The organism is Empedobacter brevis (assembly GCF_965118635.1).
GTDB lineage: Bacteria > Bacteroidota > Bacteroidia > Flavobacteriales > Weeksellaceae > Empedobacter > Empedobacter brevis_A.
This window is the reverse complement of the sequence record NZ_CBCPHV010000011.1, coordinates 1-57671: the sequence shown is the minus strand read 5'-3', so window position 1 is coordinate 57671 and position 57671 is coordinate 1. Positions and strand designations below refer to the sequence as shown.

Below are 57671 nucleotides of genomic sequence, written 5' to 3'. Positions count from 1 at the left end.
ATTGCACAAGCTTCAGAAAATGCCAAACAAAGAGCAGAAAACATTGCGACAAAATCTGGCTCGAGTTTAGGAAAATTAAAACAAGCCGATTTGGGTATTTTTCAAATCACAGGTAAGAATGATAATGAAGAATATTCTGCTGGAGGTTCATTTAATACTACTTCACGACAAAAGACGGCGCAAATTACAGTGCGAGCAAGTTATAAGTCTAATTAAAATATAAAAGCTTCTTAATTAGAATTAAGAAGCTTTTTTTTATTTTTTAAATGAATACTACAATTAGCAATATTAATAAAGTAAGAACTATCAGTATATCGACTAATTTTAAATTAAAAATACCAATACCTCTTTTTGTAGCATAGTTTTTTTTTGATGACATTATAAATCAAATTTAAAAAGGAGTTGCTAAAAGCATGCCACAAATTCTTAAATTTGTTAAATTATTCGTTTATAAATTTTCTTTTAAAAAACTAACTGATTTTTCAATTAGAATATTCAAATCTTCTGGCAATTGTTCGTCTATCCAAGGCTCTTTTCCACCAAAAGTATGGTTTGCTCCATTTATCAAAAACAACTCAGAATTTTTACACCATTCGTGTAATAAATTTGCTGTATTCGGTTTTACAGCTTCGTCGTTTGTTCCTTGAATGATAAGATATGGTTTCTTTAGATGTTGAGCTGCAAACTGAATATTTAATTCATTTTCATGTTGAATAAAATCTTCATAAAATTGATAATAATGAGGCATTTGTTGTTTTGTACGAACATTCTCAACATAAAAAACTCCATTTTTCTTGAACTCTTCTAATCTTTCTTTTTTAGGAAAACGATTCGCAAAACTATCAACTCCAGCTAACGTAATCAACGCTTTAACACGTTCATCTCGGTAAGCTTGTAGAATTGTATTTCCTCCTCCTCTGCTATGTCCCATAATTGCAATTTTAGTCGAATCTACTTTTGGATGTTTGTAAAAGAAATCTAGAACAGCATTATAGTCAGACATTTCCTTTGTATAATTATTATTTCCGAAAGCTAATAAATCATCAAAATTTGTTGGATTGTCTAAGGTTGTTCCATTATGAGAAAAGTTAAATTTCACGAAAACAAATCCTTGTTTTGCAAATTCTTCTGCCATTAAATTGAATGTTCCCCAATCTTTGTATCCTTTATATCCGTGTGCAAAAATTATAAGTGGAAGCTTATTTTCGGAATCAGGATAAAAACAATCTGCTAAGAAAGGTCGCGTAAAAGGGTTACTAATAATACTATTTGTTTCTTTATTTATCGTTGGATTCATCTTATTTTATTTACCCTAAAGCTACTTATTTTTGATGAAAAGTTTAAGCAGTTATTACTTTAATTATGCATCTGCTCTACTATCAATAAAAAAGGAGTAATAATATTATTACTCCTTTTTTATTCAATTACTTTATTTTATAAAATTAATTCCAGTAATTCCATTGTACACCATCAAAAATAGCGACAGTTTTGGAAGCTATATCATAACAAATCATTCCTGGATAAGGATTTACAACATCTGTTGTGATGTTTTTTACTCGAGGTAATACAAGTGCTTTGTCTGGAGATTCTAGAATTAAAACTCCTTCAGCTGTAGAAGATTCCGCACCGATGATTACACCTTCTCCTTTGTCATTATCGTTTTGTATTGTTTGATTACTTCCTCTATCGGTCATGCTTATCCATTGGCCGTTTTCGTACATTTTTACCTTAACTTCATTTTTATCAAATATAAAAGTTCCATTTGTAGGGTTTTCTGGAAGAGCCTCAATTTCAGGAAGGATGATACCTTTTGTTTGATTTTCTTCAAATTGTACTAAAGTCGATTCCGTAATTAATGCAGATGGATAATTATTTTCATTTGCAATTATCAGTTGTGCATTTGCATTTGTATAAAGTAAGGTAGAGAATAACGAAGTAACTATTATTTTTTTCATTTTATTAATCGCATGCATTATTTAAACATTTCCAATTGTCACCATTATATAATTTCACACATTTATCTGTTTCGTCGTATGCAATCATTCCTTCAATAGGAGCTTTGATGTCTTCTAAAACATTATTGATACGTGAAATCACCATTCCTTTTGATTTAGAATCTAATACTAATGCTGCATTTGGAATATTTGTTGGCCAATTGGAGTTGATAGTCGTGTTCGTTGTAATTCCAACATTTGTTGTACCAGTTGGTGTTCCAAGTTTTGGTATTCTGTAACAAGGACATTCGACAATTTTCAATCCACTTCCATATCCTTTCATACTTGTTGCACCAACAACTTTCTGAGAAGCGATTACAGTATTTGGTTGATCTGTATGCCAATTAATTACGTTAAAAGCTGCGTCTACATTAGGATTACTAGCTGTTTTACCAAATAATCTCATTTCATATAATGTTTTGTCCGCGTTCGTTTTACGTGCTAGTAGGGTAACATTTCCTTTGGGATCAATTTTAACTCGAACAATTGGTGAATCCTTATCACCTTTTAATACAAATATTCTTTCAGTTCCTGCCATACCGTGTCTTAAACCGTCTAAAAATTCAGCGTTTAATTTTGATCCACCAGAATTTGCTTGAAAATCGATTTCTTCATTTGCTAAATCCACTCCATTTATGTTTAATTGAAATGAATTATCTAATTCATAAATGTCAAACTGGAAACCATAATCTGTAGCTGGCATTGTAAACGTTTTTTCCTCTCCACCTTCTACAGCGAAATCTGAACCTTGAATCGTTATCGTACAAGGAGGTATATTGATTCTCAATGATTTTGGAAGTGACGTTCCTGGAGATGGAACACCATTTAATGAATAATTATCTTGAATCGTATATTTTATGGATGCTTGTCCTTCGAAACCATTTGCAGGTGTAAAAGTGACAAATCCCGATGAATTTGCTTCCCATTTTCCAGTAGCATCAACATAAACATTTTGAATACCTGGCGTATCTAGATCTAAGTCAATTGTATTCAACTGTATTGATTGTCCACTATCGTATTCTATTGCTTTACTCCCTACATCTAGCGTTTTTAGTTGATTTTTCACCCCTTCTTCCATGAAGTTTTGACCAACAGGTAATGTATTAATCGCATTAAGTGTAACAGAAATATTTACGGACTCAAAAGAATCTGTGCTTGCATTATAACCAGGATAAAACTTTAATGGCATAGAAGACGATTGTGCTGTAAATACTAATCGATTTGTTCCCCATGCACCATCAATATCTTTATTGATTTGAGTCACATTGACGCGAGGATAAGTCCCTACTTGAAAATCAAATTTGTCTATATAAGTAGGGCTATATTTTGTTGATCCATTATTTGCTATTGCCGTCATAGAATAGATTACAACTTCATAGTCTCTTCCAACAACCAAATTCGTCATGTTGGTTTGTATTGCTTCTTCTCCACTTTTACTCCCCACATCACGTATGGTAATCCAATTGGTATGACCATTTGGAGGAAGTGCTAAAGGTTGATTCGTCCATTGTTCCCCACCACCAGATGTATCATTTCCTGCAACAATTTTACTTGTCGAAATATCTGGCGTTCCTGTAATTAATGACCAACCTTGGGGAACACAAATCCCACAAGGAATACCTTTTCTATTTGTAGGATTTCCATTAGAAGCAGGTATTTTCACCTGCGCATTTGACATTTGTATAAATGATAAACCAACCGCTGTATTTAATAACCAATTCAACTTCATATTCTATTTATATATTTTTCATTCGTATTTAGGTTTTTATAACAAAAAAATAGAACTAATCCCTACTTGTTCAATTTTTATTTTTATAAAATAAAAGTTATGTGTAATCTTCAATTCTTATGCTTCTAACCATTCAATTCTATACATCAACTTATATTAGTTAGGCCAAAAGAATTTGCAAAATTAAGTTTAATGTTTACTTAAAAAGAATACTCGAGCATGACAAAATTCAATAAACAAAAATAGATAAATATTAAGTATTCATTATCATTTCATTACAACGTATTTTATAATGCATATAAATTACTTTTAACTTTATCTTAACTGTCAAAAGAATAATTTCTTGACTTCTAATAAAGTTGTAAATTTGCAATATGCTAAACAATGATACAATTTGCGCATTGGCTACTGCCAATGGAATGGGCGCTATAGCGGTTATTCGTATTTCTGGACCAGAAGCAATTTCTAAAGTTGCTCAGATTTATCAATCAAAATTTAATTCTGCTAAATCTTTGAATGATGCCGCATCGCATACCATTCATTTGGGTTATGTGATGGATGGAGATACCATTGTAGATGAAGCTTTGTTCTCTGTATTTAAAAATCCACATTCGTATACAGGTGAAGATGTTGTTGAGATCTCTACGCATGGATCTATTTATATCCAACAAAAAGTATTGGAATTGTTGAACAAAATAGGTATTCGTAATGCTAATCCAGGAGAATATACTTTCCGTGCTTTCTGGAATGGTAAAATGGATTTAACCCAAGCAGAAGCTGTAGCCGATTTGATTGCATCGGATTCTAAAGCTTCTCATGAAATTGCGATCAAGCAAATGCGTGGTGGTTTCTCGAATCTTATCAAAGATTTGCGTGATCAGATGATTAACTTTGCAGCTTTAATGGAATTGGAATTGGATTTTTCTGAAGAAGATGTAGAATTTGCTGATCGCACCCAATTTTATGAATTGTTGAACAAATTACAATCTATCTTAAAACGTTTAGCTGATTCTTTTGCCTTTGGTAATGTAATCAAAAATGGTGTTCCTGTAGCGATTGTAGGAGCTCCGAATGCAGGAAAATCTACTTTATTAAATTCTTTATTAAATGAAGAGCGTGCTATTGTTTCTGATATCGAGGGCACAACACGTGATACGATTGAAGAAACTATCTATATAAATGGTATAGGTTTTCGATTTATCGATACAGCTGGAATACGTGAAGCTGGGGATTCTATAGAGCGTATCGGAATTGAAAAAACATTTGAAAAAATAGATAATGCTTCGATTATTATTTATTTGTATGATGCCAATATCACTTCTGATAATCAAATCGCTAATCAATTGGATGATTTGCAACGCAGGGGAAAAATCTTGTTTAATGTTGCCAATAAGATTGATATAACGAATAACGAATCAGTTATATCAGCTGCAATCAAAGAAGAATTTAAGGATGTTGTTCATTTGGAAATCTCTGCAAAAGATCAGTTTAATCTAGATGCCTTGAAAGAGAATTTGATTCATCAAATTAAACTAAAAGGAACTAACCAAGATGATACAATTGTTACCAATTCTCGCCATTTAGAGGCTTTACAAAACACACTTTCTCAAATTGGAAAAATCAAACAAGGAATGGACATGGGACTTCCTGGTGATTTATTGGCAATGGATATCCGCGAAGCTTTAACTTATTTAGGGCATATTACTGGAGAAATCGATGTGGATCAAGATATCTTAGGAACCATATTTGGAAAATTTTGTATCGGGAAGTAATTACCTTTCTTTTATTTGTTAACTACCTATAAATGTTATATTTAAGAGCAACATAGTTGCTCTTTTTTGTTGCCTAATTGCTTTATTTTGATTAAATTTGATGTACAGTTGTTGCCCAAGCATCAAGTTTGTTGCCCAAAGCACATCAAAATTATTGTATGGAGAAATGATGCACCAACTAGCTACATCAAGCTACTTTGTGCTACAATTAGCAACATTATGAGTACGAATATCAAAATACCAAAATTCTGTCAATTTTGTGGGCAAGCTTTTGTTGCCCAAACCACCACTACTCGCTATTGTAGCCACAAGTGCAATTCTAGACACTATAAACAAATCAAGAAAGAAGAAAAAATAAGAGCCACACTAAGTGAGCAAATTCAAAATGTAAGTTCTGCAAATTTCGAAACCTTGCAAAGTTTGCAAAGCCTACAAAAACTCCCAATCCAAACCACCAACTTTATCAATCTTAGAGATAAAGAATTCCTAAGCGTACAAGAAGCCGCTATTCTTTTAGGTGCTAGTCGTTGGACAATTCAAAGAATGATTAATCGTAACGAATTAAAAGCTTCTAAAATTGGGAGAAGAACAATAATAAAACGTACCGAAATCGATAATCTTTTTAAATGATGAATTATGAAAGTATCTTTAAGACAACGCAAGAAAGGCAACAAAATAACCTTGTATCTTGACTATTACGACAAAGGCAAACGTGAATACGAATATTTAGGTTTGTACCTAACACCTGAACCAGAAAAAGGAAGTTTGACTAAAGCTCAAAAAGATGAAAACAAAAAAATCTTAGAGTTAGCAGAAAGTATCAGAAGCAAAAGACACTTAGAAGCACAAAATCAAATTTATGGTTTTAGAGATAAAGAGAAACAAAAAGGAAATTTCTTAACATTCTTTGAAGCACTAACAGAAAAGAAGAAAGCCAGCGTAGGTAATTACGGCAATTGGGATAGTACCAAAAAACATTTACAAGCGTACGATCCAAAAGGTGTTTCATTTGAACGATTAGACAAAGACTGGTTAGAAGGCTTCAAAGATTATTTAGATAATGTAGCCATTACTAAAACAGGTGAACCCATATCTTTAAATACAAAATACTCTTATTTCAATAAAGTTAGAGCCGCATTAAAGCAAGCATTAAAAGAAGGATTGCTAACATACAATCCAGCCGAACAAGTACAGCCATTTCCACAAGATGAAGTTCAAAGAGAATTTTTATCTTTAGAAGAAGTTCAAACCTTAGTGCATACACCTTGTAAGAATGAAACATTGAAAAGTATGTTTTTATTTTCGTGTCTTACAGGATTGCGTTGGTCAGATATTGAAAAGCTAAAATGGTCAGAAGTACAATATTCAGAACAGTTAGGTAATTTCTTACGTTTCAAACAACAGAAAACCAACGGAGTAGAAATGCAACCTATATCCGAAGATGCTCGTACCTTTTTAGGCGAAGAAGGTAATCCAAAAGATAACGTGTTTACAGGGTTTAAATATGGCAATTGGAACAAAACCTTATTAAAAGATTGGATGACCGATGCAGGTATCAAAAAGCATATTACATTCCATTGTGCAAGACATACTTACGCTACATTACAATTAACGCTGGGTACTGATATTTACACCGTATCGAAGTTGTTAGGACATAAAAATCTATCCACAACCGAAATATACACTAAGGTTATTAATGAGAAAAAAATTGCGGCCGCTAACAAAATAAAACTGAACCTTTAATTATGGATTTGATTGTATATAGAAATATCCTTTATGGAGTTTTGAAACCTTGGCAACAAGACGATGCGAACGAAAAGTTTTTTAGACAAAATCTAAATCCAGACTTCGTCAATCCAGCTGATCCTTCAACATTTTACGAAGCGTTGAAAGAGCTTTTACCGGCTTATCGTGAATTGTACAATGAAGATGGATTAGAGGTGTACGAAACTCAACCAGATACAGAGGTAGATTATACAATCAAAAAACCAATGATTAATATTCAGATGCTAGAACCATTTTCTGCTACAAGTAAATTCTATTATTACGTATTACAGAATGAAACGACACGAATCAGTAACAGAATTTACTATTGCTTCAATAAAGACATTAACGAAACCAACAAAAAGGAATTAATCCAAAATGTTATAAAATCTTGTAAAGATTTACTTTTAAGAATTGGCACAGACAAGAGTTTATATCCTACAGATAAATTAACAGATTATATAATTGACCTATTGGTTAAATGTATCATTCGTTTACTAAAGGAAGTCGAATTACTTTATCCAGCCTATACCAATCAAATAAAAACAGAGCAATACGAGATATTCTCTGAATTGCTTCACGATCATTTCGAATCTTTCGAAACGGATACTACCACACCAACATTCCAAGAGGCTAAAAATGCAATACTTCAAATAGATGATTTCAAACTAGAAAAATCAGACAAACTATCTTTTGGCTTCAATGGAAATAAAGAAAGTCTTAAATCAGTAATAATAGCATTAAACAGACACTTATATCTTTTAAATGAAGATAAAACCTCACCAGATGATTTGTTAAGTGTGCTTACATCTAAAGATTTAAAAATTGGTGCGCCACAAATTCATTTAGATTGCGAAACCACTCAATTCGCTTATATCGTAGATAAATTAAAATCACATTTTCATAACCTTACACCTACAAGTATAGAACAAACCAATCTGTTTTATTCTAAAAAAGGTACACTATTAAAAAGGAATAATTTATATAAAAACAACAGCAATTATCCTAAAGAACAAGATACCATTGATAGAATTATCAAACAATTATAAATAAAAACAGTAAGATGAGTAAGATGTCTTAGTAAGACGTTACCATCTTACTTTTTACCCCTCTCAATCTCTAGAATTTTGACTTAGAAATTTAAAAATATAAGTCATGAGTTCAGAGAATTTAATCTTAGAAAAGCTTGCTCAATTAGAAGGTAAAATTGAGGAGCAAAATTTATTGCAAAAAGAAGTATTAACATTTAACGATGTGTGTAAGTATTTAGACATAAGTGCTTCGCACCTTTACAAACTAACTTCTCAAAAGCAAATCCCACATTTTTGTCCACAAGGAAAAAAACTCTATTTCAATCGCACAGAAATAGACCAATGGTTAATGCGTAACAGGCAAGAAACTACGGAAGACATCGAAACGGCTGCAGCTAATTATTTAATCAAAAACAAACGTAAATAATTATGAGCTTTTATAGATTTTCCGAAGAAGAGGTTCAACAGATTATAGATCGTTTAGATCAATTATCTATCGAGGTTAAAAAGAAACAACGTACCGAACCCGACCAAGTCTTTTACGATAATCAGGAGTTTCTCCAGATTATGAATATTAGCAAACGTACTGCCGCTTATTGGCGTACCGAAAACATTATTACCTATTCACAAGTAGGCAATAAAATCTACTACACTTTAGCCGACATCTTAGAGCTATTACAACGTAGTAAAATTCCAGCTAACAATTCCATTAACCTTAAATCTATTAACAATGACTAGCGTATCAATTTTCCAAAACTTCAATAATCCTGTACAAACCATTACTTTACAGGATTTAATCTCAAATATCAAAACAGGTACATACAAAGAAGATGTAAACACGATTCGTATGGCTATTGGAATGGGGAAACCCGAAAGAGCCGATGAATTAAAAAAGAACCTTTTAGCTTTCACGCCATCAGCAACATATTCTGGTGGCAGAAAGAAAGATTTTATTCAAGAATACAATCAAATCATTCATTTAGATTTTGATAAAATTGATGAAGAAGATTTAATTCAAATCACTACACAAACCGCATCTATTTCGTATACCTTAGCTTGTTTCAGAAGTCCAAGTGGTAATGGTTTAAAAGTATTTATTCAAGTAGATAGCTTACTACAACACCACGACTTAGCATACAAACAAGTACAAGAATATTACGAAAAGCAATTAGGTATTAATGCCGATCCAAAGTGTAAAGATGTAACAAGGTTGTGTTTTGTATCGTTTGATGAAAACGCATATTATAATCCATTAGCTACAATATTTGCTGTCAATACGGAAGCTAAAGAAAAAGTAGTCAATCAATCGCTACAAATGACGAGTAATAATACTGATGATGTATTTCAAAATTGCGTAGAATTTACAAATAAGATTATCCAATTCGAAAAAGGAAATCGCAACAACTATGTATATCAGTTAGCGTGTAATTTAAACCGTAAAGGCATAAATCAGTTAGATGCAGAACAATTTATTTTACAAAACTTTCATCACGAAAATCAAAAAGAATTCATCAAATCTATTGAAAGTGCATACAGAAATCAAGCACACGAGTTTGGTACATTTGCAAAGACTGCAAACTTTGTAAACTTGCAAAAAGACAGTCCACCTGATAAAGAACCAGTGTATGATGAGGTAGATTATCTTAAAACCACACCTACAATTCCTGCACATATCGTCAATTATTTACCCGAATTATTAATTGAGGGTTGCGAAGCGTTTAAGGACAACGAACGCAAACGTGATGTATTTCTTACAGCTGGACTAACAATTTTAAGTGGTTGTTTGCCTAATGTTACAGGTATCTACCATCAAGAAAGAGTGTACCCGCATTTGTTCTCATTCATTATTGCTCCAGCAGCAAGTGGCAAAGGTGTGCTTAAAAATGCCAAACGTTTAGGCGATAAAATACACGAACGTTTTGTGAACAAATCGAATGAAGCTAAAAAAGCATTCGAAATAGAAAATGCAGAATACAAAACACTACTCGCCAAACGCAAAAAAGACGATGCTATTCCCGAAAAACCTGTTGAGCCAAAATTCAATTTATTGTTTCTACCTGCCGATACCAGCCAAGCAATGATGATGAAAATGCTTCAAGACAACGAGGGTAAAGGTATCATTTGCGAAACAGAAGCCGATGCAATGAGTGGTGCAAACAAGCAAGACTGGGGAAATTACTCGCATATTATGAGAGCCGCATTTCATCACGAAAAAATTTCAGCAGCTCGTAAAACCAATAATGAATTATTAGAAATTCCGAATCCTCAATTAGCCGTTTCATTATCAGGTACTCCAGCACAAGTACCCAAATTAATTCAATCAGCAGAAGATGGTTTGTTTAGTAGGTTTATGTTCTATGCCTTCAAAAATGAAATTGTATGGCAAGACCCATCACCAAAAAAAGGTGGAATTATTTTCAACGATCATTTCGAAAAGTTATCTAACGAAGTGTTACAGGTATATGATTTTCTAGAACAATACCCTACCGAAGTACAATTAACGCCCGATCAATGGCAACAATTAAATGTAGTTTTCAGTAAACTATTAACCAATACCGTATTGTTTAATAGTGATGATACCTCAAGTATTGTTTTCCGTTTAGGATTAGTATTGTATCGTTTCTGTATGATTTTTACTGCCTTACGCAAAGTGGAAAATGGCGATTGTTCAGAAGTGGTAGTATGTACAGATGAAGATTTTTTAGCTGCACTAGAATTGATAAATGTATATCTAAATCATAGCATCTTAATGTTCAATAATCTAGCAAGTCAGTCAGAACCTATTACCTACAAAATGGGCAATAACAAAAAAGCTTTTTACGATGCATTACCACAATCATTCCAGCGTAAGGAAGCAATAGAATTAGGTACAAAACACAGTCTATCAGAACGTTCTGTAGATGATTTTCTTAAAAATTCTGTACCCGCATTGTTGTTTAAACCTAAAACAGGATGGTATGAAAAAGTGTAGGTTAATCATCCTTTAATTAATATATTTGAGCAATCAAAGATTTGTCGTATAATCTAAAATAAATAGATAAAATAGAATGCAAGAATTCAATTTCAACCAACATATAACTCAATTACTTAAAGCAGATAATCGCTTAGTAGATGAAGAAAACGATATACAAATTAATGTACTAAGAGATTTAGTAAACAACCTAGACAGTCAATTAATAGAACTTTTAATCGCTGATGAAAAGGTTAGAGAAAAGTTTTTTATCCAAGTAAAAGATGTTTATGTATTCAAACAAAACGACTTTATATTTTACTTAGACAGCAAAGTTTTAGATGGTTCTTATACCCAATATGCCAATCGTATAGGATTGGCTTCTGGAGGTAAATTCTTGACAGATAGCACCGATTATGTATTAGACTTTCCGTATAAAGATTGCGTATTAGAAGGAGGGCAAAGTACTGAAGAAGGAAATGATGTCTATTTTGAATTCGATGATGATGCTAACGACTATGTAGAAAAATCAGCAAAGCGTAAAGAGATTTTTTATAATAACATTATTGCAAAAGACGAAATAGACCGTTTGTTAGAGCCTAAAGCATTTCAGAAAGTAGTACGCTACGATGCCAATGGAGAAACGATTCCTACTTCATTCACTAGAGATGCAGAGTTGAATAGACAACGAGGTTTACCTGAAGATACTATTACCGATAATCTCATCATCAAAGGCAACAATCTATTGGCTTTACATTCCTTAGAAAAAGAATTTAAAGGGAAAGTAAAACTAATCTATATCGATCCGCCTTATAATACAGGAAGTGACAGTTTTAAATATAATGATAATTTTAATCATTCAACTTGGTTGACTTTTATGTATAATAGGTTATTTGTTGCAAATAAATTACTTAGAAATGACGGAGTATTATTTATAAGTTGTGATGATAATGAATTTGGTTATTTAAACATTTTGCTTGATAATTTTAAAGACTTATATTTTGAATCTGCATTTTACATAAAAGTAAGACACGAAAATAGAATACTTCGTAAGGATAATAGATATCAAAAAGTAATGGAACAACTAATTTGTTATGGAAAAGAACAATATAATCCAAGTAGAATTGAAGTTACTAAAGATAAAGATTTAGATTACATATTCGAGATTGAATTATTAGACACTCCTAAAGAAATTATTAATATTCAAGGTTACAACGTAGAAGTTTTTTCGAAAGATCAATATAAAATTATTAAGAGTGAATCTGGAAATTTAAAAGAATATAATATCAGAGGTTCATTAATAACTCAAAAAGGATCAGCATCCGAATTTTATGAATTAAATCTTAGAGATAGAAAACATAAGGATGGTTTAGGTGCATTATACAAAGTTATTGATATGGGAACAAGAGGGGATGGTATAGGCTATAGATATATTCGACAACCTTTTGATGAAACTGGTCAAAATGGTTTTTATTATCAAGGAAAACCATTAAAATCAGGCGAAGATATTGGTAACCCATATCCGAATTTTTATGATTTTGAAAAGAATTTTAATAATTCCTCAAATGAAGGGGGTGTTAATTTTAAAAATGGTAAGAAACCTGAACTTTTTTTAGAGAAAATTTTTGAAATTTCATCAATCGGAAAAAATGATATTGTTTTAGATTACCATTTAGGTAGTGGAAGTACAGCAGCAATTTCTCATAAACACACTTTGCAATACATCGGAATTGAGCAACTAGATAGTCAAATCTCTTTAACCATTCAACGTCTAAAAAATGTTATTAATGGTGATCAATCTGGTATATCAGAATCTGTAAACTGGCAAGGTGGTGGTTCGTTTGTTTACGCAGAATTAGCAAAGAACAACGAAACAGCCAAAGAACGTATAGAGGCTTGTGATAGTTTAGAAGAATTACTACAACTTTTTGAGGAATTAAATACACGCTATTTCTTAGATTATAATGTGCGTATCAAAGATTTTAAAGAAAATGTAGTCAAAGAAGAAGCGTTTATCAATCTAAGTATAGCTCGTCAAAAAGTGATATTCAAACGTATGTTAGATAACAATCAGTTGTATGTCAATCTTTCAGAAGTAGAAGATGCACGCTACAACCTTTCAGAAGATGCCATCCGTTTAACCAAAGATTTTTATCAAATTAAAAACTAAAACCCTATGAGCGATAATATACCAATGTTACCGTCAGATGAATTATCTGAATTTATATTGTATACCGACCCATCGGGCAAGGTAAAGGTAGAAATTTTTGTGTTGAATGATACGGTGTGGTTAACGCAACAACGTATCGCAGAATTATTTGGGGTATCTAAATCAACGATTAGTGAGCATCTTAAAAATATATTTGAAAGTGGCGAATTATCGAAAGAAGCAACTGTTCGGAAATTCCGAACAGTTCAAGTAGAAGGCGATCGAGAAGTCAATCGAAATTTAGAATATTATAATTTAGATGCCATTATTTCTGTTGGTTATCGAGTTAATTCTACCAAAGCAACTCAATTCCGTATATGGGCGACCAATACCTTGAAGGAATTTATCATCAAAGGTTTTGTATTAGATGATGATCGATTAAAAGAAGGTAAAAAACTTTTTGGAAAAGACTATTTCAAAGAGTTATTAGAACGTATTCGTTCGATACGTGCCAATGAGCGTCGCATTTATCAACAAATAACTGATATATTTCAAGAATGTAGTATCGACTATGATAAGAATTCCGAGATAACAAAAAATTTCTTTGCAATGGTGCAAAACAAATTTCATTACGCCATCACAGGTCATACAGCAGCAGAAATTATATATCTCAATGCAGACAGCACAAAACCCAATATGGGCTTAAAAACGTGGAAAAACAGTCCTGATGGTCGCATTATCAAGTCAGATACCAATGTAGCTAAAAACTATCTCAACGAAGATGAAATCAAACAATTAGAACGTACGGTTTCTTCTTACTTCGATTATATAGAAGGATTGGTAGAACGTCGTACTACGTTCACGATGGAAGCACTGGCAGAGAGTGTCAATAAGTTTTTAGAGTTTAACGAATACAGAATATTAGACGGTAAAGGAACACGCAGTCAAAAACAAGCCGAAAACAAAGCCTTTGCAGAGTACGACGTATTTAATAAAACACAAAAGATTGAATCTGATTTTGACAAAATGGTAAAATCCATTCAAACTAAAAAGAAAAATTAATGACTTTATTTCAAGATAAATATCTTTTTGAAACTTTAAAGGATAAAGCTTTTGATTTAGAAATATCAAAACAGCGAATACCTAATTATATAATAGATAATTTGCGTTTTCCATTATTCAAATGGCAAGAAGATGCTATGCAAAATTTTCTATTAGCAGAAGCGATTAAACAAGTAGAAAATCCTGGTACAGCATCGCATTATATGTTTAATATGGCTACAGGTACAGGTAAAACGCTTGTACTAGCTTCTACCATATTGTACTATTACAAACAAGGCTATCGTAATTTTATATTCTTTGTAGACCAAAATAATATTGTAGGTAAAACAGAAGATAACTTAACAGACGCTAATCATCACAAATACTTATATACAAATCCTATCGTCATTGATGACAAAACGGTTGAGGTGCGTAAAGTAGATAATTTTTCTCCTTATATAGATGGTACAACGTTAGATAATCCTGCTATAGATCATATCGAGATTATTTTTACATCCATACACAAATTGCATAATGCGATGTATGTAGTGAAAGAAAACGATCTATTTTTGGATGATTTACAAAAACGTGATTTAATTCTTTTAGCAGATGAAGCACATAGCTTTAATGCTGATACCAAAAAGAAAAAGCAATTAGATTTGGTAGAATTTAAGGAATTAAAAGACGGTGCAAAGGCAGAAGATGTAGAGCGTAGTTGGGAAAATACAGTAACTGGTAAATTATTGCAGAAAGAAGGTATCAAAACTTATGTCAATAATAATGTATTGTTAGAATTTACTGCAACTATTCCAAAAGATACCAACGTAGCAGATAAGTACAAAGATAAAATCATTATTAAGTTTGATTTACCCGAATTCCTAAAAGCTGGTTATACCAAAGAAATCAATTTAGTATCATCTAATTTCGATAAAAAACAACGTATTCTACAAGCATTGCTATTCAATTGGTATCGTAACCATTTAGCCTTAGAATACGGTATTAAAAACTTTAAACCTGTAATTCTTTTCAGAAGTAAATATTCTGATGAAAAGCTTGAAGGCAATGTACAAGAAGATTACACATATTTCAGAGAGGTTATAGATAGCTTGACAACCGCAGATTTTAAATACTTAGAATCTATTAATGTTGAACAGGCTCAAAAAATCTATGAAATAGGTCAAAGTAGAATCGTTGATATTGTACGAATTGTAAATGATAAATTTAATGGAGATTATCAACACATTATCTCGTATATAAAATCTACATTCAAAGAAAATAATTGCATTGTTACCCATTCGAAAGAGAAAAATGCTACAGGTCGTAAAGGGGAAGAAAAAACAACGTATAATCAAGATAGATTACTAAATAGCTTAGAAGATAAAAACAATCCCATTACGGCTATTTTTACTTGTAAGCGTTTAACACAAGGTTGGGATGTATTGAATCTTTACGATATCGTTCGTATGTACGAAGGTCGTGACGCAGGTAAAGATACCAAAACAGGAAAACGTAAAGCAGGTACAAGCACAGTTTCAGAAGTTCAGTTGATAGGTCGTGGGGTACGTTATAATCCTTTTAAATTTGGCGATGACGAACCAAACAAACGAAAATTCGATAAGCAATTAGATCACCCATTACGTGTATTAGAAGAATTTTATTTTCATTCTGATAAAGACGAAAGGTATATTGATGAATTAAAGTTAGAGTTAAAAAATCAAAAGCTGTTTTCAGATGATAAGAAAGTGATTAAACATTTTGATATTAAAGAACATATTAAAAATGACAAAGACTCTTTCTATCATCAACTAAAAATATTTGCCAACGATAAATTAGAAAATCCTAATCGTCGTAAAACTACATTAGAAGATATTATTCAAGGTTTCAAGTTTGAATATACTATTCCATCTTATGACTATAAAGCTGAAAAGGTAATTTTAGAAGATGGTAAAAAAGATGAAGTTCGCCATAGTCAAGGAAATGAAGATAAGAAACAAATAAAGAAAAAAATAGCAGATATTCTAGTTGGCAATCAGAAACATATCTTTTTGAAGGCTTATAATGAAGTAGCTAAAAAAGAAAATTCATTATTTAGATTTGATAAACTACAACAAGAGTTACAAATTACCTCAATAGATGATTTGTGGTCTGATGCTTTTTTAGGAAAATTGTACATTACATTATACTTGCCTAAGCAGTATGAAAGTTTGAGTGATGTAGAGCCAAAATATTTAGTGAAAGCTTTTGTACGTTTCTTCGAGCAATTTATTGCAGAATGGAAAAAAGAAATTCACCCACATATTGGAAGTGATTTTGAAGCAAAACCTTTTAAATATTACTTTGAAACTCCAAAACCAGTAGCTGTTGTAGAAGATCCAAAAAATACAGATTATGAAAATAAGCTTGTAACTAAGGATTGGTATGCATTAAATCATTTTCACGGTACGTCCGAAGAACAATCTCTTGTAGATTTCATTATCAATACGATAGAGAATTTCAAAGAAAAATACGAAAATGTCTATCTGTTAAGAAATGAACAGGTATATAAAATATACGACTTCAAGGATGGAAAAGGTTTTGAACCAGATTTTCTATTGTTTTTAAAAGAGAAAGAAGCAGACAGGTATTATCAAGTATTTATCGAACCTAAAGGTTCACAATTCAAAGATGCTACAGGTAAATTTGATAATAGTAAAGAAGCTTGGAAAGAACAATTCCTAACTGAAATTACCAATAAATACGGTAAAGAAGATGTTCTAAAAGTAGAAAACAAAGACTATCGTTTAGTTGGTTTACCGCTATACAATGCAACTATCGCACATTTTGTAAAGCAAAGTATTTATGAAAATTTAGAAGTAGAGTTATAAAAATAAAAGGAGCAAATTTGCTCCTTTTTTATTTCCCTAAAATATTGTAAGTTAGTTGTATACATTCAGTACCGATAACCCTAATTAATCACGATGAAATATGCAGCAACTAACGATAAACCTAATACCATTAGAGATAAATAACGCTACTTTACAATGTAGCTTTTATACAGAGAAGTTCGAAGGTTCATATCCATTACACAGAAGCGAATTACCCTGCGAAATTTGGGATAATCACAAAGAAGAGATAACAAGTCAATACTACTATACTTCCTTTGAAATTGGGCAAGATGCTGCATTCACCACAACCATAGATTTATCCAAATCAACCAAATTTGCTAAACACTTTTATACGCAACAGCTATTGCGTTATATTTCGCCATTGGTAGATGCGGTAAAACTAAACTTTGTAAAAGACATCGAAGTTTGGATTAAGAATACCAAGCAGTCAAAAGCTGAATATACCACTTACGATAAATACACGTTAAAAATAGAATATTCATACCTCATCAATAGCCTAGCGTTATTAATAGCGTATGATGGCGTATCTAAGGTAGCTACTCAATCCATCAACACATTTAATATTCCAACCCATCATTTCAAAAAAGTAATATTCAGAAACGAGATTTTAAGTTTCGATAAGCTACATAACGAAGCAAAATTACATTTAGAGGAAGTATATCCAGTGCTAAACATCGGATTAAAAAACGCTTTAGGAATAGCACATACGGTGGACAAATCAACCAACAGATACAAAGCATATTATCAGTTAATCAATGAATTTAAAAAGAAATATCTAAACAACAGTACATTAAGTTTTCTAAAACCATCAGACAACTTTTACCCAATACCAACCGAAAAGGTATATGCTACGCATTACCATTCCAATAATTTAAGGTTTGGCAAAGACAAAGAAATAGATCCAAAAATAGGTATCAAAAAGTTTGGACCATATCAACCAAGCCCACATCAACACGTTAAATTCTTTTTTATCTATCATCAGCCTGATAGACAAGAATATGTAATTCCATTATACGACTATTTTACAAAAGGATATAAAACCTTTTTTCCTCCATTGGCTAAACATATTTGTCAGCCATTCCATATGGATAAAGACACCAGCTTAGCGTATAAGGATATAAAAACAGCTTTAGTAGAATTAAAGCAACATTTAATACATTTCAAAAAAGAACCCAATACACGTTATGTAGCCATCTATGTAAGTCCTGTTCATAAAGAATCCGAGCAAGATTTACAGTTGTATTACCAAATCAAAGAGGAATTATTAAAGCAAGATATTTCCTCACAAGTGATATATAAAGAAAGCATCAAAAACAATTATTTCGGAGCATTCTTAGAGAATATTACACCAGCTCTATTAGCCAAAATAGACGGTATTCCTTGGCGTTTGGATAGAGAGCTAAAGCAAGAATTAATCATTGGTGTAGGAGCTTTCAAATCGGCTCAATTCAACACACGTTATGTAGGCAGTGCATTCTGTTTTAATAACAAAGGAGAATTCAAAGGATTTGATTGTTTCAGAAATAACGAAATAGATTTAATAGCAGGTGCAATAGAAAAACAAGTGCTTAAATTTGTCGTAGATAATAACAACCAAGCCCAACGATTAATCATTCATTATTACAAACCATTAGGAAAGGATGAACTAGACCCAATACAGCAAACATTAAAACGATTAAATCTAGATATTCCAATCATCATCATTTCCATCAACAAAACAGAATCATCAGATTATGTAGCATTTGATACCCAATCACCAGAATTAATGCCAATAAGTGGTACGATATTGCAAATAAGCAAACTCAAATACCTTTTGTATAACAATACAAGATATTCAGTAGAAGGCAAACCAATAGCATATCCATTTCCAGTAAAACTAGCATTATACTGTACAGACAAAGATTATTTAGAGAACGTCAACAACGTAAAAGAATTAATAGACCAAGTCTATCAATTCAGCAGAATGTATTGGAAATCAGTAAAGCAACAAAACTTACCTGTAACCATCAAATACCCAGAAATGGTAGCACAAATATTCCCACACTTCGAAGGCGACAAATTACCCGACTTCGGAAAAAACAACCTGTGGTTTTTGTAAGTATAAACAGTTACAATATACAAAAACACAATTATTCTTTTATTAGTAATAGATTATCATTATTTAGTTTAATTTTCAACCAATTAAGTAATATTTCTTCATTAATTTTGTGTTCTGATTGATAAGTTACTATTGGTTTCGATTTAATACTATCACTATATTGATGTATTACGCCAAAGTACACGTTTTTAATAGCAGGAAATAAGGATTTTATTTCACGTTCGGTGATCGAATCACCTATTTTTTCTTGCGCTATTTGATTTTTTAATTGTTGTATTTGTATATCTTTTTCTGATACATTTATTTGATTTTTATTGATTTCACTCATAATTTCTTGCTTTAAATCAATATTATTTTGCCTAACTATGAAAGTTGTATTTTCTAAATTAAAATCTATAAGTCTAGAGTTGATATCTTTTATCTGTAAACTGTCATATTTTTCTGTTAAAAATGCTAGTTCAATACGTTTGGGATTTGAATTAAAATTGATATTCTTATAGATAATAGTTTTTCCTTTTTCTTGAAATTCTTTTTGGATAAATAAATTTACATTTTGAGTATATTTTTTTTCCTGTAACAAATTATAGGCTAAATAAAAACTAGGCAAAATCAAAAGTGACATCAAAACTGTTATCGTTAATCTAACTTTTTTATCTAAATCTGGATTTTGGGTCTGAATAGGTTTGTATTTCAAATACTTCAATACCAAAAAAGTAGACAATGCGATAAAAAAACAATTGATACTATACAAATATAAAGCTCCAACTAAAAATTTAAAATTTAGTGTAGCCAATCCAAAACCTGCTGTACATAATGGTGGCATCAACGCAGTAGCAATTGCTACTCCAGGTATGGGATTGCCTTTTTCAATTCTTGTTATGGATACTGCTCCTACAACGCCTCCAAAAAATGCGATAAGCACATCATATATAGTGGGTGATGTTCTAGCCAACAATTCAGATTCGACTTCTTTAAAAGGACTCAAATAAAAATACAAACCAGATACAATTAAGCCAGCTAAGGTAGCTATAAATAAATTTTTGGACGAACGTTTTAATAAAGTAAAATCATAAGTTGCTAAGGCAAACCCAGAACCGACTATTGGCCCCATTAATGGTGATATTAACATAGCTCCTATAATGACTGCTGTGGAATTTACATTTAATCCTATAGATGCAATTAATATCGCGCAAGCTAAAATCCATAGATTAGCTCCTTTAAATGATATATTGCTTTGTACGTCTTCTTTAACTTTATTCTTATCTTCTTCTCCACTTTGTAGATTAAATAATTGATAGATCTTGTTCATTGTGTTTCACATAAGTATTAAAATTATTTATCAATTCTATTTTCTGATTAGTAATATTTTCGCATAAATTTATAAATATCATTATTTGATCCATAAATTACTAAAACATCATCACGTTCAAGTACTGTTGTTGACGATGGAAATCCTTGTACCTGTGGTACTATTTTAAATTGACCTAAAAAACTTGTTTCTTGTTTATTTTTAATAACAGTCATTACCAATATATTGTATTTCTTTTTAAATTGAATCTCATCAAAACTTAATCCTACAAGTTCTTTGGGTACTATAACTTCTATGATACTATATTCCTTATTAAGTTCAAAAGAATCTATAATTCCTTTTGTATTTAGTTTTTTAGTCCAACGTTCGGCAGATTCCTCTTCAGGTCTTATAATTTGATCTACACCTATGGCATGTAATACATTTTCGTGGACATTATTTATTGATCGACTTATTAAACGATTAACTTTTCTATTTTTAAAATTAGCTGTCGCCATAATATTAGAGCCTTCATTTTCACCTATAGTAATTAACACCATATCAGTGTTATTCAAGGGTAATTTATTAAGTGCAACTTCATCGGTTGCATCCAAACAAATAGTATGTGACAATTTATCTTTATACGATTCTACACGTTCCATATTGGTATCAACTCCAATCACCTCATGCCCCAAAGCTGTCATTTTAGTACCTAATGATGCTCCGAAATTCCCTAATCCAATGATAATTAATTTCATGTATTTTATATTAAAATATCCCCCGTAGGATATGAATAACGAGAAGATATGGTTTTCTTAAAAAATGCTGTTAAAATGGTGATCATAGAAACTCGTCCTATAAACATAATTATAATTAATATTATCTTACTAGGATCGCTCAATAATGGAGTAGTATTTAATGATAATCCAACTGTTGAATAGGCAGAAAATACTTCGAATGCTATGTCTATTAATGGTAATTGATAATCAAACTTTGAAATTAAAAATACTCCAATTCCTATAACTAGAAAAGACAATGTTATTGTTGCAAATGCCTTTTGCACTATAGAATCACTGATTTTTCGGTTATATATTTCAATGTTTTGTTTCCCCCTTGCGATATTAATAAAATTTAAAATAGCAATGGCAAAGGTACTTGTTTTTATCCCACCACCTGTAGAGGTAGGTGAGGCACCAATCCACATCAAGAGTAATATCATGATAATTGTAGAGAATTGCAATTGCGAAAAATCTATCGTATTAAACCCAGCAGTTCGTGTGGTCATACTAATGAATGTAGCAGATACAAATTTGCCTATTCCTGTATGATTATTAAGCGTATAATAAAATTCTTCAAAATATATAATAATCGTAGAAATGAAAAGAATAATCAATGAAGTCATTAAATTTACTTTTGAACTTAATGAAAATACCCAACTTTTTTGTTCTTTACGATTATGAAATATACTTGCTATAGTTTTGGTAATAAAATAAGAAAAATAGCGAAGTATATTTACTAAAATAGGAAACCCTATTCCTCCTAAAAATATAAGTAATATTACAACTATTTGCAATGGATAATTATAAATAGTTACTTCATGCATCAATCCATTTGGTAAAGTAGAAAAACCAGCATTACAAAACGCCGATATAGAATGAAATAAAGAATGAAAAGCCTTGTCTAAAAAGCTAATCTCTAATTGATCTAAAGATAAATATATACAAACCGCACCTATCAATTCTATACTGAATGTTAGATAAATTATACGTTTAATAAAAGAAAACACCTCGCTAAAGGCATCATTATTTGAAATATTTCCTAAAGTAATTTGATATTCAAAAGAACTATTTCCCTTAAAAAAATATGCGATATAAGCTGCAAATGTTAAAATCCCTAAACCACCTAATTGAATGAGTAGTAATAAAATAAATTGACCAAATGTAGTAAAAACCTGAGAAACATCCATAACACTTAAACCTGTAACACATACAGCACTAGTTGAGGTAAATAATGCATCCAAAAAAGTTATTGAGGTTTTAGTTGCTTTAGGCAATAATAACAAACAAGCTCCTAATATTATTAATCCAATAAAACTTATTATAAAAAGTTGGGGTGGTGTTATGTAACTTCTTTTAAATGTAAAATTTGGTGTAGCAAATTCGCGTAATAATTTTAAGATTATTGCAAATAAGATATACTTACTAACAAAATGTATAGAGTATTCGGTAAATTGTATATATATACAATACGTAATAAATAAGACACTTAATAGATCGAAAATTAAAACTCTTGCTATGATTTTATCTTTGATATAAAAGAATTTAACAACTGTTTTAATAATTCCCAAAAATAAAATAGTAGCAAAAAATAAATTAACATATGGATTATAATGTTTAGGAAAACCAAATCCTAACATAGCAATGATGGTTACAATTGCAACAATAAAACTCCATTTAGTTAGCAGATTAAAAATTCTAGAACAAAAAAAGCGTGTAAGCATCGTTAATTTTATTTATTACTTTTTCTCAAAATTATGTAACCTAATATTCCAGAAATTATTGATGCTAACAAGACTGACAATTTTGCTTCTTCAATTAAAACTGTATCCGTAAAAGATAAGTTTGAAATAAATATAGACATAGTAAATCCAATACCAGCTAATAAACCTAAACCTATTATATGTTTAAAATTACTTCCTTCAGGTAACTGACCTATTCCAAATTTGTAGCAGAGAAAAGTACTCAATACAATTCCTAGTGGTTTACCAAGTATTAAGCCCATTCCAATACCCAATCCTAATGGAGCAGTTAATCCTTCTAGCATTTCATTTACAATAGTTATATTAGTATTTGCAAAAGCAAAAATAGGTATGATTAGGAAATTGACAGGCTTTACTAAAGCATGCTCTAATCGTTCTAGCGGTGATTCTTCATCAGTATCATTTGTCGGTAAAGTCATAGCTACTAATACACCCGCTATAGTAGCATGTATTCCAGAATGATGTACAAAATACCAAATAAATAAACCTGGAATAAGATAAAGATATGAATTTTTAACATTAAGTCTATTCATTACAACTAAAATAGCCAAACCTACACCCGCGTATAATAAATAATGCACATCTATACCTGAAGAATAAAATAATGCAATGACTAGAATCGCAATTAAATCATCTACAATTGCTAAAGCTGCTAAAAATATCTTTAAACTAAATGGTATACGCTTATCTAATAATGATATTACAGCTAATGCAAAAGCAATATCTGTTGCCATAGGAATTCCCCATCCACTTGCGGTATCTAGACCTTTATTAAACAATACATATATCAGCGCAGGTACAATAGCTCCACCAACTGCTGCCAAAATTGGTAAAACAGCTTTTTTAGGGGATGATAATTCTCCTTCTACTATTTCACGTTTAATTTCCAAGCCTACAAGTAAGAAAAATATAGCCATTAACCCATCATTAATCCACATACTTGTGCTATATTTTAAATGAATCCAATTATTTTCTATACCAAATTCATAGGTTAGCAAATTCTTAAGCGTATCACTAAAAGGAGAATTAGCTATTACTAAGGCTATAATAACACATAAAAAAAGGAGGAATCCTCCAAAATTACTCGATTTTACAAACTCTTTAAATACCTTTAAATTAATCAAATTAGACATACATAATAATGTTGAATGAATTCGCAAGATATAAAATTACACCTTCTTATCCCAAGAAATCGGCTTTTAAGTTACGACTAAATTGAAGGTTTCTCCATTCTAATCTATGGTACTGCCGCCATTTTATACTGTCATATTTTTTGCAATGTTCATTCGTCGGCTTTATTGCACATTGCTTAGTTTCGTTCCTTACTAAGCAAAGAGCAAGCCTCCTCATTTCACAAGCAAAAAAACGCTACACTCCAACCACCACCAAAGCTTGTCCTGAGCCTGCCGAAGGGTTCGCTTATGCCAGTACTAAAATTGGCGTAAGCTAAGTTACATAACGTGGCATTATAGTCCTAAAGGCTACGGGGACAAGCCCACTATAATGAGCGTTATGTAAAATAGCCAGTACCATAGGCGTTCGTGCTAATTTGAACGTTTCTGCATTTAAGAAAAGCCGTTTTATTTCCACAACTCCCCGCCCCCCTTATCAATGGTCAGAAAAAAAATTAAACTATGATTTTTTAATCGTGTCGGCTTTTGTAGGATGCTATTCCATTTCATTACATAGCACCCACATCGCCTAAATGGTGCTGCAAGAGTAGTTCAGCCTTTCCATTCTTATTGCTTTGTTTATAGTGGTCGCAGGCAGATGCTCACATACAGTCTACAAATTACTATTGCTTGCTTTGCAAACTTCGCAATCTTTGTAAACTTGCAGTTCGCATTTTGCCTGCTCCTTTTTTATAGAGGTAAGCAATAATTCATTATCAGGCATTCACTACACTTGCCACCGCACCATTTCCACTTTTGATTTTGGTATAGTTTATTTTTTTCTGGAGTTAATTGCCCCAAGAGTTGTGAGAAGTAGTACCTAGAACTTAAAGGTTACAAAAGACGAAATGTTAGGAAATATCTTAATCAAATACTACCCAGTATTTCAAACGCAATAATATCAATAAGACGATATGTTAGAAAATAAGTACTGAAAATATTATCCAATAAATCGACTTTTAAGTTGAAAAAAGAAAACAGCTTCTGCACATTTTTTCATCAGTCATCCTTTAGAAGTTGAGGTTATCACATCACATTTCAAAAAATAAAAAGGAAAGCAAGTTAGGCTGTTTCGGTACTGCTAACGCCCAAAGCCGTAAAGGTCAAGCCCTACGGGTTTTGAATAAAAAATCTCCACCTATACAGGTTGTATTTTTTATCCAAAAACCTTGACTGCTTTGCCTCACCAGCCTTTTAAACGGCTTTCTTTTTCTTTTTTTTTCCGTTTTTTTTCTGTTTTCTTTTGAAAAAATGATGCGAAGCGTGAGCGAGCAATAAATTTTAAAGCTCGTATTATGCAAAAATTTGAACTAAAAACTTTCAGCCCAAAGAATCAAAAATCACAATTTGAATTTTACATTCTGAATAAAGGTAAAAACAGCGGCAAACCCTTGGATGAACCTTGTGCAAATTGCTATGTATTACGTACAAATTCCGAAGAAGAAATGCAATTTTTCAAAACCCTGTGCGATGGATTATTCAAATCTAAATCCTACTACAACTATTTGAAAGGATCAGTGATTTTATTTGTAACTATTAACGATTGTAAATCCATCATCAAAAACGGATTAATACAAGCCAATGCCAATTTACCTCAGTTTAAAAAATCTGTAAAAGCCATTAAAGAATTAGAGCAAAAAGAAAGACAATATTTAGAAACATTACAGCTCATTTCCGAAGCTAAAAGAATAATTCTATACCGATACATTAAAAGGCGTTAAAACGCCTTTATTTCGTATTTAAATAACAGATAATCAATACATATTTAATGGATGATTAATCATTATAGGAAAATTAATGCAAAAAGTAAAAGCCTACTCAAACGAGCAGGCTTTTCAATTTTCCGAAACCTCTAATCTCTAATGATGAATTAGAATATCTTTACAACCTTCATTGCGTTACCTTGAGCAAATAAATAATAATTTCCATTTACTTCTTGGTAAAACTCAACCGCTAAAATATTAACTACTGAAACATCCGCAGAAAGGGTTGGAGAACCTGGCAATGTCGTAGCAACAGAAATTGCAGAAGTCATTGCATTTACAGGTAAATAACCCGAATCAGCTGTAGCAGTCAATCCATTATTTACGTTATCTTTTGGTTCGTAAGACTTAGTTAAAGGATTGTACGCAAAGTCAGATAAAACCGTAATAGCATTGATAATTCTAAAATGCGTAGCACCTGCAGGAATAAACATATTATCCAATGGATTAAATGGTGCAATAGCTAATGTTGACTCATCACGATCTACATTTGAAGTAATTGTGTAAGGAGCATTAAAAACACCATTTAAAGAAGAAAATTTATTGAATTCAAAACCTTCTAAATATTGAGGAGCAGCAGTAATTAAAATTGCTCTTTGACCTCTGGCTTCTGAACCATCTTCTAAATTAATTTTCTTCATTACCGCAGTAATACGACCTGTCACTTGACTATCAGCATTATTACGAATTAGATTTGCAATACTTGTTCTAAATGAACGACCAGTAGTAGCACTACCACCAAATTCATTCATATTTTCACGAGTACGAACGAAAGCAGGATCGCTTGCAATTTGTTGTGCAGTTGGTCCGCCTTTTAACCCTGCATAGAAACCTTTGTTTCCTTTAATCTTGAAATGTCTAACGTCTCCTAACGTTCCAACATACTTAATGTGTCCGCTTTGTTTAGCCATAATATTAAATATTAATTAGTTACAAATTATTATTGTAAATTTACATATAAATTATTGGTAATCAGAATGTTAAGTAGTGCAATATGAAGCAATTAAATGTAATCAGTCAGACAATTTCAAAAACGCATCTTAAAATCGAAAAATACAATGATGGAGATGGAATTTTTGTAAAACATTTAATTACGAACGAAGTAATTGAAATTAGATTTTATGGTATTGATGCTCCAGAATTAACACTTTGTAAAAAACTAAAACAAGACGAATTGGAAACATCTGTATCAGGAAGATTATTAATTGAATTAGGTTATAAATCATTAGAATTTTTAAAAACATTAGTTCAGATAAATGATCCAGTAACCTTAATTCAAGAACGTGATAATACGAAAGATAAATACGGAAGAACTTTAGGATATTTAATTTTAAAAGATGGAAGGATTATAAACGAAGAAATGATTAAATTTGGATTTGCAAAAGCCTATAATAAAATACATTGTAATCAGTTACCATTGTATCAAGAATTGAATCTGAAAGCAAAATCAGAAGGGTTAGGGCTATATTCTTATGTTAAAAATTTCTAACTGAAAATCAGTTATTTTCCTTTGTTTTCTGTACAATTTCTATAGATTTGTTGCCCATTTGTTACCTAAATCACTTAACTACCTGAATATCAATATTAATTACTTTTTGTATTGGGAAATAAAACTGATATCAAATAAGTTAACTTATTGATATATGAAAAGGTTCTTAATCTTACGATTAAGAACCTTTTCTTTTTGAATTTTATGATTTCATCTTAAAAGCGATCAAAAATTCATCAAAAGTTAGGAAGTCTTTTTTATCTTTTCCGCTTAATTTTTTTGCTTGATTAAGTAAACGAAGACTTTGCCTATATCCTTTTCCAGTAATGATTGATACATCTTTGGGATAAATCACCATTCTTTTTAGTTCTTGGTCTCTCATTTTCGTAATTTTTAGAATTACTTCCATGAAACTTAAATGAATGTTTTAAAATTTACATCCGTCACATAAGATTTAAAAATCTTACTTCATATCAATCGTTTATTCATCGTCAAAGGGATTGTTTTTCTTGTGTAACAAATATGAAGTTCCGTAACTGCATATTGCTCCAATTATTCCCATACAGATTGTATAAACGAGTTGTTCCCACTGTATAGTAGCGACTATACTTGTCATGGTTCCTCCTACTGTTCCAACAATTAATGAGGTGTTACTATTGTTTAGCATTGTTATCGTTGGCATTATCGTTAACCGTCAGTTGACTGACTGCTGATAACACTCCTCCTGCAACGGTAAGATAACCTCCTATTGTTACAATTGTAGCGGGTAATGCTACTGGAGCAGCTATTAATATTCCACCAACCGCAGCTAATGTCAATCCTATGTTTCTTATTTGTTGGAACAATTTTGGTGTTGGTGCTGTAATACGGTTAAGAATTGTCATGTTGTTGATTTTTGATGATTAAAACGACTTCTTTTTCACGATCAAGTTCTTTGTTTACTAGCTTTTTAAAGTTTGTAAATGCTAATCTTGATAACTCACCTCTCCCTTCTCCGGTTAATTTGGTTACGGGAGCTATACATCCTTGCAATTCTGCTTTTGCATGATTTGCTGGATGAATTAAAATCAATGATCTATTGGGTACATTGGTAATCAGAAAATGTTGTCCAAACTTTGATGAAACTCTTTTCTTGATTGGATAACTTCCTTCTGGTATACACGAGTTTGCTTTTTTGTTTTGTACCCAAGGTAATTCTATTGTATAACACACGAAGTTATCGTCGATGTATAATGCGCCATTTGTTCCATTTGGAAAATAGCTTCTTTTCAAAACAATTGTCATCATGGTAAATTGATTTCGATTAAATGTGCTGCATTATAACTTCCGTTCTTTAATGTATATAAAACATTATTCACTTCTTGATAGAATTCGATTCCTATTGCTAAAGCAATCGTCAGTTCTGAATTTGGAGAAAGATTATTCAACAACTCTACATCATTTACTTCTACTTCATCATAAGGATAATAATCGGTATAGGATGTTTTGGTGATGTATTCATTTTTCTCAAAATCAATTTCTGTTGATGAAGCAATGAATCTGTAATGCGTTGCTCCTTGTGGTGCGATTATCACATCTAAAGGTTTGTATGCTTCTAATTCAAATTTTGATTCTCCAGAAGCTCTGTCTATTGTAATGATAACTGGTATTAGTACCGTTTTTAGCCATATTGCTCCTGCATTGAAATCGAATCCTTTTAACGCCAATTGATTTCCGTTGAATACATTTCGTTGTCCTCTTGCACTTGTAGTGTCTTCTTTCAGTATTGCATGCATTACTTTTGTTAGTCGACTGGTTACTCTACTGTCTTTTGCATTTTTGATGATTGCATTGAATGCGTTACGTACTGTTTTTCCAGCTATTCCTGCATTTTTGAATTCTTGCATGTTTTCTCTGGTACGCTGAAAGCGTGGATCATTCATAATGGTGTTGCGATCTAGAGAACTTTTTTCTCTTACCATGTACCCATCTTTTGATTTATAGAAATTCAAATCTCCGATTGAACCTCTTAACTTTAAAAAACCTTTTTGCTTTGCCATTTTTCTTAATTTTTATATTCGACATTTTACATCCATTGCGCAATGGTTTTGTAAAGTTGCATTGGTGTTTTTTGTAAAACAAGGGGTATGACTTTTTGAATACCAAAATGTCAAAAAAGGACACTAATAGACCATTTATTGCTTTTGTAAATTCTCTAATTTTTGAATTTTTATAAATTCGATTGGACGTAATCCTGTTTCTATTAGGAAGATATTCGAAAACTGTCTGGGGTTAGTATAACCTGCAATTTCACTTAAAGCTGAAACTTTGTAATTGAGGTAATATGGTTCTTCTTGTAGTAATTGTGTGATGTATTTTATGCGTAAGTGTTTAATGTAAGAAGAAAAATTGATGCCTTTGTATTGGTTGAAAAATTTTGATAGATAGGTGGTATTGGTTGAAAAGGATTTTGCTAAAGTGGCTATTGTTATATTTGGATCTAAGAATTCTTTTTGATTCTCGAATTGTTCAAATTTTATGAGTAGCATTTTCATGGTTTCAATTGTACTTTCACTATGCTCATTCATGTCAATCATTGTATTTTTCTTTTCTCGTTGCGTTGATTGCTGTATGAATTTGCTGTACTTTTCTTTTAGCTCGTTATTCTTTCTTTTATTCTTTAATCCCCATGCTACAATTGCTATCATTCCTAATATCGTTACAGCAATGATGTAGTTTAATAGTTGAGATTTGTGTTGTATTTTTTGTTTTAATTGTAGTAATTGAGCCGTATCATATTCCTTGTATACCAATTGATTCATTTCTATATCACTTATCAAATTCTGTTCTTCCACCTTCAATAGTTGATTAATCAAGTATAATTGTCGATTTGTATTCAAAGATGCCATTGCTTCTCTTAATAACACTTCGTAAATCGCTTTATATCTAAACTCCAAGTAATTGTGCTCATTGAATATGCTGTCTATTTTATTGAAATATTCTACTTTCTGTTCATTCATTTTTAAATTTTCGTAGGCTATTGCTTTGTAATAATATACTCTTGTTAATGTATTAAAGTCCTTCTCCTTTTTTAAAAATAGTTCTGTTGCTGTTAATGATTGGATTCCTTGATTCTTTTGATTATTTAATATTTTATCTATTCCATTATTTATTTCAAAATATTTATTAAAATATTCATTGTTGTACATTTTGCTCTTATTACTCCCTATAAGGTTATATTCTTTTGCCTTAGTTTTGTTTGCTGTTTCTTGGTGGAGACTTCCTAAATGATAAATGGTATTTAACCAATAGGCTTGGTAATTTTTGTTTTCTTTATTTGAAGCAAAAAAATTTTCGCATTGTTTTAATAGTTCTTCTGCTTGGCTGTAATAATTTAATTTTTGTTTTATCATTGCCATATTAAACATTACTTTATGCTTCAGATATTGGTCTTTGGATTTTTGTAATTGGTTATCAGCATTTAAATAATTCTGAAGTGCTTGATGAAAATCTTTGACTTTATAAAAAGCTACACCTTTTGATAAAAAGGCTATTGCTATTAACTCTTTGTTCTGCATTTTCACGCCCATACTTATTGCACTATCTGCATATTGTAGTTGTGTATCTAGATTATCCGAAAAATAAATTCCTTCTTTATAGGCATAAAATAAGTTTAACTTATCCTTCTTCTTTTTTGCTTTTTTGATATATGCTTCGAGGTAAATTTTAACTAATGGATTGTCCTTATCCTCTATCCGATCGTCTAATTGTTGGATTAAATAAGCATAATCTTTGGAGGCTAAGGAATCTTTATTTTTAGCGATTATTTGTAGTGGTAGTAAAAAGAGTATGCATGTGTATAATACAACTCTTTTCATTCATAAAACTTTAATGATTTGCCCTAATTTACTTTCTTTTAAATTAAAAGCCATTTATTAATTACTTAAATGTATGAAATTTATAAATTTAGCTTCCTTTTTATAAAATAGACAGTCTTATTGGTAACGTTTTCTTGTTTTTTATGCTAGTTTTAATCGAAAGTAATCTATTTCTTAAAAAAAATATGTTTAATCGATTGCTTCTAAGAAACTTAAATGAAAACAAAAAGAGAAATCTGTATAAGATTTCTCTTTTTGCATCGTATCTATTGCATACACTCTACAGCCATTATCCTGCCTTTATCCTGCCATTATGTAGGGAGTAAGCGGTAAGCGGGAAGCAAAATTAAAATTTTTAATTAGAAGTTGTTACTTGCTTTCATTTTTTGTTCATGACCTATATTATTTTGAATTAGAGGATTGAACTCCAATTAATGAGGATGTAGAGGAATAAAAGTGGGGTTCTTCCTATCACTTTTTTGAGAGCAAAAAAGTAATCAAAAAACTCTTGGCTGTAAACCTCTCTTACTAAAAATATTTTCATTTCACTAAACATTTTACAAACCCTACGGGCTAAAATCTTTTTAACGTTACATTCAAACATTTTCTTAACGTGAGAGTTTTAATGCCAGTTTTCTTCATTCTTTTTCAATAATCAAATTCGTTGTCATTTAAATTTTCACATCTCAATTCTCACATCACGCACCTCGCACTCCGCATCTTAACGCTCCATTCAAATATTTTCTTAACGTGAGAGTTTTAATGCCAGTTTTCTTTATTCTTTTTCAGTATTCAAATTTGTTTTTATAAGCTGATTTTATTATTTTGAGCCTTTCGAAGAATTTCTTACTTTCATTTTTTATTCATAGTCTTTATTATTTTATGAATATTGAATTAATATGCCCTTCGGGGAAACTCATCTTAAAAAACATTTGAAATTAAAAATTTGAAATTAAAAGGAGAAGCTCCTGTGGAGCTTAGGTAATATTTGTTTCTTACTTTCATTTTTTTATTCATAGTCTTTATTATTTTATGAATATTGAATTCATATGCCCTTCGGGGAAGAGCGCAAAAAACGAAACAAAAAAAGATGCCGACAGTAGACTCTCAATGATTCAACTTGCTAAATTATTTCCATAAAGTTGGCAACTCGTTTCACTCAAACACTCCAACTTTTTTTATTCCAATAATTTCGAGTTGAATTTCATTTCGATTCTAAATCGTCGGATTTTTAATTACTTTTTCAATAATCAAATTCGTTTTTAACAATGGATTTTGTCATTCTGAGCCTATCGAAGAATCTCATTACCTACTTATGATTTCGACTACGCTCAATCAACACGACTACGTTCAATCAACCATTACCAATCTTATCCTCATTTTAAAACCACAATAGGAATATAGGTTTTATTAAGTTTTACGTGATACGTATTTAGTTCTACGTTTTTATTTTATAATATTTAATTCGTTTTTAACAACGGATTTTTTCATTCTGAGCTTGTTGAAGAATCTTTTGTCACTTTTTTTATTCATTACTTATCTATTTTTATTGTCGGTATTCATATGCCCTTCGGGGAACAGTCAAAAAAACTAACGAAAAAAGACTTGGCTGTAAACCTCTCTTACTAAAAATATTTTCACTTCACTAAACATTTTACAAACCCTACGGGCTAAAACCTTTTTAACGCTCCATTCAAACATTTTCTTAACGTGGGAGTTTTAATGCCAGTTTTCTTCATTCTTTTTTAATATTCAAAGTCGTTTTCATCTCGGTTATAAATCGTCGGGTTTTTAGATTTGTTTTTCATTCATAAGTCCGTTTTCGACAATTTCTTAAAATTTATTGTTTAGAACTTGATTCATTTGACATTAACAATGTATGAATTTATAAATTCGACATACGTTTTATGTTTTTGACGTATTAACATACCTCCTATTTTAGAAAGTACAAGTAATTTTATTTCAAACTTTTAAAAAACACTATTATGAAATTTATTTATTTAATTGGACTTGTATGTTTTGCATACATTGGATGTGTAGAAGATGAAAACATTTCTGAAATTGATTCTTCTGTAAATGCTCGCTCTTCTTTTATAAGAACCTCAACAGATAGTGTTCATATTATTTCTTCTAAAAATGATCCACCTCAAGATAAGGATCCTTATGTGAAACGACAGGATAATGAAGACGACGAAAACTAATGTTAGATGTTAGATGTTAGATGTTAGATGTTAGATGTTAGATGTTAGATGTTAGATGTTAGATGTTAGAAAGTTATTTTTTTATGAATTAAAACTACTAAAAGATGAGAAAAATTGCACCGTTTTTAAGAACACTCATCTGCTACCTATTTATTGTGTTGTTTATTTATGCAGCTGTGAGTAAACTAATGGATTTTGAGAATTTTCAAATTCAATTGGCACAATCACCCTTATTGAGTGCGTATGCCGGATTTATTTCTTATGCAGTTATTTTTGCAGAAATAGTGATTGCATTACTGCTTTGTTTTAAAAGGTGGGGATTAATTGGGCTTTATGCTTCGTTCGGATTAATGTTAGCATTCACAGTCTATATTTATCTGATATTAAATTACAGTGATTTTGTTCCTTGTTCTTGTGGTGGTATTTTAGAGAAATTATCATGGGAAAATCATATTCTATTTAATCTTGTTTTTGTAATATTTTCTATAATTGGAATATTTATATTTCCATCGAATTATAAAAAAATAACAATTATTAAATTAATTTTAGGTGTTTCTTTTTCATCCATTATTAGTGTAGTTGGATTATTTCTCATGTCCGAAAAGAAAATGAAAATAGAAAATCCTTTTATTCGACGGTACATTCCATATGCAGTAAATTTTCAGGACAAAATATTATTACCTTCAAATGGATTTTATTTTGCAGGATCTAAAGGAGATACTATATTTTTGGGAGAAAAGAATGCTCCTCTCATATTGGGTACTATCTATCCTAATTTCGTAAATGTTTTAATAGATACTTTAAAAATTGATGATATGAAACTTCCTTTTCAGGAGATTATTTTACATGTTGATTATCCTTCATTTAGTCTTACTGACGGTCATGTTCCTGTTATTTTTGAAGGCTTACTTTCAGATAAAAAAGCAATAAAAACATATAATCAGAAATCACTTTTTTCTAAGATAGAAATGGTTGAACCTCATCGTTTTGTTTTTAGAGGGCAAAGTATAATGACAAGAGAAAATATTTTAGGTTTATTATTTACTAATCCTATTAAATTAACTTCTAATACAAAGATACTTGAAAAACAAATTGATGGAGTTTTTGATACAGATGGTTCTTTTGCTGTTGACCCAATAACAAAAAAAATAATTTATACTTATTTCTATAGAAATGAATATCGAATAATCGATTTTGATTTACAAGATTATGGTAGAGGAAAAACAATTGATACGATATCAAAAGCTAAACTATCTCTCATAAAGTTAAAAGATGGTACAACAAAAATGGATAAACCACCCTTAAAAATGAATATTATGCAAGTAGCCTATAATGGTTATTTGTACAATGACTCCAATAGTCAAGCTAAGTTAGATCCTCATGATAGTAGAAAAAACAAGCGTATAATTGATGTATATCACTATCTCACAAATCAATATATCTATAGTTTTACTATTCCAGAAGAAGGTAAAGAAAATATAAGAGAAATGTGGGTGACTTCCAAGTACTTTTACGTTCTACAAGACAATAAGCTTATAAAATACAAACGTATGCATACACCCTTTATTGACGAATAGAGGCAGGATTGCCGAAACCTGATAACGTAGGCACCACAAAAAATCAAAAATATGAAAACAAATTTTAAACAAATCATTTTACCGGCTGTCATCATCATGATGGGGACTGGTGCAGCTTTTGCTACAAACCAAGCAAAGCAAAACGAATCAAAATTAGCAATTGTTCCTGGTTATATTTACAATACGGAATTAAAAAGTTGTGAAGAAGTTAGAATGTGTAGTACAGAAGGGAATGAAATATGTACCTTGAATGATTTACCAACAGGACAACAAGTTTTTGACTTAAATAATCCTGGTGAATTTAATACGTGTAGTACAATTTTATTCAAACCATAGAAAAATAGCTCCCTTTGGGAGCTATCTTTATTATTAAAGTTTTTAAACTTAAATTTTTTTACATCTTAATTTTCCAACAATGGCTTAATCCAATCAGCAGCGGGTCTTCCTTTTAAAAAATGTTCCATCCATTGCCATGCTTTGTAATTTAAATCTTGACGTTTAGTTTTTTCAATTATATTATGTCCTTCATTTAAATAATTTAAATAAATAGCTTTTTTATTAAGGCGAGTAAGACCGTAGAAAAAAGATCGAACTTGATCCGATAAAACATTTGCATCATCAGTGCCACCCCAAAGCAGAATTGGTTTTTGTACTTTTTTTACATGGTAAATAGGAGACGCTTCCAAATAACCTTGCCAATTGTCAAATAAACTACTGTTCATCCGTGTTTGTTGACGTTCTTCTCTAGCATAATCTGCTTGGTTATAGTTGTATATCTTAAATTCGCTTAAGTATTTTCTAGGAATATCAACTATAGGAACACCTATTAGTGCTGTTTCAAATAGATTGGTTTTTCCCATAAACAAAGCTGCTTCGTAACCACCAAAAGATTGTCCTACTACAGCAATGTGGTTAGACTCAATTTGAGGTATTTGGGAAACTTGATTTATTATTTTTTCAATACTTTTAATTGTAGTTTCTTGAGAATCGTTCTCTTTGTAAGTCAAATCAGGTAATAAGACAAAATAGTCATTCAAGATATAATGCATCATATTAAAACCAATTAAATCCATTAAATGTGGAATATTATCTTCTCTATTATGAAAAGTTATTTTCTCATAGACACGTACAATCATTGGGTATGTCTTTTTTGCATCATAGTTTTTTGGATAATATAGAAACGCATTCAAGTGTTCACTATTAATTGTATAATGTAAAAGCTCTTTTTTTAATATTGGTCGTTTACCATCCTTTTTACCTTGACTTTCATAAATTAAATGAGGCTTCTTTTTTCTTATTTCATATATTTTTAAAGGATTATTAAATCCTGTAGTTGTATACACCACTCTTTTAGTGTCTTCAAAATCTTTGATTGTAAAATCAGATTGTGCAATAATTTTCAATTTATTTCCTTTTATGACTCCCAAACTAGTGGTATAATCTTTCATAGAAATTCCTCTTACCAAAAGCGGCTTTTTCAAATCTATAGGACGATGAAAACTACTCCTCCAAAATGATTCCCCTAAAATCCAAAGAGGCTGTGCTTTCAGCTCATAATTTATTTGATCAGCAGCTCCATTAGTTAATGCAATAACCTTATTTTGAATTATATCCCAAGTGTATAAATCATATTCAGATTTCACTATAAAAATTCCTTTTTCTGAAGTTGGTGTAATTTTAGCTTTTGGTATATCAGCTAAGTTATTATAAAGTCCATTACCTAACATTACTTCGGGGTTAAAAGGTGCTATTCTAATCTGGTGTGTTTGTAATGACTCACTCTTCCATTTTCCATCTTCAAAAAACAGTATATGATCTGTATTGACATCATAATAGAAATTGTTTGCTGATATATATTTATTGGCTATTGACTGAGTTTTATCACCATAATTTCTTACGAATTGTATTGGTAATCTTTTATTTACCAATGTATCAATTTTATTTAAGCCCATGTCATATACAATGAATTCACCTTGTTCTGTAACAAATTTTTGAAGTTGAAAAGGAGTTGAAAGTTGAGGTTTCCATGTCCATTTATTTTCAACGATATCATATATCCCCAATTGCGGATAGGAAGATGATTTACTATTTAGACGATTAGAATATGAAATCTCAGCTAGATTTTGAATGTTAATATCTAATTTTAATTTGAATAAAATGTATCTATTTTCTCTAACTTCAGTAGTTTGTATTAAACTTTTATCAAAAAAACAATGCTCAGGAGGATCTATAATAGATTCTGTTACGTTTAATGAATTTTGTTCCTTTCGAAAGATATGTAATGAATTTCCAACTTCTTTCAATCCAAACCAATTCGTGTCATTATTATAAATCCAATCTACTTTAGGAATATTATTAACTGTTTGCGTTGTATTTTCTTTAAGGTTTAATACATACCAACTGTTATTTTGAATATAATAAAGCCGTTCAGTTTTATAATCAATTCGATTCGACTCTATATTGAATAAATGATGTTTTATTTTACCATTTTTGTCTACAACAATCAATTCTGTTTTATCCAGTGGTTTTAAAATAATAGTCTTTTTTGATGCAAAATGAATAATACTTTCAATTGTATGAAACTCTTTATTTTTCAATAAATATAAATTCTCAAACACGACAGTTTTATTAGGTAATTTATAAATAATAGTAGAATCACTTGCAAAACTGATAGAATTCGATTGTGGTAAAATTCTTGGTCTTATTCCTTTTTTTACTGAAATTAATTCATTTTCAGTATTTCCCATAGCATCTAAATGACTTACTATTACCCAGTCCAAGTTTGGACTTTTTGTTTCTAACAATGTAATATAATAATTTTCATAAGCTTTGTTAAATTCAGCTATAGTTTGAGCATTGGATAATTGACTAAACAGCTGAATTATTAAAACCAAGAGAATAAGAAGTATTTTTAAATTGAATTTAATAACCATAATTTTGTGGATATAAATTAGTATTTAATAAAAGTTCACTTTCAGGGAGTGGTAATAATTCAAATGTCGACTTCCATTGAGGTTTGAGGTTGATCATTATGTCATTTAATCGATTGTATCTTTTTAAATCAAAAAATCGGGCTCCAAACTCAGTAAATAATTCATGTTGACGCTCTTCTAAAACACGTACCAATAATTGTTCTTTCGTTCCCATTATTACAGCAGATAAACCTGCACGTGTTACAATTTGGTTTAAATACATTACTCCATTTACTAATTCTTCTTTTTGAATATAAGCTTCAGCTCGGTTAAGGATTGCTTCTTCATTACGTAAAATGATTGAATATTCATTTTGTCCATTTGCAGTAGAATATTGTTTGTATTTAGAAGCATAATAATATTTTTTACCGCTAGAGTCATTAATAGACCCAATCCAATTATTCAAGCGCAAATCATCAGTTGTAAAAGAATTCACAAATTCTGGTTGCAAAGAAATATTATAAGGAGGTGCAGAACGCAAGTAATGTATGTTAGCTTCATATGTAGTAGCTGTAGCAGATGTAGGGGATAATTGCCAAATCGTAGATGAATTATCCTTTAGATAGGCTTTGGTTATATCTTGTTGCAATTGGAAAGATGTACTTTGAGCAAGATCATCTGTTATTTTTATGACATCATCCCACCTTTTTTGAATTAAATATAAACGAGATAAGATTAGTTGAGCAGCTTCTTTAGAAGGTATAAAACGTGCGCCTATGGTAGTATTTGTTGCTAATAAACTTTTAGCTAATAATACATCATTCTCAATTTTATTATAAATGTCAACAATTTTATCTTTTGATACATGTTGAGAAATGGTATAATCACTTGTTGTTACATACGGTATTTCTCCAAAAGTTTGTACCAAATATAAGTGTAGTAACCCTCTCATAAAAAGAGCTTCGCCCTTCAACTGATTTGCTAAATTCACCTCAATCAAAGTCGATCTTTCAATTCCTTCTATTATACGATTTGTTTGATAAATTTGATTATATGTTTTTTGCCACAAAGCTGTTACAGCACTAGATTCTGGCCGAATATTTAATTTATAAAATTGATCTAATACACTATTAGCCATTTGATAGGAAATCAATTCATCTGTATAACAACCAAAATATACACCTCCGCCAGAAGAACTACCTGATAGAAAGCCATCTGTTTTTAATGAATTATAAAGACCAGCAAGAGCAGAGCGAACTAATTTACCATCTTTATAAACCGTTTCTTGTGTAATTTGGTCTTGAGGTAAATCTAGATCAATAAATTTTTCGCAACTCGAAAAAGGAATTATAAGTAATAAAATTATTATTTTTTTCATGATTAATATATTAAATTAAAACCGATAGACCATGTACGTAGAGCAGGCGTGTATCCTGATAAATTAAACTCAGGATCAAGACCTTTATAATTGGTCCACGTCCACAAATTTTGACCTTGAAAAAACAAAGTCCCTTGCAAATGTTTAAAGGTTGTTTTTGGAAGATTATAGCTGATTTGTATATTTTTAAGACGGATATAATAGGAATTCATAACACTTGCATCACTAAGTCTATAATTAGATGCAGCTGTATTTAGTTGGCTATTTGCTCCACTTGTAGGTTTCTGATAACGAGCATCTGTATTCGTAGGTGTCCAATAATCTAAAAATTCGGTACTATAATTTCCCATTAAACCTAGTGTGTTGGTACTTGCAATACTATTCTCACGTGTTTGTGAAGAAAGCTGTGTCAGTATATCTAATTGAAAATTTTTAATTCGAAAAGTATTTACAAAACCACCATACCATTTTATCCCTAATTCTTTTACAATTGTACGGTCGTTTACATCTAATTTTCCATCACCGTTTACATCTTCAAACTGATATACGCCAGTAGCTAGATCTACACCTAAATAATGATACATTTTTTTTAAGGTAATAGACTTTCCAACTTCTAATGTAGAAGCATAGGTTGATGCTTCCAAATCAGGAAATGATAACAATTTATTTTGAGGAACACTAAAATTAAAAGAGCTTTCCCACTGAAAGTTTGCTTTTTGAATAGGTTTTGCAGCTATCGTTATTTCTATTCCAGTATTTTGAATAACAGCATTCAAATTAGCTTGTACAGATGTAAAACCTGTTGTCCCAGGTAGTGGAATACCTACTAATTGATTTCCTGATCGATTACGATAATAAGCAGCAGTAAACTGTAAACGATCTCGTAAAAAACCTAACTCAAGAGCTGCTTCGAATTTTCTAGTAATTTCCCAACCATATTTCGAATTATACAATCTGCTAGGTGTTAAACCTTGTATACCATTATAAGAAGTATTTAAATTAGAATACGTGTCATAGAACTGATAATTGCCTATGTTATCACTTCCTGCTGTACCATAACTTGATCTAATTTTTCCAAATGACAACCAATTAGAATCTTGTAAAAATTTTTCATTCGAGAAAATCCATGCAGCTCCTACAGCACCAAAGTTAGCAAAACGATTGTTTGGTCCAAATCTGCTCGAACCATCATGTCTTCCTGTAAAATTAATGTAATAACGATTGTCAAATTGATAATTAAAACGCCCATAAATAGCTGTATAACGGTAAACAGAAGACGCATCACGTGTTATTTTAACTGTAGTCGCTGCTCCCATATTTTCAATAAATTCGTCTGAAGTAAAATTGGATCCATTTTGCATCAAATAATCTGAAGATGTATGTTGAAAAGTTGTCCCTATTAATGCTTCTATTCGATGTTCATTCCATTTTTTTTGGTAGTTTATTTGCGGTTCTATTAACCAATTTGTTTGTTGTATTGTAGAAGTGGATAGCGAAGAACGTTCACTACCTATGTCTAATGTCGGGTTGTACATTGTTTTAGGGTATATCATTTGCTCATTAACTATATCTGTAGTGTAACCACTATTTACATGTACATTTAATCCTTTTATAATTTGATAATTAAAGCTAAATTGACTTAATAGTTGATTTTGATTTGATTTATAAGTTTGTTCTGCTGCTGCTATAGGATTAGCAAACGTATTATTTTCCCAATTTAATTGTCCATTTTTATCAAATAGGTCAGGTGCATTCGGTGCTAATGATTGGTAAATGCGCATAAAATCGGTAGGAGGTAAAAAATTATTTTGAAAAGTATAAAATCCTGTAAAATTTAGTTTCAATCGTCGGTTAGCACTTTGATGAGAAAGATTAAGATTCATTTTAGTCTTTTTGTACCTGTAATCTCCTGGGAAAATAGTTGTTTCTTCATTATGTCCACCACTTAGCATAAATTGAGTCAGTTCATTTCCTCCCGATAACCTCAGCTCGTTTGAAGTACGAAAAGATTTTCCTCCAACAAAATACTTTTGCCAATTGGTAGATTTATTAGGATCCCATATCCCATTGATATCATAGGCATTTATTGGATAATTAGAAATTCCATCATTTACAAATGCCTGTTTCCTCATTTCCATATATTCGGTAATAGACATCATTTTTGGTAAGTCAGCTATTTCACCTATAGTATACGAATTTGAAAATTGAATGGTTGTTTTAGTATTTTTTCCTTTCTTAGTAGTGATTAATACGACACCATTTGCACCACGCGATCCATAAATAGCAGTAGCATCTGCATCTTTCAACACTTCTATACTTTCTACATCAGATGGGTTCAAAAAGTTTAACGGATTACTATCTTGATAAGGTAGAATAGCTGAGGATAAATTAGAACGATATTCTTTTTGATTGTTGATGATAACACCATCTATTACATACAGAGGAGAATTAGCTTCATATGTATTATTTAGTGCAAAACTTCTCAAACTATTACGTCCGCGTATTTGTATATCGTAACCACCACCAGCAACCCCAGAATTTTGTACTATACTTACTCCGGCCATCCGACCTTGAATGGCAGAAAGTACATTATTCACGGGCTGATTCTCTATTTCCTTTGCCGTAACACGTGCAATAGAACCTGTTCGTTCTTTGTCTTTTACAGCATAGTAGCCTGCATTAATCACCACATCTTTCAGCTGAATCCCTTCGTCGTCTTTTGTGAAGCTTACATTGATTATGCTTCTGTTCAACACCTCTTCTTCACGAATAGGGAAATCCAATTGCTCAAAAATTAGTTTAGCATCCTCGCGTTGTAAAATCAATGAATACTGTCCATTTGCATCGGTAAAAGTGGAATTATCGGTACCCTCCTCTTTTACCATTACTCCCACTAATGGGGTTTGAAGTTCTTTTACCGTTCCAGTCACGGTTTTTCCTGTTTGTGCCAACAATGGTGTTGCACAAAACATCCCCAATAGTATACCTAAAGCATAGCTACTGAGTTTGAAGTAAAATTTTTTCATAATTTTACATAAGTTTTTAATTCAACATTAGTTTTAAAAGCCACTCCTTTTCCTGTACATCGCGCCAACTTTGTTTTAGGAAAGGTTTTTTTTGTTTTTTCTTTACTTTAAATATATTCTTTACTTTCATTTTTTGCTCATCCAAAAAACGAAACAAAAAAAGATGCCGACAGTAGACTCTCAATGATTCAACTAGCTAAATTATTTCCATAAAGTTGGCAACTCGCTGCACTCAGACACTCCAACTTTTTTTATTTCAATAATTTCGAGTTGAATTGCATTTCGATTCTAAATCGTCGGATTTTTAATTCCTTTTTTCAATAATCAAATTCTTTGTCATTTAAATTCTCAAATCACGCACCTCGAATTTCGTGTCTCTCATTTCTCACATGCCGCATTTCTCATCCCATATTTTAAAACCCTAACCCTTCCAGTTTAATAAAAGGGCTAGGTAAACTACAAGTAGTTTCTGTTTTAAAAGAGAAAAATGTCTCCAACAATGTGAGTATAAAATGTTAAGGAATGTTCGCTATCTTGTTTTTGTGGATTTTTAGTTATAGGCAACACCTGTTCATTTTCTATACTACTTTTATCAAAAGATCCCCTTACTCACGTAACTCAACCTAAACTTTTTTTATGAAAAGACTTTCTTTTCCTATTTTTTAGCTTTCAGGGGATACTTTTTTTATATAAACTATTTTATAATACTTATCATTTTGAGGCACTTGAAGTATAGCATCTTATACTTAGGATTTCGACACCGCTCAATCAACACGACTCCGCTCAATCAACGATTACCAATCTTTATAACTACATTTATTAAGTTATACGCTTAACGTTTTTATTTTTATTTTTATTTTTATTTTTATTTTTATTTTTATTTTTATTCTTATTAATATTCAAGTTCATTTTTAACACGAGCACTGAGGCACTCGAAATACAGAATCATATTCAATATGTCATTTCGAGGTATCGAGAAATCTTTCTATCACTTTTTTAAGAGCAAAAAAGTAATCAAAAAACTCTTGGCTGTAAACCTCTCTACTAAAAATATTCTCATTTCGCTAAACATTTTACAAACCCTACGGGCTAAAATCTTTTTAACGCTACATTCAAACATTTTCTTAACGTGAGAGTTTTAATGCCGTTTTTCTAATCCTTTTTCATTAATCAAAATCGTTATCATTTAAAATCTCAAATTCCGCACCTCGCATTTCTTACACCTCGGATCTCGCATTGCGCGTAGTTTTACCTGAAAATAAATCCCCCGATAACTGGTTTTAAAAATTACATTAATAAATGAAAAAAATTAACACTAATCATTTTATGAAGATCATTTACTTTCTTATGTGGGCGTTGTCGGGGGATAACGTGTGAGCTTGTTTACTCTTTCATGATTTTACATAGTTTTTAATTCTACATTAGTTTTAAAAGCCATCTCCTTTTCCTGTACATCGCGCCAACTTTGTTTAGGGGAAAGGGGTTTATTTTTACGTTATAAGTTTTACGCTTAACGTTCTACGTTTTTATTCTTTTTCAATATTCAAATCCACTTTTTAAAAACAGATTCTAAAAACAGTCCTTGCTGAAGAGTCTCTTCCTTTCATTTTTTTATTCATAGTCTTTATTATTTTATGAATAATGCATTCATATGCCCTTCGGGGAAGCTCATCCAAAAAACATTTGAAATTAAAAGGAGGAGCCACGGTGTGGCTCAGGTATACCTTTTCTTTAATGTCACTTTTTTTCGTCAAAAAAACTAATGAAAAAAGACTTGGCTGTAAACCTCTCTACTAAAAATATTCTCGTTTCGCTAAACATTTTACAAACCCTACGGGCTAAAATCTTTTTAACGCTGCACTCAACATTTTCTTAACGTGAGAGTTTTAATGCCATTTTCTTAGTCCTTTTTCAATATTCAAATTCATTGTCATTTAAAATCTCTCATCCCGAACCTCGAATTTCGCGTCTCGCATCTAAATTCTCACATCTAAATAATAGGTAGCAGAACCCCATTAAATTTGGAAAATGACAATAATCGTTATACATTTAGTGTGCGAAAAATAAAAATATAACATACCTGTCAAAGTCTCTTATTGAGGCTCTGATAGAGAGCGTGTAAAGAAAGGGGAACCTTTGCTTTACGATCCGTTAAATGTTATAAAAACGGAAGTTTGGTTCTTTAAAAGAAAGGGAAAAACGAACAGACTCGGTCTGGTGGTTTTTTACGGATGAATGGAAATTGTTTCGTTCTCATGTGTTTTGGGTTTTATGGAACGATGTCTTCTATTTTGATAGAAGTAGAAATAAAAAGTCAGAGAAACGATTTACACTCCTTCATTATCGTGAGGAAATCCGGTAAGAAAACCTTTAGAGTCAAACTCTTGCCGAATGAAGTACAAACGCATAAATCGCCCTCTGGAATTATCGCAAATATATGAAAATTCCAGTGTATTGGGCGACTTTTTGTACTCTCTAGGGCTTTTAATTTACCGGATTATTCCCGAATAGAGAGACATCATTACGTTAAGTCAAATAGCCTTAACTAATTGTGTCGCTTTAAACATATATCAAATATACAATGTTTGTCATTAAACGCCAAACTTTTTTAATAAATATTTTAAATTATATGAAAATTAATCGATTAGATATTATTTTTAAAGAAAGAAATGTTCAAAATAGAGTAATTGCTAAATTTATTGGTAAGACTGAATTCACAATATCTAAATGGCGAAATAACAAAAGACAGCCTTCTTTGGAAGAACTAATAGAAATTGCAAAATTACTAAGAGTAAGTATTTATGATTTAATAGAACCTACTAACTGGGATAATGAAAAATCAGATACCTATGAAGAGTTTTCAAAAAAAGTAAAAGATAATAAGTAATTAAAAATGTTTTACTTAAAATAAAATATCTAAATTGTTATCATTAACCTGTAGGCATGGTTAATGTTAGTAATAATACTCAGGAGTTAATTTTAAAGGTTGATTAACTCCTGAGTTTTTTAATTATATCTAACTTTCTCCATAAATAAAAAAGGGCTCTTTTGAGAGAACCCTTTTCTAAAATTATTCAGCTTCTGTTATTAATCTTGCTATTTCAAGTTTTTCTTGTAACAAGTCTATTTCTTCTTGCATTTTCAATAATTTTTTTTTGTAAAGAATCATTGCTTATCAATGTGCTTTCTAGTTTATACAGACACAAATCATTGATCTGTTCCTTCTCTTTCTTGCATCCCATCAGTAAAGTAGTAGATAATACAATAGTAAAATAAAAATACTTCATATTATTATATTTTTCTTAAAAATCTAATATACAACCTTATATGCTATTAATAAAATTTTAAACAATAAAGTATATAATATAGTTTTGTTTGTATATTTGCTATTTATGCGAAATGTAAGATATAGCTAATCTTTTATGAAACTAATGCTATAGTAGTTTGTCTAAAAAATGTTATAGCCAATTTTAAAAGCCAATCTTTAATATGACAGATGAAGAATATTTATCACTACATTCTAGAATCGAAATTTATACTCAAATATTATTAGGAATTTTAAGATATACTCCTGTAAAAAATATTTATGAAGAAGAACAATATAGAAAGGAACTAACGAAAAAACTAAAATTCGAAAAATTAACTGATCCTGATTTATTAAGAGCTTGTATAGATTTAGTTGAAGATTCTCAATATGCTATTGAAAATGTATATAAAAATGGTTTATACAAAAAAGAAGAAGATTTAGGCGAAATGTACTTAAGACTTTATGGTGTTTTAAATGCTTCATATTTACAACTTGGTGCAATTTTAGATTTAAATAGACTTTTTAATGTTCCAAATCAAAAGGCAAAAAAAGAGAAGCTTAAAAGTCTTAAATTAATTGAAATTAGAAACAAATTAGCTTCTCATACAACAAATTACAATATTCCAAATTCAAATGAAATTGATTTCTACAAGTTAGCGCAATCAACTTTAAGTAAATGGGGTGGAAATATATTAATTGTTGGAAAAGATCATTCTGAAGAGGTTGATATCATTGAAATACTCAAAGACTTTACAAAAGAAATTGAAATAAATTTAGAAGAAATCACTAAAAAAGAATTATTCTCACGAAAATTTAAGAAAGACCACTTTGAATGGTTAGAATATAGATACAATTTTATCCATAATTACTACCGCTAATTGCTAAGCTTTCGTCTTGTTTGTTTTTCAAGAGAATTTTCGCAAAATTATTAAGAGTATTATATTAGCGAGTAATTTAACGAAATGCAGATATAGATATTTTTTATGAAACTCTACAATATTTTGTTTCGTAAAAAATAATGTTGTGTGTAATTTTACCCCCGATAGAACCTTATTACTTATATGAAAGATTGGGAAAAATATGAAGAGCGAATATTTGAGAAATTGAATGATTCATTCCCTAATTCAATTATTCTAAAAAATCAAAAAATAATCGGTAAATATTCTAAAAGAAGTCGTCAAATTGACATATTAGTTCGTTCAGAATCGATTGGTCGTGAGTTAATTATAGTTATTGATTGTAAAAAATTCAGTAAAAAAATTGATGTTAAAACCGTTGAATCATTTATTGGTTTTTCAGAAGATGTTGGAGCACATATTGGAATCATGATTACAAATATTGGCTATTCTAAAAGTGCAGAAAACAGAGCGAAAAATCATCATAAAGACATTCAACTTGATATCGTCGAATTTGAAAAATTTGATGATTATTACTTTTCATTTGACAGTTGCACTTTATGTAAAGATGAAGATGGAGTTCCTAGAGGTTTAATTAACTGGGCAAATCCATTAGCATTAGTAACTGAAGGTATAGCTACATTTATAAATTCAGGAGAATGTTCTTACTGTGGAGAATCTTATTTAAAGTGCCAAGGTTGTGGTGAAATAATCAATTTTTCCGAAATGGATGATGTTGAATGTAGCTGTGGAAATATATTTGCCATAGAATCTGAATATATTGGACAGGGAATGATCGAGGAGCGAATTTTTATAAAAGATCACAGTTATAATCCTCCAGAATTTATAGACCCAAATCAAACTAATCTATTCGAATAAAACTACACACAAGGGTAACTATTGCTCAACTTCGATTTTGGCTATATGAACACAAAATAGTATAAATAATGACCTCTTTAATACTTCGGCAAGCTCAGCAACCGTTTTAAGGAGGTTTTTTGTTTTTACGGAAAACCGTAATTTATTGTGAGATGGTTGTTGTATGTTTGAGACAACTATACGAAATATAGATATAGGGAGTTTTTTACGAAACTTTTCTATCATTTACTTCGTAAATTAAGATGTTGTGCGTAATTTAACAAACTAGACTTACCTATAAATGAAAATTCAACAATTGGAGCTAAATAACTTTCGTTCATATTATGATGTTAATATTTTAAATTTTTCAAATGGGAAAAATTTATTTTTATATGGGGAAAATGGAAGTGGAAAAAGTTCAATATGTAAAGCTATAAATGATTTATTTGATGCATCAGACAAAAGAAGAACTAAAAGTATTGCCGATCGTCTATTTAATAATCAATTTGAAGATAAATTAAACGACACGCCACAGAATATTAAAATCACATTTTCAAATAAAGAAACTTATACTTTAAATAATATAGGATTTGATGTTGATAATTTAGATACTTTATCTAAAATTAGACGGTTAAAAGGTTTTTTAACATATAAAAATCTAATACCCTTATACTTATACTCTGACAAAGAAAAACATAATTTGTTTAGATTATTAGTTGAAGGACCTTTTTCAAAATTAAAAAATCCCTTAACAAATAAAATAATTGAAAATGAATGGTTGGATAGAAAAAAAAATAAGCTTACTTCAGACTTCTATCAAGGAATTTTTAAAATCTCTGAACTTTTAGAAGATGATACAAATAAAATATTAAAATACTTTGATTCCGATTTAAGTATTAAATTTTTATCTCGTAAAACTTGGACTACTGGAGAAATATACTTAGATGTTTATGTTCAGAATAAAGCAGTTAAAAACTATGGTGAATATTTTAACGAAGCCAAACTTGTAGCTTTAACAATAAGTCTCTTTTTAGCCGTATTTCTAAAACAAAAGGATGAAAACTTATCAGATGTGACAAACATCTTAATTCTTGACGATATTTTTATAGGTATGGATTTGAGTAATAGGATCCCACTATTAAAAATTATAGATGACTTATTTAATGATTATCAAGTAATTTTGACAACTTTTGATGAAAGTTGGTTTAAACTTGCTGAATTCTATCAACAAAAAGATAAATGGAAATTTGTTAAAATATTTTCAAATAAAAACACAAATAATCTTCCAGTTTCTTTTATTCATGATAACCAAGAAAATAATTATAAAAGTAAAGCCTTATTTTTTTTAGAAAAACATGACTATCCAACGTCTGCAAGTTATCTAAGAAAATCTTTTGAGAAAGTCATTAAAGACCTTTTGCCATATAATAAATTACATCATGTAAATGAAGATGGAGAAATTAAAGAAAACTCAAAACTTAACTCAAACTACGAAAATTTAAAACAAGTGCTAAATGAATGCGGTATTGAAAACAATAAACTATATGAGTTTTCTCTATATATGAAAATATTACTTAATCCACTTTCTCATGATAATTCAAAAAGCCCTGTATTCAAGAGAGAACTTGAAGAAGCTTTTAAAATTCTTAATTTCTTAGAAGGTATAGAAAAAAAAATAGTTAAAGAAGTCAATCAATTAGATAACCAAATATTGAAGATTTCAATAAAGGGAAATGACGAAATTTGGTATCAATATAAATACGAATTGCTTGATAACTTAACAAGATATAAATGTGACCAAACAATTGGATATTTAAAATGTCGTATTAATTTATTGTCTACCAAAAAAGATAAAGAACAATGGATAGATATAAATACAAACAATCCAATTTATATTGTTGATGAATATAAAAGCCTATGTAAAAATCATAATGTTAAAATGGAAGATTTTACGAAAAAATTTAGAACTAACAAAAATGTTCCAATTTCAGATCTTTAAAAACAACTACGTACAACATCAGTAAATGGATGCACAACTCCAATTTTAGATACAAAAAATACAAAATAGTATAAATAATAACCTCTTTAAAAGCAATTTTAAGGAGGTTTTATGTATTTACGTGAAACCGTAATTTATTGTGAGATGGTTATTGTATGTTTGGAATAATATTACGAAAAATAGGTATAGGTGTTTTTGATGAAACTTTACCATATTTTACTTCGTAAAAAAAAACAATGTTAGTCGTAATTTTAGAACCACAATATGTCAATATTTATAAGTTATTCCCATAATGACAAAGATTTTGTAGATAAACTAGGATTAAATCTAGTAGAAAAAAGAATTAGAGTTTTCATAGATAGATGGGAAATGAAAGTTGGTGATTCAATAACAAATAAAATTCAAGATGCAATTACTGAAGCATCTTTTCTTATGGTAGTCTTATCCAGAAGCTCAATTGCATCTGATTGGTGTAAAAGAGAAATTAATACTGGATTAATGTTAGAACTTGAGAAAAAAAGAGTTGTTGTTCTTCCAATTTTAATTGAAGACTGCGATATTCCACTGTTTTTAAGAGATAAATTTTATGCAGATTTCAGAAATTCTTTCGACGATGGTCTTTCTACAATTTTGGAATCACTTTCGCAAATGAATAATGATGAGTTAGGTAGAATTTCGGACTTAAATCTTCCTGAAACATTATCAGACTATGTTGTAAATTGGGGAATCCGTGGAGATAATTATGAACTAAATATTGATGTTGTAGAATACTCTATTGACGAAAAAAAACCATTTACAGTTCTAACAAATATTGTTTTTGTTGGAAACAAAAAGGCAACAGAAAGATTTAAAAAACAACTTGAAAAAGGGCAAAATGAGTTAATGAAAACAACTTTATTAATGCTTTTTGCTGAAAATAATTTCAAAGACCAAAACGCTTATCTTCTTAATAATGAACCATATGAAACAATATTAGATTTGCTTGATCCAAAATCTCGAGTACATTTCAGAGGACATGTTCGAGTAAAAAAATTAGGGCCAAGTGATGGGAAAAATAAAATCTACTATTTTGGAAGAATATTTGAAAAAATATGGGAAGATGAAGTAAAAAGCGTTGAAAAAAACAGATAAAAAAACTACGGCTAAAAAGATTAACTGTTGCACAGCTCCAATTTTACGTATAAAACCACCGTTGCAATTTCATTAGCATTTGCTAAATGACCTAAAATTGAATGTATTGTACCTATTTGTGGTTTTCTTAATCTAATTAATTCGTTTTCTACATCCTCCTCCTTGAAATTAAAGTCATTTTCCATGAATTTACAATATCATTTGATAAATATTCAATATTATTTGGATGTTTTAACCATTTTAGAAATGTAATATTTCCACTTTCTACATCATCTTTAAGAAAACTCTTTGATAACAAAACGAAATTTTGATTATCAGGTATATCATTTTTAGAGGTTGTAATATAAAATTCAGTTCCGTCTGAATCCTTTAAAATAACCTTACCTCTCTGAAAAGAAACAATTTCAAAATTTTTTTCAACTTCCTTACAGATCAGATTTATAACAATATTTTTTTGTTAAATTTCAAGTTTTTTCTTCTCTAATTAAACGAGGTAAAATTAATCTCATAGTTTCAGATTTGATTTAAATTGGTTATTTTAAATATATTTCATCTCTTACATATGTGTTTTTAAACCAAAAGCACTGTTTGGAATATTCTTTAACTTTCAGTTTTTTATCTTCTATAGGTAATGGATATGTTTCTGTTGAATCACTTCCATGAGGCCTAACATGGCATACAAAGTTTTCACTCATCTTAGGAAGATTATTCAATTTTATAAAGTTACCTTTTACTGAAACTCTAACATTTCCAAATTTATCTGTTGCATAGCCCTTAAAAATATTCCCTTCTTGTATTACTTTTTTTGTTTTAAGCCAAACCTTTCTAACTTCATTTCTGTCTATTAGTGGCATATTCCAAAACTTAACTTTCTCAAGTATATACTCGCTTCCATTAAACTTAAAAAAAATGAACAAAAATTTCTTTTCTACTATTTCTTTTATTTCACTTGTAATCCAACTTTCTCTATATATTTGTTCAAATTCAAAAGCCGGAAAAGAAATAGATTGAATAATATTATTATTCGTCTCTACTCTTATCGCTTTAACTTCTATATCCGCTTTTTGGAATTCTTCAATTTCTTTATCTAATTCTATATTTAAAATTGCATGAGTTACTTTTGAGTAGAAATTCTTTTGATCATTAAAGTTCAATAAAACCCCTGTTTTTTCTGAAATTTCTTCCACGCTTTTCCCATAGTATAATTTAAATTTATCAATTACAATCTCTTCAATTGTTTTTTTCTTAACTTCTTCAACAGATTTAATTAATTTCCCATATACTTCTTTTGTTTCTCCAGCTATTGATGCAATTATATGATTTACATAACCTTGCTTAAAAGAATATGCTCTTTGTTTTGCAGGAATTTCTGAAAACGGTTGCTTTCTTACTGAAGAAGCATTTGCTCCTTTTGTACAAGCCCCAAGGTAGAAGGTATCTCCTTCAGAAAGTTCATGTGCTTTGCCATCAGCTATTTTCTTATTTATCGTTTCCCAATCTTTCTTTATAATTTCTAAATCAGTTAACGGAAAACTCCATTCATCAACCAATTTTATAACATAATCCAAAATATCGAAACCAGACTGATGTAAATAGAATATCAAGAGAATATTTGCATTCTTTTTAATAAAGTCACTATTTTCAAAATCCTGATTAACAACATTTAAATAGTTGATAATATTTAAGACCAATCGTTCTTTTGAGCGGTAATCTTTATTCTTAAGTTGTTTTAATGGTGAAGATTTTAACTCTAGTTTAGCAATTGGGAAGTCCGGTTCAGCATCAGAATTTGGTTTATAATGAAAATAAAACTCTTCTAATATCTGACCAAAATGTCCTTTACCTGTACGGTCATTTCTAATTGAATCAACATCGCAAACTTCCCTTAATGATTTTCCTTTTAAAATTTTTGCGTACTCAATAATTGAGTTTTTATCCTCTGGATTATATTCTAAATTCATTTTTAACAGATTTTACTAAAAATTATCGTCAGTTCCATCATAATCGATTTCTTCTTCCAATTCTTCAAAAAATTCTTCATTATCTTCAAGAAATAATAATCTTTCCAAGAACTTATCTATTGGTTCAAAATTTTCATCTGTTATTAAAGGGGAGATTAATCCAGTATGACCATAATTAAAATAATAAACATTTTCCAAATCATCATTATTGTGATTAGAGCTATTGATTTTAACTAATCTATCTTTTGTCCCACAAATTCTTACAAATTGTAAATCTTTACCAACATTAAATTTACTCCAATCCTTATTAAGTGTAATAATAAAATCATTTAAGTTAGACAAATCACCTATTTGAGGTGAAATTCTATATTTAAAAATATTACTAAAAAAAACATAGATATTTTTAAATATAGGAATGTGTACTATATAAGAAGCATACTTTGCTATATGTGATCCGTTATGAGGAGTTGCAAATGTGCATAACATCCTAATTCTCCTAATATCTATTCCATTCTTTTTACAGTCAACCAAATATTGCCTTGCAATTAGTCCTCCCATACTATGTGCTACTAAAATAATGTTATTAGTATCAGCACAATTATCATTTATATATTGTTTTAATAAGTCAACATTATAAGAATTTCTCTTTGACCATAAAGCTTTTACTGGAAAAGTTAGGTAACCAAATATATTTATAATCATGTTAGGCATCCATGAAGGAGCTTCATAATAAAACATCTTTCTATAATATTTAAATATTCTTAACAAAACACCATAATTTAAATTCCATTTAGAATCAAGATAAATGGAAAACTTTTGAAAAGTATGCGATCCACCTCCTAAACCATGAATAAACACAATACATTTATCCGAGTTCGGATTTTTAATATGTGTTATCATTTAAAGTTTCTTTGCTTTAGTATCTGACTCAGATATAATTTGGTTAAGTAAGTTTTTTACATCTATCTTTTCTAGAACATTTATGCTTATAACATCAAGATTAACTAAATATTTGTATATTTTTTGTAATTCACTTTTAATATTATTTTTAATCTTTAGTTCCTTAATTGCAATCTCGCCTTGAACTAAATTATTAACTAATTTAGCTTTTAATTTTTCCGAAAAGTGGTTGTCTAAAGTACCAAAAATCTCTTCATTAGACATTTCAGGTCTTTCTTCTTTAAATGTACTAAAAGTTTTTTCACACAATGTATCTTTTATAATCTTATGCTCTGCATAAAAAGGAGTCCATAAATCACTATTTGAATATAAACTTTGATTGTCTTTAGGATTTCCTAGAACACGTGCTCTTTGCACTGGTAATCCTATTCTAATGAAATCAAAATAAACTTCTTTTAACTCATCAGTTTCTTGATATTGATTCAAATAACGGCTTAAATCTACAAAATGTCCTTCTTTTTTATCTAGCCTTGTGTAAACATTTGGACTATCTAGGTAATCTAAGTACTCTTCCATTAAAGATAGAATATCTAACCATTGATTGATACGATATTTTTTTTCCCCCATCAATCTCGCTATTTCCTCAATAGAAATATTATGAGGAGGTTCAATAAGTTCTTTGCATCTAAGATATTTTTCAATAGGCTTATATTCAACTTTATTATCAACCCCCATTTGATAATTTGTTTCAAGCTTTATAATTTCTAGTTTGTTTTGATTTAAATTATCTGGTAAAACAATTGCCTTAAAATAATCGACAGGATTTCCTTCTCGATGTAATTTACTTAATAATGATGCCCTTCTATTTCCATCAATAATAATTAAATCATTTGTAACTATACCAATTTCCTGTTGGCCATAGTCTTTTAAGCTTTGGATTGTTTTTTCATTTCTATTTTCTGCAGACTCAAAAAGATAATTTTCTATTATTCTTCTATCGTCTTGATTTGTAGGGTCTAAATCTCCACGTAAAGATTCATAAGATAAAACAGCACTTTTGATTCGTCCGTTATACTTATTATAAATTAATTTACTTAACGGTATTTGAACAACGTCAAAAGGTTCTAATTTGCCATTATACCAAATAGCTCTGACTTCATCAGTTTTTGTGTATTGCATTTTTTAGAATTTCTGAATTAATAGTAATTTTATTAATAAGAGTAGTCCCTATTTTTTCTATAACACCGACAACTAAAGCATTTCCCATAAAAAAAGCTCGTTTAGTATCTGTTATATTATTTAGTTCCGTATGATGATCAGGAAACATATTTAAACGTTCTAACTCTACAGGTGTTAATCTTCTTAATCCTTTTGAAGTAGAAACAACATGTTTGAATCTCGAAGCAGATTTCCCTCCTTCTCCTGTAATAATTGTACGAGAAGCATTATCTAAAGCATCAGGAAAAATCATCCCTCCTTCACTATAATTGTATTCGTACCCCTCAGCATTTTTACGAATCTCTTTTTTAGCTCCCTTTAAATATTCCCATTTAGGAAAATCATTTGCATCGATAAAATACTCTTGATTTACTTCCTCTACATCAATTAAAATATCCTTCAAAGTGGTATATTCTCCATCGTAATTAGGTAATGTTTTGATTGAGGTTACTTCTCCATCAATCATAATACCTGCATTCTCAAATGGAGTTTTCTTTCCATTTAAATTAAAATTCTCTGAAATTTTGACAATATCATCTTCTAAGCTAAAGATAGAAGGAGTCAACTTCAAAGCATTTGTAACAGGAAAAGCTTCAGCTATAGTACCATTTTCTAAAATCCAATTAGATGGAATTTCTTTTTTGATGGTATCATAAATAGGAGCATCCTTATGATATGCTAAAATAAACGTTCTTCTTCTACGTTGTGGAAAACCATATTCAGCAGCATTTATAACACGCCACTCCACGATATATCCTAATTCATTTAAACTTTGTAAGATAATTGCAAAATCACGTCCTCTTTGTTTAGAAGGAGAATTTAGTAAACGGTCTACATTTTCTAAAAACAAATATTTTGGTTTTTGTTTTTTATCCGATAATATTTTATGGATAGACCACCATAAAACACCTTTTTTCCCCAATAGTCCTTTTGAATTTTTAAGTGTAGTTGCAACAGAATAATCCTGACAAGGAAATCCACCAACTAACATATCATGGTCGGGTATCACAGAACAGTCTTTAACGACTTCTTCTATATTCTCGTTACTATGATTTTCACTACCCCATCGATTTTCATAAACCATAGAAGCATGTTGAATTTTAGTTGAAGGCTCCCATTGGTTACTCCAAACTATCTGATAAGGTGTTTTGAATTCCTCTGAATAATTTGAACAACAAGATTTGTTATTCCAACCTTCAAGACCTAATCTAAAACCACCTACACCCGCGAATAATTCAACTACTTTTATTTGTTCCATATTTAAAATTCTGGGACAAAAATACAAACTTAAACGTCAAATGGTGACTTTAACTATTTTTTTTTGTTCATCAAACTAAAAATATTCTCTAAATCAAAAATAGGATTTTCTTCATTAAAATTATTTTTAAAAAGTCTTGTTCCGGTAGCAATTAAGACGCGTTCAATTAATAAACGAACTTGATTTGATGTATCAGTAGGTAATTTTATTACACAATATTCACTCCACTCATTGAAATTATGATGGTCTTTATTTATTGGATATCGTGAAGCCAATGATTTACTAGTTTCACCAAAGTATAATTCCTTAGTAGCACGATTTAATAATATATAGATACTATTTTCTGCCAATTCTGTAGAAATAAATTTTCTAGATTTCCATTTGCTTACTTGTATACGTCTTTCAATTTCGGTATCATTACTAAGTAGATAATCCGCTATCAAATAAGAACTTAATTCTTTAAATATATTGGGGAAAATCTGTGATTCAGCTTTTACTTTAAAATACTCTTGAATTACAATACTAGGTGAATTATTTTTCCATATAATTTTAATTTGTAATTGCTCTTTAAAACCACCTATATCAAATTCACTGAACCCAATCTCTTTATATTCCTCATCCCCTAGATGAAACTCAAGAGAACGAACAAAACTTTTAGGATAATCTTTTGCAAGTTGTGATGAAAATAATTTATCCCATTTCAAACGATAATTACTCATCTTATCCCTACCTTTTGAAAAAGATAATGATAATGTTGCTTTAAACTTATATAAATCATTTCCTTGGTCTTTAGGAGAATAATATTTTATTTCTGTTTTCCAATTTTTATTTTCTGCATTATGACTATCAATAACTTCATTACCCCAAGTTTTTACATAATACTTAGGCAATGTTATCATTAAATCATTAATAAACATTGATTTATGAATATCTAAAGAAAAAAAATCAGGACGTAATTTAATTGCTTTAGTTCTACTTTTTCTTTTATCCATTTATTGTTTATTTTTAAGTTCTAATATACACTTGTTTCTTAAATTTTTTAAGTAAAGAAAAATATCATTTTTATATAAAAAATACATGTAAAACAATTTATAAATATAATTAAGTAAATATTTTTTTTCAAACGAAAATATTAATGCAAATAGGAGAATAAATAGTTCTCCTTTTCTTGGTTTTAGTTTATGTAGCACTTTTTATTTTGTTGATTTTATAATTTTATTAGAATTAATAATCTATTATAATCTCATTTTAAAGTTTAGTTATATATTAATTAAATCTATTTTTTTGCCCATTCAATTATTTTATCAAATGGTTTCTTTTTATTTCCAATACCAATAGTTTCAATATTAAGAGTGTTATTTTTATTAATACCTAAGTTATATCTAAATTGCTGGTTATAAACTTGAAAAATAGGATTAGAATTTGGAAAATATTGACAAGCTTCAATTCCTTTGGTAAATAGAGATTTATAACCAGGTTCTTTTGCTAACCACCCAAAATTAACATTATTATTTTTAAAGAATGATTT

46 protein-coding genes (1 of these 46 running past the window's edge) are annotated in these 57671 nt (G+C 30.1%); 22 read left to right on the top strand and 24 right to left on the bottom strand.

The genetic code is table 11. The features are described 5' to 3' along the window. Positions 1-216 carry the end of an SIMPL domain-containing protein gene (locus tag ACMHJW_RS12485; RefSeq protein WP_413533747.1) on the top strand. It extends 519 nt beyond the left edge of the window, so the window shows 216 of its 735 coding nt (coding positions 520-735); its start codon lies beyond the left edge, outside the window; the stop codon is at positions 214-216. Positions 217-448: 232 nt separating this feature from the next. Here the strand turns inward: ACMHJW_RS12485 and ACMHJW_RS12480 are convergent, their stop codons facing one another. The 3 genes from ACMHJW_RS12480 to ACMHJW_RS12470 all read right to left on the bottom strand — a co-directional run bounded on the left by ACMHJW_RS12480 (position 449) and on the right by ACMHJW_RS12470 (position 3717). Then, the gene (locus tag ACMHJW_RS12480) at positions 449-1297 is read right to left on the bottom strand and encodes an alpha/beta hydrolase family protein (protein ID WP_413533746.1); all 849 of its coding nucleotides are present in this window, start codon (positions 1295-1297) and stop codon (positions 449-451) included. A gap of 145 nt (positions 1298-1442) precedes the next feature. Then, positions 1443-1955, bottom strand: coding sequence for a hypothetical protein (locus ACMHJW_RS12475; RefSeq protein ID WP_413533745.1), 513 nt, complete (start codon positions 1953-1955; stop codon positions 1443-1445). 4 nt (positions 1956-1959) lie between these two features. Further along, entirely contained in the window at positions 1960-3717 is a 1758-nt protein-coding gene (locus ACMHJW_RS12470) for an Ig-like domain-containing protein (RefSeq protein ID WP_413533744.1), read from the bottom strand. Positions 3718-4097: 380 nt separating this feature from the next. Here ACMHJW_RS12470 and mnmE point away from each other — a divergent pair, with 380 nt between their 5' ends. The 11 genes from mnmE to ACMHJW_RS12415 all read left to right on the top strand — a co-directional run bounded on the left by mnmE (position 4098) and on the right by ACMHJW_RS12415 (position 19413). After that, positions 4098-5495, top strand: a complete 1398-nt coding sequence (mnmE, locus tag ACMHJW_RS12465) for a tRNA uridine-5-carboxymethylaminomethyl(34) synthesis GTPase MnmE (RefSeq protein WP_413533743.1) — start codon at positions 4098-4100, stop codon at positions 5493-5495. Positions 5496-5714: 219 nt separating this feature from the next. Continuing rightward, entirely contained in the window at positions 5715-6125 is a 411-nt protein-coding gene (locus ACMHJW_RS12460) for a helix-turn-helix domain-containing protein (RefSeq protein WP_413533742.1), read from the top strand. Positions 6126-6131: 6 nt separating this feature from the next. Further along, complete coding sequence (locus ACMHJW_RS12455; protein ID WP_413533741.1) at positions 6132-7238, top strand: tyrosine-type recombinase/integrase; 1107 nt, start codon at positions 6132-6134, stop codon at positions 7236-7238. A gap of 2 nt (positions 7239-7240) precedes the next feature. Then, on the top strand, positions 7241-8308 hold the full coding sequence (locus ACMHJW_RS12450; RefSeq protein WP_413533740.1) for a DUF6617 family protein: 1068 nt from the start codon (positions 7241-7243) through the stop codon (positions 8306-8308). Positions 8309-8414: 106 nt separating this feature from the next. Further along, on the top strand, positions 8415-8717 hold the full coding sequence (locus tag ACMHJW_RS12445; RefSeq protein WP_286476377.1) for a helix-turn-helix domain-containing protein: 303 nt from the start codon (positions 8415-8417) through the stop codon (positions 8715-8717). A gap of 2 nt (positions 8718-8719) precedes the next feature. After that, positions 8720-9028 (top strand): helix-turn-helix domain-containing protein, encoded by a 309-nt coding sequence (locus ACMHJW_RS12440; protein ID WP_413533739.1) that lies wholly within the window; start codon positions 8720-8722, stop codon positions 9026-9028. Then, the gene (locus tag ACMHJW_RS12435) at positions 9021-11261 is read left to right on the top strand and encodes a DUF3987 domain-containing protein (protein WP_413533738.1); all 2241 of its coding nucleotides are present in this window, start codon (positions 9021-9023) and stop codon (positions 11259-11261) included. The genes ACMHJW_RS12440 and ACMHJW_RS12435 overlap by 8 nt, the downstream gene beginning before the upstream one ends. Before the next feature lie 76 nt (positions 11262-11337). After that, on the top strand, positions 11338-13410 hold the full coding sequence (locus tag ACMHJW_RS12430; RefSeq protein ID WP_413533737.1) for a DNA methyltransferase: 2073 nt from the start codon (positions 11338-11340) through the stop codon (positions 13408-13410). Positions 13411-13434: 24 nt separating this feature from the next. Next, a complete protein-coding gene (gene rhuM / locus ACMHJW_RS12425; RefSeq protein ID WP_413533760.1) occupies positions 13435-14451 on the top strand; it encodes a RhuM family protein in 1017 nt (338 codons plus the stop codon). Beyond that, a complete protein-coding gene (locus ACMHJW_RS12420) occupies positions 14451-17294 on the top strand; it encodes a DEAD/DEAH box helicase family protein (RefSeq protein ID WP_413533736.1) in 2844 nt (947 codons plus the stop codon). The genes rhuM and ACMHJW_RS12420 overlap by 1 nt, the downstream gene beginning before the upstream one ends. A gap of 100 nt (positions 17295-17394) precedes the next feature. Beyond that, positions 17395-19413: a Piwi domain-containing protein gene (locus ACMHJW_RS12415; RefSeq protein WP_413533735.1), complete on the top strand. Its 2019-nt coding sequence runs from the start codon at positions 17395-17397 to the stop codon at positions 19411-19413. Positions 19414-19444: 31 nt separating this feature from the next. Here ACMHJW_RS12415 and ACMHJW_RS12410 read toward each other — a convergent pair whose 3' ends face one another. Genes ACMHJW_RS12410 through nhaA form a run of 4 tightly spaced genes read right to left on the bottom strand, consistent with a single transcriptional unit; the run spans position 19445 to position 24373 of the window. Beyond that, the gene (locus ACMHJW_RS12410) at positions 19445-20722 is read right to left on the bottom strand and encodes a DUF389 domain-containing protein (protein WP_413533734.1); all 1278 of its coding nucleotides are present in this window, start codon (positions 20720-20722) and stop codon (positions 19445-19447) included. A gap of 47 nt (positions 20723-20769) precedes the next feature. Next, positions 20770-21459: a potassium channel family protein gene (locus ACMHJW_RS12405; protein WP_280038251.1), complete on the bottom strand. Its 690-nt coding sequence runs from the start codon at positions 21457-21459 to the stop codon at positions 20770-20772. A 5-nt stretch (positions 21460-21464) separates the two neighbouring features. After that, positions 21465-23201, bottom strand: coding sequence for a TrkH family potassium uptake protein (locus ACMHJW_RS12400; protein ID WP_413533733.1), 1737 nt, complete (start codon positions 23199-23201; stop codon positions 21465-21467). An 8-nt stretch (positions 23202-23209) separates the two neighbouring features. Then, entirely contained in the window at positions 23210-24373 is a 1164-nt protein-coding gene (gene nhaA, locus ACMHJW_RS12395) for a Na+/H+ antiporter NhaA (RefSeq protein WP_413533732.1), read from the bottom strand. 1334 nt (positions 24374-25707) lie between these two features. Between nhaA and ACMHJW_RS12390 the strand changes: the two genes are divergently transcribed. Further along, positions 25708-26133 carry a DUF6943 family protein gene (locus ACMHJW_RS12390; protein ID WP_413533731.1) on the top strand — a complete coding sequence of 142 codons (426 nt, stop codon included), beginning with the start codon at positions 25708-25710 and terminating at the stop codon, positions 26131-26133. Positions 26134-26282: 149 nt separating this feature from the next. Here the strand turns inward: ACMHJW_RS12390 and ACMHJW_RS12385 are convergent, their stop codons facing one another. Further along, positions 26283-27086: a hypothetical protein gene (locus tag ACMHJW_RS12385; RefSeq protein ID WP_413533730.1), complete on the bottom strand. Its 804-nt coding sequence runs from the start codon at positions 27084-27086 to the stop codon at positions 26283-26285. An 83-nt stretch (positions 27087-27169) separates the two neighbouring features. Between ACMHJW_RS12385 and ACMHJW_RS12380 the strand changes: the two genes are divergently transcribed. After that, complete coding sequence (locus tag ACMHJW_RS12380; protein WP_413533729.1) at positions 27170-27664, top strand: thermonuclease family protein; 495 nt, start codon at positions 27170-27172, stop codon at positions 27662-27664. Positions 27665-27866: 202 nt separating this feature from the next. On the opposite strand, the gene ACMHJW_RS12375 is transcribed toward ACMHJW_RS12380, so the two are convergent. The 6 genes from ACMHJW_RS12375 to ACMHJW_RS12350 form a co-directional block, all read right to left on the bottom strand. Further along, positions 27867-28046 (bottom strand): hypothetical protein, encoded by a 180-nt coding sequence (locus ACMHJW_RS12375; RefSeq protein ID WP_413533728.1) that lies wholly within the window; start codon positions 28044-28046, stop codon positions 27867-27869. Positions 28047-28145: 99 nt separating this feature from the next. After that, complete coding sequence (locus tag ACMHJW_RS12370) at positions 28146-28331, bottom strand: hypothetical protein (protein WP_413533727.1); 186 nt, start codon at positions 28329-28331, stop codon at positions 28146-28148. Beyond that, entirely contained in the window at positions 28318-28548 is a 231-nt protein-coding gene (locus ACMHJW_RS12365; protein WP_413533726.1) for a hypothetical protein, read from the bottom strand. The genes ACMHJW_RS12370 and ACMHJW_RS12365 overlap by 14 nt, the downstream gene beginning before the upstream one ends. Then, on the bottom strand, positions 28535-28951 hold the full coding sequence (locus ACMHJW_RS12360; RefSeq protein WP_413533725.1) for a DUF5675 family protein: 417 nt from the start codon (positions 28949-28951) through the stop codon (positions 28535-28537). The genes ACMHJW_RS12365 and ACMHJW_RS12360 overlap by 14 nt, the downstream gene beginning before the upstream one ends. After that, positions 28948-29703 (bottom strand): hypothetical protein, encoded by a 756-nt coding sequence (locus tag ACMHJW_RS12355; RefSeq protein WP_413533724.1) that lies wholly within the window; start codon positions 29701-29703, stop codon positions 28948-28950. Before ACMHJW_RS12355 ends, ACMHJW_RS12360 begins: the two co-directional genes overlap by 4 nt. A 135-nt stretch (positions 29704-29838) precedes the next feature. Next, the gene (locus ACMHJW_RS12350) at positions 29839-31521 is read right to left on the bottom strand and encodes a helix-turn-helix domain-containing protein (protein ID WP_413533723.1); all 1683 of its coding nucleotides are present in this window, start codon (positions 31519-31521) and stop codon (positions 29839-29841) included. Positions 31522-33506: 1985 nt separating this feature from the next. On the opposite strand from ACMHJW_RS12350, the gene ACMHJW_RS12345 reads away from it, so the two are divergent. From ACMHJW_RS12345 to ACMHJW_RS12335, 3 genes are all read left to right on the top strand, one after another. Continuing rightward, positions 33507-33722: a hypothetical protein gene (locus tag ACMHJW_RS12345; protein ID WP_413533722.1), complete on the top strand. Its 216-nt coding sequence runs from the start codon at positions 33507-33509 to the stop codon at positions 33720-33722. A gap of 104 nt (positions 33723-33826) precedes the next feature. Beyond that, positions 33827-35299: a DoxX family protein gene (locus ACMHJW_RS12340; RefSeq protein ID WP_413533721.1), complete on the top strand. Its 1473-nt coding sequence runs from the start codon at positions 33827-33829 to the stop codon at positions 35297-35299. A 51-nt stretch (positions 35300-35350) separates the two neighbouring features. Next, a complete protein-coding gene (locus ACMHJW_RS12335) occupies positions 35351-35635 on the top strand; it encodes a DUF6520 family protein (protein ID WP_413533720.1) in 285 nt (94 codons plus the stop codon). A gap of 65 nt (positions 35636-35700) precedes the next feature. Here the strand turns inward: ACMHJW_RS12335 and ACMHJW_RS12330 are convergent, their stop codons facing one another. The 3 genes from ACMHJW_RS12330 to ACMHJW_RS12320 form a co-directional block, all read right to left on the bottom strand. After that, positions 35701-38079 (bottom strand): alpha/beta hydrolase family protein, encoded by a 2379-nt coding sequence (locus ACMHJW_RS12330; protein ID WP_413533719.1) that lies wholly within the window; start codon positions 38077-38079, stop codon positions 35701-35703. Positions 38080-38221: 142 nt separating this feature from the next. Next, entirely contained in the window at positions 38222-39589 is a 1368-nt protein-coding gene (locus tag ACMHJW_RS12325; protein ID WP_413533718.1) for a RagB/SusD family nutrient uptake outer membrane protein, read from the bottom strand. Positions 39590-39591: 2 nt separating this feature from the next. Further along, positions 39592-42615 (bottom strand): SusC/RagA family TonB-linked outer membrane protein, encoded by a 3024-nt coding sequence (locus ACMHJW_RS12320; protein ID WP_413533717.1) that lies wholly within the window; start codon positions 42613-42615, stop codon positions 39592-39594. A gap of 2581 nt (positions 42616-45196) precedes the next feature. On the opposite strand from ACMHJW_RS12320, the gene ACMHJW_RS12315 reads away from it, so the two are divergent. The 5 genes from ACMHJW_RS12315 to ACMHJW_RS12295 all read left to right on the top strand — a co-directional run bounded on the left by ACMHJW_RS12315 (position 45197) and on the right by ACMHJW_RS12295 (position 50806). Next, positions 45197-45502 (top strand): helix-turn-helix transcriptional regulator, encoded by a 306-nt coding sequence (locus tag ACMHJW_RS12315; RefSeq protein ID WP_413533716.1) that lies wholly within the window; start codon positions 45197-45199, stop codon positions 45500-45502. A gap of 602 nt (positions 45503-46104) precedes the next feature. Next, positions 46105-46800 carry a hypothetical protein gene (locus ACMHJW_RS12310; protein ID WP_413533715.1) on the top strand — a complete coding sequence of 232 codons (696 nt, stop codon included), beginning with the start codon at positions 46105-46107 and terminating at the stop codon, positions 46798-46800. 183 nt (positions 46801-46983) lie between these two features. Further along, positions 46984-47697, top strand: coding sequence for a restriction endonuclease (locus ACMHJW_RS12305; RefSeq protein ID WP_413533714.1), 714 nt, complete (start codon positions 46984-46986; stop codon positions 47695-47697). Positions 47698-47977: 280 nt separating this feature from the next. Continuing rightward, on the top strand, positions 47978-49675 hold the full coding sequence (locus tag ACMHJW_RS12300; protein ID WP_413533713.1) for an AAA family ATPase: 1698 nt from the start codon (positions 47978-47980) through the stop codon (positions 49673-49675). Between the two features lie 264 nt (positions 49676-49939). Beyond that, positions 49940-50806, top strand: coding sequence for a toll/interleukin-1 receptor domain-containing protein (locus ACMHJW_RS12295; protein ID WP_413533712.1), 867 nt, complete (start codon positions 49940-49942; stop codon positions 50804-50806). A gap of 20 nt (positions 50807-50826) precedes the next feature. Here the strand turns inward: ACMHJW_RS12295 and ACMHJW_RS12290 are convergent, their stop codons facing one another. The 7 genes from ACMHJW_RS12290 to ACMHJW_RS12260 form a co-directional block, all read right to left on the bottom strand. Further along, a complete protein-coding gene (locus ACMHJW_RS12290) occupies positions 50827-50991 on the bottom strand; it encodes a hypothetical protein (RefSeq protein WP_413533711.1) in 165 nt (54 codons plus the stop codon). Positions 50992-51339: 348 nt separating this feature from the next. Continuing rightward, positions 51340-52767: a Sau3AI family type II restriction endonuclease gene (locus ACMHJW_RS12285; protein WP_413533710.1), complete on the bottom strand. Its 1428-nt coding sequence runs from the start codon at positions 52765-52767 to the stop codon at positions 51340-51342. A gap of 15 nt (positions 52768-52782) precedes the next feature. Further along, positions 52783-53667, bottom strand: a complete 885-nt coding sequence (locus ACMHJW_RS12280) for an esterase/lipase family protein (RefSeq protein ID WP_413533709.1) — start codon at positions 53665-53667, stop codon at positions 52783-52785. After that, complete coding sequence (locus tag ACMHJW_RS12275) at positions 53668-54846, bottom strand: hypothetical protein (protein ID WP_413533708.1); 1179 nt, start codon at positions 54844-54846, stop codon at positions 53668-53670. Next, positions 54827-56143 carry a DNA (cytosine-5-)-methyltransferase gene (gene dcm, locus ACMHJW_RS12270; protein WP_413533707.1) on the bottom strand — a complete coding sequence of 439 codons (1317 nt, stop codon included), beginning with the start codon at positions 56141-56143 and terminating at the stop codon, positions 54827-54829. The genes ACMHJW_RS12275 and dcm overlap by 20 nt, the downstream gene beginning before the upstream one ends. Before the next feature lie 53 nt (positions 56144-56196). Continuing rightward, entirely contained in the window at positions 56197-57135 is a 939-nt protein-coding gene (locus ACMHJW_RS12265) for a hypothetical protein (RefSeq protein WP_413533706.1), read from the bottom strand. A 284-nt stretch (positions 57136-57419) separates the two neighbouring features. After that, positions 57420-57671, bottom strand: a 252-nt coding sequence (locus ACMHJW_RS12260) for a hypothetical protein (protein ID WP_413533705.1), incomplete at its 5' end; no start/stop codon positions are given.

Coding starts and splice junctions, on each gene's coding strand:
- ACMHJW_RS12290 (WP_413533711.1), bottom strand. CDS start 50,991: ATGGAAAATGACTTTAATTTCAAGGAGGAGGATGTAGAAAACGAATTA.
- ACMHJW_RS12430 (WP_413533737.1), top strand. CDS start 11,338: ATGCAAGAATTCAATTTCAACCAACATATAACTCAATTACTTAAAGCA.
- ACMHJW_RS12355 (WP_413533724.1), bottom strand. CDS start 29,703: ATGGCAAAGCAAAAAGGTTTTTTAAAGTTAAGAGGTTCAATCGGAGAT.
- ACMHJW_RS12275 (WP_413533708.1), bottom strand. CDS start 54,846: ATGCAATACACAAAAACTGATGAAGTCAGAGCTATTTGGTATAATGGC.
- ACMHJW_RS12300 (WP_413533713.1), top strand. CDS start 47,978: ATGAAAATTCAACAATTGGAGCTAAATAACTTTCGTTCATATTATGAT.
- mnmE (WP_413533743.1), top strand. CDS start 4,098: ATGCTAAACAATGATACAATTTGCGCATTGGCTACTGCCAATGGAATG.
- ACMHJW_RS12445 (WP_286476377.1), top strand. CDS start 8,415: ATGAGTTCAGAGAATTTAATCTTAGAAAAGCTTGCTCAATTAGAAGGT.
- ACMHJW_RS12370 (WP_413533727.1), bottom strand. CDS start 28,331: ATGCTAAACAATAGTAACACCTCATTAATTGTTGGAACAGTAGGAGGA.
- ACMHJW_RS12435 (WP_413533738.1), top strand. CDS start 9,021: ATGACTAGCGTATCAATTTTCCAAAACTTCAATAATCCTGTACAAACC.
- ACMHJW_RS12340 (WP_413533721.1), top strand. CDS start 33,827: ATGAGAAAAATTGCACCGTTTTTAAGAACACTCATCTGCTACCTATTT.
- ACMHJW_RS12440 (WP_413533739.1), top strand. CDS start 8,720: ATGAGCTTTTATAGATTTTCCGAAGAAGAGGTTCAACAGATTATAGAT.
- ACMHJW_RS12315 (WP_413533716.1), top strand. CDS start 45,197: ATGTTTGTCATTAAACGCCAAACTTTTTTAATAAATATTTTAAATTAT.
- ACMHJW_RS12285 (WP_413533710.1), bottom strand. CDS start 52,767: ATGAATTTAGAATATAATCCAGAGGATAAAAACTCAATTATTGAGTAC.
- ACMHJW_RS12280 (WP_413533709.1), bottom strand. CDS start 53,667: ATGATAACACATATTAAAAATCCGAACTCGGATAAATGTATTGTGTTT.
- ACMHJW_RS12295 (WP_413533712.1), top strand. CDS start 49,940: ATGTCAATATTTATAAGTTATTCCCATAATGACAAAGATTTTGTAGAT.
- ACMHJW_RS12345 (WP_413533722.1), top strand. CDS start 33,507: ATGAAATTTATTTATTTAATTGGACTTGTATGTTTTGCATACATTGGA.
- ACMHJW_RS12305 (WP_413533714.1), top strand. CDS start 46,984: ATGAAAGATTGGGAAAAATATGAAGAGCGAATATTTGAGAAATTGAAT.
- ACMHJW_RS12390 (WP_413533731.1), top strand. CDS start 25,708: ATGCAAAAATTTGAACTAAAAACTTTCAGCCCAAAGAATCAAAAATCA.
- ACMHJW_RS12335 (WP_413533720.1), top strand. CDS start 35,351: ATGAAAACAAATTTTAAACAAATCATTTTACCGGCTGTCATCATCATG.
- ACMHJW_RS12310 (WP_413533715.1), top strand. CDS start 46,105: ATGACAGATGAAGAATATTTATCACTACATTCTAGAATCGAAATTTAT.
- ACMHJW_RS12380 (WP_413533729.1), top strand. CDS start 27,170: ATGAAGCAATTAAATGTAATCAGTCAGACAATTTCAAAAACGCATCTT.
- ACMHJW_RS12480 (WP_413533746.1), bottom strand. CDS start 1,297: ATGAATCCAACGATAAATAAAGAAACAAATAGTATTATTAGTAACCCT.
- dcm (WP_413533707.1), bottom strand. CDS start 56,143: ATGGAACAAATAAAAGTAGTTGAATTATTCGCGGGTGTAGGTGGTTTT.
- ACMHJW_RS12385 (WP_413533730.1), bottom strand. CDS start 27,086: ATGGCTAAACAAAGCGGACACATTAAGTATGTTGGAACGTTAGGAGAC.
- ACMHJW_RS12325 (WP_413533718.1), bottom strand. CDS start 39,589: ATGAAAAAAATAATAATTTTATTACTTATAATTCCTTTTTCGAGTTGC.
- ACMHJW_RS12455 (WP_413533741.1), top strand. CDS start 6,132: ATGAAAGTATCTTTAAGACAACGCAAGAAAGGCAACAAAATAACCTTG.
- ACMHJW_RS12410 (WP_413533734.1), bottom strand. CDS start 20,722: ATGAACAAGATCTATCAATTATTTAATCTACAAAGTGGAGAAGAAGAT.
- ACMHJW_RS12360 (WP_413533725.1), bottom strand. CDS start 28,951: ATGATGACAATTGTTTTGAAAAGAAGCTATTTTCCAAATGGAACAAAT.
- ACMHJW_RS12475 (WP_413533745.1), bottom strand. CDS start 1,955: ATGAAAAAAATAATAGTTACTTCGTTATTCTCTACCTTACTTTATACA.
- ACMHJW_RS12405 (WP_280038251.1), bottom strand. CDS start 21,459: ATGAAATTAATTATCATTGGATTAGGGAATTTCGGAGCATCATTAGGT.
- ACMHJW_RS12365 (WP_413533726.1), bottom strand. CDS start 28,548: ATGACAATTCTTAACCGTATTACAGCACCAACACCAAAATTGTTCCAA.
- nhaA (WP_413533732.1), bottom strand. CDS start 24,373: ATGTCTAATTTGATTAATTTAAAGGTATTTAAAGAGTTTGTAAAATCG.
- ACMHJW_RS12375 (WP_413533728.1), bottom strand. CDS start 28,046: ATGAGAGACCAAGAACTAAAAAGAATGGTGATTTATCCCAAAGATGTA.
- ACMHJW_RS12420 (WP_413533736.1), top strand. CDS start 14,451: ATGACTTTATTTCAAGATAAATATCTTTTTGAAACTTTAAAGGATAAA.
- rhuM (WP_413533760.1), top strand. CDS start 13,435: ATGTTACCGTCAGATGAATTATCTGAATTTATATTGTATACCGACCCA.
- ACMHJW_RS12320 (WP_413533717.1), bottom strand. CDS start 42,615: ATGAAAAAATTTTACTTCAAACTCAGTAGCTATGCTTTAGGTATACTA.
- ACMHJW_RS12415 (WP_413533735.1), top strand. CDS start 17,395: ATGCAGCAACTAACGATAAACCTAATACCATTAGAGATAAATAACGCT.
- ACMHJW_RS12350 (WP_413533723.1), bottom strand. CDS start 31,521: ATGAAAAGAGTTGTATTATACACATGCATACTCTTTTTACTACCACTA.
- ACMHJW_RS12450 (WP_413533740.1), top strand. CDS start 7,241: ATGGATTTGATTGTATATAGAAATATCCTTTATGGAGTTTTGAAACCT.
- ACMHJW_RS12265 (WP_413533706.1), bottom strand. CDS start 57,135: ATGGATAAAAGAAAAAGTAGAACTAAAGCAATTAAATTACGTCCTGAT.
- ACMHJW_RS12460 (WP_413533742.1), top strand. CDS start 5,715: ATGAGTACGAATATCAAAATACCAAAATTCTGTCAATTTTGTGGGCAA.
- ACMHJW_RS12400 (WP_413533733.1), bottom strand. CDS start 23,201: ATGCTTACACGCTTTTTTTGTTCTAGAATTTTTAATCTGCTAACTAAA.